The sequence below is a fragment of the Ignatzschineria cameli genome (genome assembly GCF_003121895.1).
GTDB lineage: Bacteria > Pseudomonadota > Gammaproteobacteria > Cardiobacteriales > Wohlfahrtiimonadaceae > Ignatzschineria > Ignatzschineria cameli.
In genome coordinates, this window is sequence record NZ_QEWW01000001.1 from 403,701 (window position 1) to 461,371 (window position 57,671).

At 41.5% G+C, this 57,671-nt stretch carries 36 protein-coding genes and 3 tRNA genes (2 of these 39 cut by a window edge); 19 read left to right on the forward strand and 20 right to left on the reverse strand.

Annotated elements, in window-relative coordinates; genetic code table 11:
* The 5 genes from avs2 to fumC form a co-directional block, all read right to left on the reverse strand.
* Positions 1 to 435 carry the beginning of an AVAST type 2 anti-phage system protein Avs2 gene (gene avs2 / locus DC077_RS01595; protein WP_109201019.1) on the reverse strand. The gene continues 4,224 nt to the left of window position 1, outside the view, so only the first 435 of its 4,659 coding nucleotides appear in the window; the start codon lies at positions 433 to 435; its stop codon lies off the left edge, out of view.
* 21 nt (positions 436 to 456) lie between these two features.
* Entirely contained in the window at positions 457 to 1,653 is a 1,197-nt protein-coding gene (avs1a, locus tag DC077_RS01600; protein ID WP_157953466.1) for an AVAST type 1 anti-phage system MBL fold metallo-hydrolase Avs1a, read from the reverse strand.
* Between the two features lie 368 nt (positions 1,654 to 2,021).
* Complete coding sequence (putP, locus tag DC077_RS01605; protein WP_109201021.1) at positions 2,022 to 3,617, reverse strand: sodium/proline symporter PutP; 1,596 nt, start codon at positions 3,615 to 3,617, stop codon at positions 2,022 to 2,024.
* Between the two features lie 310 nt (positions 3,618 to 3,927).
* On the reverse strand, positions 3,928 to 7,131 hold the full coding sequence (putA, locus tag DC077_RS01610; RefSeq protein ID WP_109201022.1) for a bifunctional proline dehydrogenase/L-glutamate gamma-semialdehyde dehydrogenase PutA: 3,204 nt from the start codon (positions 7,129 to 7,131) through the stop codon (positions 3,928 to 3,930).
* Between the two features lie 746 nt (positions 7,132 to 7,877).
* Positions 7,878 to 9,272, reverse strand: coding sequence for a class II fumarate hydratase (gene fumC, locus DC077_RS01615; protein WP_109201023.1), 1,395 nt, complete (start codon positions 9,270 to 9,272; stop codon positions 7,878 to 7,880).
* A gap of 552 nt (positions 9,273 to 9,824) precedes the next feature.
* On the opposite strand from fumC, the gene DC077_RS01620 reads away from it, so the two are divergent.
* The gene (locus DC077_RS01620) at positions 9,825 to 10,379 is read left to right on the forward strand and encodes a class I SAM-dependent methyltransferase (RefSeq protein ID WP_109201024.1); all 555 of its coding nucleotides are present in this window, start codon (positions 9,825 to 9,827) and stop codon (positions 10,377 to 10,379) included.
* On the opposite strand, the gene lplT is transcribed toward DC077_RS01620, so the two are convergent.
* Together lplT and aas are read right to left on the reverse strand one after the other, a co-directional pair.
* A complete protein-coding gene (gene lplT / locus DC077_RS01625) occupies positions 10,355 to 11,593 on the reverse strand; it encodes a lysophospholipid transporter LplT (protein WP_239990331.1) in 1,239 nt (412 codons plus the stop codon). The two genes, DC077_RS01620 and lplT, sit on opposite strands and share 25 nt — an antisense overlap.
* Positions 11,590 to 13,752 carry a bifunctional acyl-ACP--phospholipid O-acyltransferase/long-chain-fatty-acid--ACP ligase gene (gene aas / locus DC077_RS01630; protein ID WP_109217810.1) on the reverse strand — a complete coding sequence of 721 codons (2,163 nt, stop codon included), beginning with the start codon at positions 13,750 to 13,752 and terminating at the stop codon, positions 11,590 to 11,592. The genes lplT and aas overlap by 4 nt, the downstream gene beginning before the upstream one ends.
* A gap of 402 nt (positions 13,753 to 14,154) precedes the next feature.
* Between aas and DC077_RS01635 the strand changes: the two genes are divergently transcribed.
* Together DC077_RS01635 and DC077_RS01640 are read left to right on the forward strand one after the other, a co-directional pair.
* The gene (locus DC077_RS01635) at positions 14,155 to 14,739 is read left to right on the forward strand and encodes a TetR/AcrR family transcriptional regulator (protein WP_109201026.1); all 585 of its coding nucleotides are present in this window, start codon (positions 14,155 to 14,157) and stop codon (positions 14,737 to 14,739) included.
* Between the two features lie 70 nt (positions 14,740 to 14,809).
* Positions 14,810 to 15,430, forward strand: coding sequence for an outer membrane protein (locus DC077_RS01640; protein WP_109201027.1), 621 nt, complete (start codon positions 14,810 to 14,812; stop codon positions 15,428 to 15,430).
* Between the two features lie 142 nt (positions 15,431 to 15,572).
* Here the strand turns inward: DC077_RS01640 and DC077_RS01645 are convergent, their stop codons facing one another.
* The 7 genes from DC077_RS01645 to leuC all read right to left on the reverse strand — a co-directional run bounded on the left by DC077_RS01645 (position 15,573) and on the right by leuC (position 27,892).
* Positions 15,573 to 16,700, reverse strand: a complete 1,128-nt coding sequence (locus tag DC077_RS01645; RefSeq protein WP_109201028.1) for an ABC transporter permease — start codon at positions 16,698 to 16,700, stop codon at positions 15,573 to 15,575.
* A gap of 3 nt (positions 16,701 to 16,703) precedes the next feature.
* Entirely contained in the window at positions 16,704 to 19,454 is a 2,751-nt protein-coding gene (rbbA, locus tag DC077_RS01650; protein ID WP_109201257.1) for a ribosome-associated ATPase/putative transporter RbbA, read from the reverse strand.
* A 107-nt stretch (positions 19,455 to 19,561) separates the two neighbouring features.
* The gene (locus tag DC077_RS01655) at positions 19,562 to 20,665 is read right to left on the reverse strand and encodes an HlyD family secretion protein (RefSeq protein ID WP_109201029.1); all 1,104 of its coding nucleotides are present in this window, start codon (positions 20,663 to 20,665) and stop codon (positions 19,562 to 19,564) included.
* Positions 20,666 to 21,305: 640 nt separating this feature from the next.
* On the reverse strand, positions 21,306 to 22,490 hold the full coding sequence (locus DC077_RS01660; protein WP_109217811.1) for a M20 metallopeptidase family protein: 1,185 nt from the start codon (positions 22,488 to 22,490) through the stop codon (positions 21,306 to 21,308).
* Between the two features lie 345 nt (positions 22,491 to 22,835).
* On the reverse strand, positions 22,836 to 25,442 hold the full coding sequence (gene alaS, locus DC077_RS01665; protein WP_109201031.1) for an alanine--tRNA ligase: 2,607 nt from the start codon (positions 25,440 to 25,442) through the stop codon (positions 22,836 to 22,838).
* 369 nt (positions 25,443 to 25,811) lie between these two features.
* Positions 25,812 to 26,468, reverse strand: a complete 657-nt coding sequence (gene leuD, locus DC077_RS01670) for a 3-isopropylmalate dehydratase small subunit (protein ID WP_109201032.1) — start codon at positions 26,466 to 26,468, stop codon at positions 25,812 to 25,814.
* Positions 26,469 to 26,485: 17 nt separating this feature from the next.
* Positions 26,486 to 27,892, reverse strand: a complete 1,407-nt coding sequence (leuC, locus tag DC077_RS01675) for a 3-isopropylmalate dehydratase large subunit (RefSeq protein ID WP_109201033.1) — start codon at positions 27,890 to 27,892, stop codon at positions 26,486 to 26,488.
* Between the two features lie 735 nt (positions 27,893 to 28,627).
* Between leuC and proB the strand changes: the two genes are divergently transcribed.
* Positions 28,628 to 29,776: a glutamate 5-kinase gene (gene proB / locus DC077_RS01680; RefSeq protein ID WP_109201258.1), complete on the forward strand. Its 1,149-nt coding sequence runs from the start codon at positions 28,628 to 28,630 to the stop codon at positions 29,774 to 29,776.
* Positions 29,777 to 30,012: 236 nt separating this feature from the next.
* On the forward strand, positions 30,013 to 32,781 hold the full coding sequence (gene secA, locus DC077_RS01685) for a preprotein translocase subunit SecA (protein WP_109201034.1): 2,769 nt from the start codon (positions 30,013 to 30,015) through the stop codon (positions 32,779 to 32,781).
* Positions 32,782 to 32,963: 182 nt separating this feature from the next.
* Here the strand turns inward: secA and DC077_RS01690 are convergent, their stop codons facing one another.
* Positions 32,964 to 33,866 carry a hypothetical protein gene (locus DC077_RS01690; protein WP_109201035.1) on the reverse strand — a complete coding sequence of 301 codons (903 nt, stop codon included), beginning with the start codon at positions 33,864 to 33,866 and terminating at the stop codon, positions 32,964 to 32,966.
* Between the two features lie 525 nt (positions 33,867 to 34,391).
* On the opposite strand from DC077_RS01690, the gene DC077_RS01695 reads away from it, so the two are divergent.
* From DC077_RS01695 to DC077_RS01720, 6 genes are all read left to right on the forward strand, one after another.
* Complete coding sequence (locus DC077_RS01695) at positions 34,392 to 35,591, forward strand: efflux RND transporter periplasmic adaptor subunit (protein WP_109201036.1); 1,200 nt, start codon at positions 34,392 to 34,394, stop codon at positions 35,589 to 35,591.
* Positions 35,591 to 37,594 (forward strand): MacB family efflux pump subunit, encoded by a 2,004-nt coding sequence (locus tag DC077_RS01700; RefSeq protein WP_109201037.1) that lies wholly within the window; start codon positions 35,591 to 35,593, stop codon positions 37,592 to 37,594. The genes DC077_RS01695 and DC077_RS01700 overlap by 1 nt, the downstream gene beginning before the upstream one ends.
* A 147-nt stretch (positions 37,595 to 37,741) precedes the next feature.
* Positions 37,742 to 38,131 (forward strand): succinate dehydrogenase, cytochrome b556 subunit, encoded by a 390-nt coding sequence (gene sdhC / locus DC077_RS01705; RefSeq protein WP_094568077.1) that lies wholly within the window; start codon positions 37,742 to 37,744, stop codon positions 38,129 to 38,131.
* Between the two features lie 9 nt (positions 38,132 to 38,140).
* Complete coding sequence (gene sdhD, locus DC077_RS01710; RefSeq protein WP_109201038.1) at positions 38,141 to 38,542, forward strand: succinate dehydrogenase, hydrophobic membrane anchor protein; 402 nt, start codon at positions 38,141 to 38,143, stop codon at positions 38,540 to 38,542.
* A 76-nt stretch (positions 38,543 to 38,618) separates the two neighbouring features.
* Positions 38,619 to 40,421 (forward strand): succinate dehydrogenase flavoprotein subunit, encoded by a 1,803-nt coding sequence (gene sdhA, locus DC077_RS01715; RefSeq protein WP_094568075.1) that lies wholly within the window; start codon positions 38,619 to 38,621, stop codon positions 40,419 to 40,421.
* Positions 40,422 to 40,466: 45 nt separating this feature from the next.
* Positions 40,467 to 41,243, forward strand: coding sequence for a succinate dehydrogenase iron-sulfur subunit (locus DC077_RS01720; protein ID WP_109201039.1), 777 nt, complete (start codon positions 40,467 to 40,469; stop codon positions 41,241 to 41,243).
* 204 nt (positions 41,244 to 41,447) lie between these two features.
* Here the strand turns inward: DC077_RS01720 and DC077_RS01725 are convergent, their stop codons facing one another.
* Positions 41,448 to 43,211, reverse strand: coding sequence for a hypothetical protein (locus tag DC077_RS01725; RefSeq protein ID WP_109201040.1), 1,764 nt, complete (start codon positions 43,209 to 43,211; stop codon positions 41,448 to 41,450).
* A gap of 478 nt (positions 43,212 to 43,689) precedes the next feature.
* Here DC077_RS01725 and DC077_RS01730 point away from each other — a divergent pair, with 478 nt between their 5' ends.
* Positions 43,690 to 43,929 (forward strand): BolA family protein, encoded by a 240-nt coding sequence (locus DC077_RS01730; RefSeq protein WP_094568072.1) that lies wholly within the window; start codon positions 43,690 to 43,692, stop codon positions 43,927 to 43,929.
* Positions 43,929 to 45,203, forward strand: coding sequence for a UDP-N-acetylglucosamine 1-carboxyvinyltransferase (murA, locus tag DC077_RS01735; RefSeq protein ID WP_109201041.1), 1,275 nt, complete (start codon positions 43,929 to 43,931; stop codon positions 45,201 to 45,203). The genes DC077_RS01730 and murA overlap by 1 nt, the downstream gene beginning before the upstream one ends.
* Positions 45,204 to 45,358: 155 nt before the next feature.
* On the opposite strand, the gene dsbD is transcribed toward murA, so the two are convergent.
* On the reverse strand, positions 45,359 to 47,194 hold the full coding sequence (gene dsbD / locus DC077_RS01740; protein ID WP_109201042.1) for a protein-disulfide reductase DsbD: 1,836 nt from the start codon (positions 47,192 to 47,194) through the stop codon (positions 45,359 to 45,361).
* Positions 47,195 to 47,464: 270 nt separating this feature from the next.
* Between dsbD and DC077_RS01745 the strand changes: the two genes are divergently transcribed.
* Positions 47,465 to 47,540 (forward strand) — tRNA-Gly (locus DC077_RS01745).
* Between the two features lie 186 nt (positions 47,541 to 47,726).
* Positions 47,727 to 47,802 (forward strand) — tRNA-Gly (locus DC077_RS01750).
* A gap of 44 nt (positions 47,803 to 47,846) precedes the next feature.
* On the opposite strand, the gene DC077_RS01755 is transcribed toward DC077_RS01750, so the two are convergent.
* Complete coding sequence (locus DC077_RS01755) at positions 47,847 to 48,731, reverse strand: class II glutamine amidotransferase (RefSeq protein ID WP_109201043.1); 885 nt, start codon at positions 48,729 to 48,731, stop codon at positions 47,847 to 47,849.
* Between the two features lie 268 nt (positions 48,732 to 48,999).
* Between DC077_RS01755 and DC077_RS01760 the strand changes: the two genes are divergently transcribed.
* The 4 genes from DC077_RS01760 (at position 49,000) to DC077_RS01775 (ending at position 55,797) form a co-directional block, all read left to right on the forward strand.
* Positions 49,000 to 49,075: transfer RNA gene (locus tag DC077_RS01760), tRNA-Gly, on the forward strand.
* A 152-nt stretch (positions 49,076 to 49,227) separates the two neighbouring features.
* The gene (locus DC077_RS01765) at positions 49,228 to 49,479 is read left to right on the forward strand and encodes a SlyX family protein (RefSeq protein WP_192874920.1); all 252 of its coding nucleotides are present in this window, start codon (positions 49,228 to 49,230) and stop codon (positions 49,477 to 49,479) included.
* Positions 49,480 to 49,668: 189 nt separating this feature from the next.
* Positions 49,669 to 53,730 (forward strand): ATP-dependent RNA helicase HrpA, encoded by a 4,062-nt coding sequence (hrpA, locus tag DC077_RS01770; RefSeq protein WP_109201044.1) that lies wholly within the window; start codon positions 49,669 to 49,671, stop codon positions 53,728 to 53,730.
* A 606-nt stretch (positions 53,731 to 54,336) separates the two neighbouring features.
* Positions 54,337 to 55,797, forward strand: a complete 1,461-nt coding sequence (locus tag DC077_RS01775; RefSeq protein ID WP_109201045.1) for a DEAD/DEAH box helicase — start codon at positions 54,337 to 54,339, stop codon at positions 55,795 to 55,797.
* A gap of 463 nt (positions 55,798 to 56,260) precedes the next feature.
* On the opposite strand, the gene sstT is transcribed toward DC077_RS01775, so the two are convergent.
* Positions 56,261 to 57,499 carry a serine/threonine transporter SstT gene (gene sstT, locus DC077_RS01780; RefSeq protein WP_109201046.1) on the reverse strand — a complete coding sequence of 413 codons (1,239 nt, stop codon included), beginning with the start codon at positions 57,497 to 57,499 and terminating at the stop codon, positions 56,261 to 56,263.
* 74 nt (positions 57,500 to 57,573) lie between these two features.
* On the reverse strand, positions 57,574 to 57,671 hold the final stretch of the coding sequence (gene ruvX / locus DC077_RS01785) for a Holliday junction resolvase RuvX (RefSeq protein ID WP_109201047.1). Its footprint extends 406 nt past the window's final position; the window shows 98 of its 504 coding nt (coding positions 407-504); its start codon lies off the right edge, out of view; the stop codon is at positions 57,574 to 57,576.

Below are 57,671 nucleotides of genomic sequence, written 5' to 3' on the forward strand. Positions count from 1 at the left end.
ATCCCTTAATTGTTCATTATGTTTCAATTTAATTTCATAAGTATCAATTTCTGGATTTAAGTTAGTTTGAATAATTGCGCCATTGATTGGTTGGCCTGTTTCGCGATGAACTTTTGGAAAACCAAAACTATTCCAAATATCTCCTTCATGCAAATCTTTTCTATACAATTGAAGAGGAATGATATTTAGATTATATTCACCAGTATCTATAATCTTTAATAGAGCAATATCTAAAAATTCATCATAAGCAACTAATTCAAATTTGTAAGGCTGATATGTTCCGTTTACTAGGATTTCTATTGTTGCAATATCAACTCTACCCTTGATGACATGACAAGCTGTTAAGATATGATCTTGATTAATAAAGAAGCCTGTTCCACCAATATCATCGTTATGTTTTGAATTAGTATTGATTTTAATAATAGAGTTTTTCATTAATATTAATAACCTATTTCATTAAATGGAAATTTCTAAGTTTTCATCAACAACAGTAACGCTATACTGGAATGTTCTCATTAGGTCTGGATTGTTGAATAATCTATAAGCTTCATGTTCATAGTTAAAATAAAGGTATCTAGTTTTCTCAGTTGGCCGATTTATAATTCTTGCTAATGTCTCAAGGTCAGGGTGATTAAATGATTTACTGTTTGTTGAAATAATGTATTTTCCAGAATCAATTAGGTTCAAGAGTGATGGAGATGTATTTCCTTTTGACCCATGATGAGAAACCTTAATGGCATCAAACCAAATACTTTTCAAGTCAGGATAAAGCTCACGTAGACTTTCTTCAATTACTGTTGGGTGTGAGTCTCCTAAAAAAAGAACCTTTTTCCCTTTATAAGAAAGAATAAAAGCAATTGAACTACCATTAGGATAACGATTATCTTCGATAAAATCTTTATTAGATAGTTGTTCAATGTCGAGATCTTCAATTGAGATTGGCTTAGATTCCTTTTCTTCTAAACCTTCATCTATAGCCATTGAAAATTCAAAGGCATCATCGTAAAAAAGGTCTTTATCTTCTTTACCTAAATAACCTTTTCTCCGTAACTCACGAAACCAAAAACTTTTGAGATCATCTAGTTTTTGCTGATTAGGTGATAATAGAATTAATTCAATTTCTGATGTAAGTTGAACTGTTCTTTTGTTTTCTATCATCACAGCATTACCATCAAAGTATTTGTTCCAGTTATACTTTCCATGTTGGATCATTGAAGCTAAAGAAGAACCTTGCTCAGCACTAATTGATTTAGAACAGCCATCAATAGTAGTACTCTCTTCTGATTGAAGCCCTAGCATTTCTATCTTTTTAAGAATATTTTGATTTCGTTGCTTATAGCGTAAATCAGGGGCTTTTAACATTGAGCTTTGAATATGTCGGTAACTGTTATGCCAAATATCATTAATTTCAATAATTTTACTTTCAGTGGAGCTTTTGTTGTCTTTTAACAAAGAGAGAGAGCCACCAATGTGATCAGAATCAATATGTGTAATTATTAGGACGTTTAACAATTCACCTCGATCTTTAAGAGATTTGAGTTGTTGTTTTATAAAGTTATCATAGGTAGACTTTATTCCTGTATCAACTAATATATTAAAAGCTTGATTAGGAATAGAAATAAAAAAAGCATCTCCATGAGATGCAGGAATCATTTTAATATTTATATCCATTTTTAAATTTTGTCTTAAATTTATAACCGAAAGAGGTTTAGTATAATCATACTAATTAATTATATTTTCAGGTAGTTAATCTAACATTTTTGTTTTATCCAATCTGAGATTTCCACTTAATGGTTGTACGATAAATAAGATAAACTATTTTCTCTGAAAATATTACAGCCGGTGATATGTCACTGAAACCAGAGCTTGTAGTTTCACGTTGTGTGAGATCCGACAAATAAAAAGGTAAGAGGAATAAAAAAGGGCACTCTTTAAAGAAGAGGCCCTATATAGCTTATTAACTCATTAACTCATTTGACTATTAAAATAGTGAGTTATCAATAGTTGTTGTGCAATAGCATTTACGAACGCATCGCCTCTTTATAGGCAACTGCCGTCTCATCGAAGCGATCCATAATTTTTTGTGAAGGACGGCTAAAGAGACTGACGATGACAATCGTGATTGAAGCGAGAACAAATCCAGGCACAATCTCATAAAGATTGAGGATTGGGAATTGTGCGAGGATATCAGCAACTTCAACATTGCCACTTGCCGCTAACCACTCTTTTACTTTCGGGAAGATAATCACAGTGAGTGCGCCAACAATCATGCCGAAGAGAACCCCATTACGTGAAGTACGTTTCCAGAAGATAGAGAAGATCACAACAGGTCCAAATGCGGCACCAAATCCTGCCCATGCATAGGAGACGAGCGAAAGAACTTTACTATCAGGATTGTAAGCAATGTAGATCGAGATCGCGGCAACAAGGAAGACCATCATACGACCAATCCAGACTAACTCACCATCAGTTGCTTTTGGACGGAGGAATCCTTTGTAGAGATCTTCTGTTAAAGCACTTGAAGAGACCAGTAATTGGCAACTTAAGGTACTCATAACTGCAGCTAAAACACCAGAGAGAACAATACCGGCAATCCATGGGTTTAAGAGTACTTTTGCTAACTCCATAAAGATCGATTCAGCATTACCTTTCACCACTTCGCCTGCAGCATTAACACCCCCTAAGACATTGATCCCCTCTTCCGGATGCTCTAAGAAATAGGCATAACCGAAGAAACCGACAGAAACAGCACCAATTAAGCAGAGCGCCATCCAAGTAATAGAGATACGGCGTGCCGCTGGGATTGTTTTTACAGAATCTGCTGCCATAAAGCGAACAAGAATATGAGGCTGACCACAGTAACCTAAACCCCACGCAAGGAGAGAAACAATGGCAATCCATGTTAATCCATGGGTGAAGTTGAGGTGTTTTTCGCTCTCATTACGTACCACTTCGATGGTATTCATAATGTCAAATTCCCCAAAGTTATTCATCTTTAAGATGACAACAACAGGAACTAAGAGAAGAGCGAAGATCATCAATGTTGCTTGAACGGTATCAGTCCAACTAACGGCGAGGAATCCCCCAATAAAGACATATGCAATTGTAGCAATCGCACCGACCCAAATTGCAACATCATATTGCATGTTGAAGGTAGATTCAAAGAGTCTCGCACTTGCGACAACACCAGAAGCACAATAGATAATGAAGAAGAAGAGGATGATAATGGCAGAGATAATTTTAAGAATTTTACTCTTATCATCAAAACGGCTGTGGAAGTAATCAGGGAGTGTTAAAGCATCATTCGCCTTTTCTGTAAACATCCGTAGACGACCTGCGACAAAGAGCCAGTTAAGATATGCCCCTAATGTAAGGCCGATGGCAATCCAAGATTCAGAGATACCGGCAATAAAGACAGCGCCCGGAAGGCCCATCAATAACCAGCCACTCATATCAGATGCTCCTGCCGAGAGCGCGGTGACGACACTTCCTAGGCTTCGACCGCCGAGGATATAGTCAGAAAGATCTTTTGTTGATTTATATGCATAAAACCCAATTCCAATCATCGCAATAATATAGATGAAGAAGGTGATATGCAGCGGTTGTAATCCACTCATGTAATGCTCCTTTGATTCATTTTGGTGGTATGTAACGATCGATCACTTTTAGATTTTTAGTTAGATCTTTACCGTTTTAAAACGATCATCTTTAATCTCAAATCAAAGGGGAGAGTAACTCTCGGCCTAAGGATTGAAATATTGATGCTAAAAGTGAGTCGTTATCTTCTCTTTTACTTTTCTTTTAAATAGATTAATTGAATATGATTAACAGAACTCATCTTGCAGAGCGATCCACCACAATGGAACAAAAAAGGATAATTATGCCATTTCTGCTCCAAAAGTGGGGATAAACTCTTTATGATGAATACTATTTAGACGAGGAGGATTCCTCTTTAGCCGGGTGGTCGCTCTGATTTCCCTCATCGACAGCATAAGCTTGAGTGAAGAGTGCTGCATCACCGCCAATGGCTGCTGTATTGATGGAGAGTGAGTGCTCACTCATAAAGCGGAGTAGGTAGTTAGGCCCACCTGCTTTTGGCCCTGTTCCTGAAAGACCCATACCTCCAAAGGGTTGTACTCCAACAACCGCCCCGACCTGATTACGATTGACATAGAAGTTACCGATACGCGCGCGCTCAACAATATCGTTGACAAAGGTATCATTGCGACTATGAATTCCCATCGTAAGGCCATAACCAGTACGATTCACCTCATCTAAAAGACGTGGAAGATCATCACGTTGGTATCGAACAATGTGGAGAATAGGTCCAAATTGCTCCTTCTCTAATTCTAAGATCGAATCGATCTCAAAGATCACAGGAGAGATATAAAAACCATTTTGACAAGAGCTTTCTGGTGCTTGTGCAAGTAATTTCCCTGCAGCTGTTAATTTTTCAATATGTGCCATTAAACCGGCTTTAGCGCGCTCATCAATAACGGTACTCACATCTGTCTTACGCTCAAAGGGAAGTCCGACCACATAATCTTGTAGTGCTCCTTTAAGAAGTTCAATAATACGATCAGCGATCTCATCTTGTAGGTAGAGAACACGAAGTGCAGAACAGCGTTGACCGGCACTCACAAAGGCAGATTGAAGGACATCATGAACGACCTGCTCAGGAAGTGCGGTTGAGTCTACAAACATCGCATTTTGTCCACCTGTCTCTGCGATCAACATCGGGATTGCGCCATCTCTTTCAGCAAGATTGCGATTGATCGCTTTCGCCGTACCTGTTGAGCCGGTAAAGCAGACACCAACAACTCTTGGATCTTGAGTAAAACGATCTCCAAGAAGCTTTCCATCTCCGGGGAGAAGGGCGATAACAGATTGTGGTAGACCTGCTTCAAAGAGTAGTTCAACCGCTCTGTGAGCAATCATGGGGGTTGCTTCAGCGGGTTTTGCTAAAACGGTATTTCCGGTGACAAGTGCGGCAACAACTTGACCTAGGAAGATTGCTAATGGGAAGTTCCATGGGCTAATACAAGCAATGACCCCTTTTCCACTATAAGAGAGTGTGTTGCGCTCCCCTGTAGCACTACGGAAGAGGATCTCATCTTGATATTTCCGTGCTTCCATAGCGTAGTAACGACAGAAATCTACCGCTTCACGCACCTCATCGACGCCATCTTGAATCGTTTTTCCTGCCTCTAAACTACAAAGAGCGATCAGCTCCTCTCGACTCTCTTCTAAGAGATCGGCAAATTTTTCGATAATTTCCGCACGCGCCTTAAATCCGAGGGCATTCCAATCGAACCAAGCATTTTGGAGCGTTGTAATGGCTGTTTCAACATTCTCGATAGTGGCTGTACTGACTTTACCCACAAAGCGTTTCTGATCAGCAGGGGAGTAACTCTCTACAAAGGGATTGCCAACAACATTTTTCCCACCAATAATGGGCGATGCTTCCCAATTTTTTTGTAGGAATTTCTCATAAGCTTCAGAGAAGGGATTCCAAGTTGAGCTAATATTGCTATTGAGGCCACGTGAGTTACGGCGCTTTCCGTAGAGGTTGTCAGAATAGATTACCGCCGGGTTTTTGATCGAATCATATTGAGAGAGAAGTGTAATCGGATCTTCAACTAAAGATTCAATTGTTACCTCAGGATCGACTAGTTGATGAACAAATGAGGAGTTTGCCCCATTTTCGAGGAGACGGCGAACCAGATAGGGAAGAAGGTCATGGTGCTTTCCGACCGGCGCATAGATACGGACGCTGCAGCCACGTTTCTCCATCACCTCATTGTAGAGAGCTTCTCCCATACCGTGGAGACGTTGGAACTCAAAATGAGGATTATTGGCCATATCACTAATATTGAGAATAGCGGTCACTGTCTGTGCATTATGGGTCGCAAATTGTGGTTTGATATGATTTTGCGCCATCGGTGAGAGAAGATATTTTGCACAAGCGAGATAAGAGATATCGGTACTCTCTTTGCGTGAAAAGAGTGGGAAGTTATTTAAACCACGAACTTGTGAATCTTTAATCTCGGTATCCCAATAAGCACCTTTCACAAGACGAACAGGGATTGTTGTCTTTTTCGATTTTGCAAGTAGAGTAGCCCAGATTAAGGTGGGAAGTGCATGCTTAGCATATCCTTGGACCACTAATCCTAATCCGCCCCATTGAGCGATCTCATTAACTTCAAGAAGCTTCTCAAAGAGTTCTAAGGAGAGCTCTAAACGATCGGCTTCTTCCGCATCGATACTGATCTCAACTTCTCGTTCTTTACCTAAAAGTGCTAACTCTTTAACACGTTCGAAGAGCTCACTCATTACCAAATCTTTATTAGCAACATTGTAGCGAGAATGTAGCGCAGATAACTTAATCGAGAGTGACGGCTTAGGACTCTTAGGGAGCGGGCTCTCTTTTCCAACTGCGAGGAGCGCTTGTTTATAATCTTGAAAATAGCGTTCGGCATCCGCTTCAGTCATTGCCGCTTCTCCGAGCATATCGAAGGTATAGGTATACCCTTTATCTCGGAGTTTTCTACCATTAGAGAGTGCTTCTTCAATTGTCTCACCTAAGACAAACTGTTTTCCCATCACCTTCATCGCCTGGTAAGTCGCCCGGCGAATAATCGGCTCACTCAATTTGTTACAGACTCGTTTAAAGATCCCGCTTGCTTCATTTACATCGATAATATTCCCGGTGAGGATCAATCCCCAGGTTGCAAAGTTAACAAGGCTTTTATCACTATTTCCGCGATGGCTCTCCCAATCGATGCCTGTCAATTTATCTTTAATAAAGGCATCGGCAGAAGCTTTGTCGGGAATTCTTAGATACGCTTCTGCAAGACACATTAAGACTAATCCCTCTTTTGTGGAGAGATTATATTCACGCAAGAGTGCATCTAACGAGCTCTCAATATCGGGCTTGCTACGAATATCCTGAATAAGAGAGAAGGTCTCTTGGCGAATCTTATTTGATGTGGTGGCATCAAACGTTAAACTCTCTTTCAATCTGTTAACACAGATATCCTCATCTTCAAGATAAGTCTTACCGATCAATGGAAAGAATTCCGTGGGGGATAATGCCGGTAATTGCTGATCTTGTAAAATTTTTGTGAGCATCACTCATTCTCCTCTGATGTGAAGATCAATCGATTTAATCTCGTGATTAAAATCCATGGTTTACATTTTTTGACACTTTTGCGTTATTAGTGCTATCTGAATATTTGTAATGAACATTACAGCTCATTACGAAATCTGTTGAACCTAACTCTTTTGAACATATTTAGATTAGGTTATTTTAGATTATTGAATCTATTCTCTTTTACTTCTCATATTTCTCATATTGTTGCGACGGCAATCCCATTTTGAGAGATGGAAAATCATTGGTCAGGTCATTGATCAGGTTTTTACTAGATCGACACTGATTTTGGTTACTGATCTCTATTACCGCTCGATATGGTTGCTTCTATATGATTTTTGATTTGCCTTATGAGATCGCCTTGTGATTATGGTTGGAGGTGATCATTTTTGGTGATTAACTTAATCATTAAAATAAATACTTTATTATCAATCACTAAGCGGCATTTATTTAAATATTTAAAAGATCTGTAAAGATATATCATTACTCCTCAACAATAACAACCTATGGGGGTGCTTATAAATTATACTTCATGCTTTTTATCGGCGTTTGATGGGCTGTTTTAGATAAAAAAACGCCACCTCTTTTTTTAGGGGCGGCGTCTATATCTTGAAGTTCATTTCAATATTTATTTCAATACTCAATACTTATTTTAATATTAATTATTAAGAAATTAAGAATTAAGAATGGTTGAAATGGTTTTGAATCTCTACTTTGATTATTTCGATTATTTTAATGATCCTACCATCTCTGAAGGAACAACCCATTGATCAAACTCTTCTTCTGTTAAGTAACCTAACTCTAATGCAGATTCTTTGAGCGTCGTTCCTTTAGCATGTGCATTTTTCGCAATCGCTGCTGCTTTATCGTAACCGATATGGGTATTGAGAGCAGTTACTAACATTAAGGAGTTATTCACTAATTCTGTAATGCGATCACGGTTAGGTTCAATACCAACAGCACAGTGATCATTAAAGCTCTCCATTCCACCGCCTAAAATACGGACAGATTGAAGGAAGTCATTGATGATCATTGGACGGAAAACATTAAGCTCAAAGTTACCAGAAGCGCCGCCGATATTGATCGCAACATCATTTCCAAATACTTGAGCGCAGCCCATTGTTAAAGCTTCAGACTGTGTTGGGTTAACTTTACCCGGCATAATAGAGCTACCTGGCTCATTTTCTGGAATAGAGATCTCACCAATACCAGAACGTGGACCAGATGCTAACCAGCGAACATCATTAGCGATTTTATTGAGCGATGCTGCAAGACCTTTGAGTGCGCCATGAGCTTGTACTATTGCATCGGTTGTTGCTAATGCTTCAAACTTATTGGGAGCGGTGATAAAAGGCTCTTTTGTGAAATCAGCGATCTCTTTTGCAACACGAACGGCATATTCTGGGTGAGTATTGAGTCCAGTTCCCACAGCAGTACCGCCAAGTGCAAGTTCATAGAGATGGGGAAGAGCAGCTTCAATATGCTTCTTACTATGCGCTAACATCGCTTCCCAGCCAGAGATCTCTTGCCCTAATGTTAAAGGCGTTGCATCTTGAAGATGGGTACGACCAATTTTTACGATATCTTTAAATGCTTCAGACTTCTCTTTAAATGTTGCATGAAGACGATCTAACATCGGTAAAAGTAGACGTTTGATCTCTAGTACTGCAGCAATATGCATCGCAGTTGGGAAGGTATCATTGGAGCTTTGTGCTTTGTTCACATCATCATTAGGATGCACTAAGCGCTCTTCACCACGAACGCCACCTAATAGTTCGCTTGCACGGTTTGCCAATACTTCATTCATATTCATATTGGTCTGGGTGCCAGAACCGGTCTGCCAGAGAGAGAGAGGGAATTCTGAGTTATGTTTACCCGCTAAAACCTCATCTGCCGCAGCAATGATCGCTTCTGCTTTTTTAGCATCTAAAGCGCCTAGATCCATATTCACTTTAGCTGCAGCACGCTTAACAATTGCTAAAGCTTCGATCAGCTCTTTAGGCATTTTTTCAGTTGAGATCTTAAAGTTCATCAATGAACGTTGAGTTTGTGCTCCCCAGAGTTGATTACTAGGAACCTGCATCTCACCCATGGTATCTTTTTCAATACGAAAATCGGTCATCGGTTAATTACTCCTTACTATGTTTTAGTGATAAATAGATTGACTGCTAACTTTATTGTTTATTTGTATCTTCAAATTTGTATCTTTAAATTGCGCATTAAATTGTGCATCTAATTACATATCTCATCATGATGCCATAGAAAAAACTTTCAGACTACGTTTTAACTACATAAGGGCGCTTCCTAAAAACTCAAGGTAGCGCCTCTTTTTCTTGTCACCTTTCTCTGAGTATTCGCTAAAATAGCGATTATTTTGGCGATTATCTTCAGGTTCCTATCAACATCTTATTTACATTATTATACATTATCAGCGATCCATTGCCGCTCCTATCGTAACCTCCTGGAGAACAAATGTGCAATTTTGATCTTAAGATTTGATCTTAAGATTTGATCTTAAGAAATGGTTAGAAGATGAAGATGGAGATGAAAAATGAGGGAAGTTAAAAACTTGAGATAAAAAACTGAGACAATTGATCAAGCATTAAACAACTACTTACCACGATTTGTTATAATGAAACTCTGCACTACCTAATAAAGGATAATCAAACAAGATATGGCATCTTCTTATAAGAAGCATCTCACCTATATTCAAGGCTTTATTCAATCGCCTCGAAGTATTGGAACCTTAATGCCCTCATCACCGACTCTCTGCAGGGCGATGATTTCAGAGTTAGACTGGAAACAACCTAACTTAAGAGTTGCAGAATTAGGCGCCGGCGATGGTGTCTTAACTAAACATATTCTCCGGGCAATGCCGGCAGATTCAACACTTTCAGCCTTTGAGATCAATCCCCTCTTTTTTGCTGATTTAGAAGGCATTCAAGATCAGCGTCTTATTCTCTATAAGCATTCTGCCGAGAAGCTAACACAACCTTACAATATTATTTTTTCCTGTCTTCCTTTTTTATCTCTGCCATTGCGCGTCTCTTTAAAGATATTGCGCTCTGTCTTGGCGATTTTAGAGAGTACCGGCGGTGATTTTATTCTCTTTCAATATACTCAACGTATGGAGCGAGTGCTTTCTCGTTATTTTCAATGGGAGAGAAAACGGGTGATGAAAAATTTCCCACCCGCTTATGTCTATCATTGTCGGGCGAAGATTCGGTAACGTCTTGCTTCAAAGAAGAGAAGAATAACTGCAAGCAGGAAGAGTAGTGCAAAGAGACCCATGAGCCACTGAATAGAGAAGAGAGAGAAGCTACTGAGTATGCCAAAGAGGGCGATCATTAAGAGCATGAGGCTATTTTCACAGAGATTTTGGATCGCAATAGCACTTCCTACGCTCTGAAAGAGTGAGCCGCGCGTCTGAAGTAGCGCATTGAGGGGGATAAGAAAAGTACCACCACAAGCGCCGATCAAGAGCAGAAGAATAATTGTAAAGAGATAACTCTCCTGCAGAAGAAAGAGAAAGATTAAGAGCGCCATAAAGATCCCCGATAAGAGGCTAATAAAGAGCGTTCCACTACGAATAAAGAGTGCGGCAAAGAGTGTGCCGATAATAACACCAATGCCAACAATAACGCTCAGCTGCGATACCATCTCCGTACCGCCCCCTAGTTGCTCTCTTACCCAATCATTCAGGAGTAGCTTTAAAGTTGCAACGCCGGCCCAAAAGAGTGCAGTACCCATAATTGCAAAACGGGCACGATGATCCTTAAAGAGTATTTTGAGTGTGGTGATGAAGAGGTGCCAAATTAGTGGGGGTGAGAGGGATTTACGATTTTTGACATGAATGGTGGGAATAAGAAGGTTAAAGAGTGTCGCTAGTAGATAGGCCGTTAATGTTAAGAAGATGGCGTAGTGGGGTGCTTTTTCAGCAAGAAAGCCACCAAGCGCTGCCCCCGATAGAATTGCAATAATAGTAGATCCCTCGATTAAGCCATTTGCCTTAATAAGTAATTTTTCTGTTACAAACTCACTTAAGATACCAAACTTTGCCGGAGAGTAGATCGCCGCCCCTAATCCAACAAAAGCATAACTTAGAAAAGGGCTAGCACCAATAAAGAGTAGCAGTACGCCAACAATTTTTAGCCCATTTCCCCACATCAAGATCTTTGATTTAGCGATATTATCTGCCAAAAAGCCAACGATAGGCGCAAGCGCAATATAGAAGAGAAGAAAAGAGCCTTGAAGAATATAGCTACTCTCTCGACCATAGTGACTATGTTGCAAAAGTTCTAAGAGCGCAAAAAAGAGAGCATTATCGGCAAAGGCAGAGAAGAATTGAGCATTTGCCGTTGTGATAATGCCACGATTAAAGAGGCGCTCCTGCTTGAGGGGAGGAGCGGCATTGCTATTGTTAATACTGTTAGTCATCATCATACGGTAGACTCTTCTATAAGTGCATTGAGAGCGGGATAATTAATTTTGCCACTACATAGGCGAGGAAGATCAGGGAGAAAACGGCAATCTTTACTAATGGCTAATTCTGATAGCCCCAATTGGCAGGCTGTGGTTGCTAAGGCCTTGCGGTCAGGATCTGCAGGAATCGTTGAAAAGATCACAATCGCTTCCCCTTTAGCGCTATCTTTCCGAATAACGGCAGCATGTTGATAATCGGGATAGGTCTCTCGAAAGAGGCGCTCTGCAGTCTCTAGTGAGACCATTTCCCCAGCAATTTTGGCAAAGCGTTTAATACGCCCCTCAATCTTTAAGAATCCTTCAGAATCGATAGTGACGATATCGCCGGTATCATACCAACCATCATGTTGATCGAGATAGTCAGTAGAGAGTTCACCAGGAGTATCTGCAAAGAGATAACCCTTCATAATATTGTCCCCTTTCACTAAGAGCTTTCCACCACGCTCAATTCCCTCAACGGGTAGGAGCTTAGCCTCCATTCCGGGAAGAATCTTTCCTAAGCGATCAGCTTTATAGTTACTCGGGAGATTGATTGAGATGACAGGGGCGCACTCTGAGGCACCATACCCTTCTAAAATACGAATACCAAATTTTTCAAGCCAACTCTCTTTAACATGATCATTGAGCTTCTCGGCGCCTGCGACCACATAACGGAGTGATGAGAAGTCTAAAGGATTTGCATAGCGAGCATAGTTTTGGAGAAAGGTAGAAGTTCCAAAGAGAACCGTTGCTTGTATCTCATAGATCATCTCCGGAATGATGCGATAATGTAAGGGTGAAGGGTAGAGAAAAGCTTTTGAACCAGCTAAGAGTGAGGTGATAAGCCCTACGGTTAGACCAAAGGCGTGAAAGAGCGGGAGCGTGACCATAAAGGTATCTTTAGGTGAGAAATCGGCAACAGTATGGAGCTGTTCAACATTGGTTAATAATGAACGGTTACTATGAACAACTCCTTTAGGAATTCCTTCTGAGCCGGAGGTAAAAATAATAGCGGCTTCCGCATCGGGATCTATCGTTGGAAGATGACGAAGGGGATGACGCCTTGCCCAAAAAGCCCAAACTTTATCACTAAAACGAATCTGTTTTTTAAGATCTTCCAGATAGAGCCACTGAATTTGAGGAAGTGCCGTGACGACCGATTCTAATTTAGCCTCTTTAAGGAAACGTCTTGAGGTGATGATCTGTTTAATATCTGCAGCAATAAGCGCTACCTTAATGCTCTCTAATCCTGAAGTGTAATTGATAAGGGCAGCACTTCTTTGAATCGCATTGAGACCAAAAAGGGTAATGGCCGCAGCAGAGGTGTTCGGTAACATAAGACCTACTCGTTCATTCTTAACAGTTAAGCGAGAGAAGAGACGAGAGAAGAGAAGAGAATAGGTGATCAACTGCTGATAGCTGATACTCTTGCGGGTAATATCTTCTAGAATGGGGCGTTTTTTACCAAATTTATCACGGGCAGCGATTAGGCTCGCAAAGAGAGTTGTTGGTTGAAAGGTCTGTAAGCGTGTATTCATTAAAATTTCCTGCGTCTTATTGGCAAGTTCATGGTGAGAGATTCTTCTCTTACGCTGAGAGGTTCGATCAGTTGCATGAGAAGCGGATTCAGGGAATGAGAGATATTGCGGCGCGTCAACATCAATTGTAATTTTGGGAAAGGCGCGTTGTTTAATCATGCCTTTTAAGCGGTTAAAGTAGCTCATCTCGGCACCATTGAGGTAGACAGGAATAAGTGGTTTGCCACTCTTTTGCGCAATAAAAGCAGCGCCTTCATAAAACTTCATAAAGCTCCCGGTCAAGGTGATACGACCTTCCGGAAAGATCACAACACTCTTTCCCTTCTCAACATGTTGTAAAAGGTGTTTAATTGCCATAGGATGGCGGGGGTCAACTGTTAAGTGGGGAACAAAACGGAGCAAGGGGCGAAAGTACCAGCGGGCAGCGATACGGCGATCGATCACAAATAGAGGCCGTTGAGGTAGATAGAGCCCTAGAAGGATTCCATCAAGAAACGATTGGTGATTACAGATAATCACTCCCTCTACCTTTTTGCTCTGCGGATCAATATTGAGCTCAACACGGTAGAGTAACTTAAATAGAAGATGTAAAAATCGACGCATATAGCCCTCTGTTTTTTTAAGTTTATAATTTTTATGTTTATAACTTTTAAGGTTCTAAATTTTAATCTCAAATCTTAAATCTCAAATCTTAAATCTCAAATCTCGCAGATTATGGAAGATGATCAATAAGGTAAACGATAGTTAACTTTTGCTAGGTTATTCTCTTCTTTGAATGAAGTCAAGAAAAAGTAATCGATCGTTAACTTTTAGATTCACTTTTAGATTTATCTTCATTATCGATCTCAATTGTATGATAGATAACGCCTAAATTATCTAGAATACCGATACTTAAAGAGAAGATTGTATAGCGAAGATTGTAACAGCGTTTAAGATGTTGCAGGCATAGAGGCCGATCTCTGCTATACTAAACGTTAACAATTGTTAGCTTTTAAGGAGAGAGATATGAAATTTGATTTTTCAAGTGAAGGGAGTAAAAGTCGTTATCTGATTGCGGCCTTAAGGCTCTTTGCTGAGAGAGGTTATGATCTTGTCTCTGTGCGAGATATCTCTAAGGAAGCAGGGACATCGGAAGCGGCGCTCTATAAGCACTTTAAGAGTAAAGAGGAGATGGCACTCTATCTCTTTCGCCTAATTTTAAAGCGCTATACTGCAAAGATCGGTGAGATTGCTCGAGATCAGGCGCTTACGACTATTGAGCGCTTACAAAAGATGCAACATTATACTTATGATCTCTATCACGCAGATCCTGCAAGTGTGCAATTTGCGCTACTCTCCCAATATAAATTTTGGACCTCGGTAGAAGATGAGTTAAAACCCCATTACTGGATGCAAAAATTATTACAAGAGGGGCAAGCATGTGGGGAAATTGATGATCGTATTTCACTTGCGACGCTTGTGTCACTCTATACCGGGCTAATTTTAGAACCATTGATTCAATATCCCTATTTTGAGGAGGATCATGCCTCTTGGGAGCACTTTTCTGTAGAAATAAGATACACAATCAATAAGTTATTGCAGAAATCTTGACCCAGCACAAGAGGCTTTACCGAGCTATGCTATAGTGATATTTCGTACAATCAGATTAGGATAATTGATTATGAAAAAGTTATTTATCGCATCAGTACTATCAGCAATGGCACTCACCTCTTTCACTATGGCGCAAGAGTATAATCAATACCTTTCGGCAAAAGGCGTTTGGAGTTATGCTACCGATAAATTTGAACTCAATGATTCAGGGAGCTTCAAAAAGAGCAAAGGGGTTGCCGGTATTCGAATCGCTTATGGGATGACTATTCCGCTTGAAAAGAATCAACTTCGTACGGAGTTAGAGTATGGCTACAATGGTAAAGTAAAGTTTATAATTGATGGTGATAATAGTGAGATGAAGGCGCAAACGGTAATGCTCAATGCATATTATGATTTCGATACAGGAACACAGTGGCGCCCCTATTTAGGCGTTGGTTTGGGATATGCGCGTCTAAAACATCAATTTTCTAATCATGAAGAGCAGCAATATGCTTCAAAGAGCAAAGGAAACTTTGCATGGAATATGAGTATTGGTACCACATATGCGATCGATAGAAATATTGCCCTCGATCTAAGTTATCGTTTTACCGATTATGGAAAAGTATCGCAAGATAATCATACCTACTTTGATGTGAAAAAGACCAAGCAGCGCGCCAATGAGTTAAATTTTGGGGTTCGTTATAGTTTCTAAAAGATTTTAACAATCTTCTAGTGAGGCTTTAATTGAAAGGTTTAATTAGAGGATCTAATTAGAAGACTTAATTAGAAGATTTAATTGTAAAAACGCCGCTTTCATTTGAAAGCGGCATTTTTTGTTATATCGCATCCATCTATTATGCCATCTGTCCAATCGTATTCTTAAAGCGACGATTGGCGAAGAAGAAAAAGGCAACACCAATTAAGATTAGATAGAGCATTGAGGGCCAGACAATGGATAATCCTGCACCTCTAAAGAGAATCGCTTTACCTAGCTCAATAAAGTGAGTTGTAGGGGCTAATAGCATAATATTTTGGATCAGTTCCGGCATACTCTCTCTTGGCGTCATTCCTCCTGAGAGCATCTGTAGCGGAACTAATACTAGGAGTAAGAGCATACCAAACTGTGGCATATTGCGTGCAATTGTCGCAAGGTAGATCCCAATGGAGGTGGTTGCAAAGAGATTGAGTGCCGCGCCTAGAATAAAGAGTAGAATAGAGCCCTCTATCGGCACCTCTAATGCCCCTTGAACGACAAAGAGAAGTGAGAGGCTTGAAGCGACTAGTACCACTAATCCCATCGCCCAAACTTTCGATAACATAATCTCAAATGGGGTTAAAGGCATCACAAGCAGATGCTCAATGGTTCCTCTCTCCCGCTCACGAATCACCGCAGCGCCCGTTAGGATGATAGAGAGCATCGTCACTAAGTTGATCACCTCATTAATAGCGCCAAACCAAGAGGCGGTTAAGTTAGGATTAAAGCGCATTCTTTCAACGATATTAACGGGGAGATCCGCATCAATTCGCTCTCGCTTAAGATACTCTCTTACCTCTGCATTAATAATCTGATTGATAATCATATTTCCCGTAAAGCCTTGGGTCATACGTGTCGCATCGATATTGAGCTGGATTGTGGGTTCTCTTCCACCTAAAAGATGCTGTTGAAAGGAGGGGGGAATATTGAGAACAAAAGTATATCTTCCCCGATCCATCCCAGAGTCCATCTCATTGAGTGTGATCTCTTCAGGTAGTGTAAATTGCGGCGGATAGAAGGCGCTCTGAATTCTCTCTGAAAGGGTAGATCGATCTTCATCGACAATCGCAATTGCCGCATTTTGTAAGCCATCAGGGACAGCTGTTGCTGCTGTGTAGACCGAAACGGTAAAGGTAAATGCAATAAGAATAAGCAACATAGGATCACGAAAGAGTGACCAAAGCTCTTTTACCCCTAAATTGTAGATATTTGCAAACTTTGTTTTCATCGTTTAGGAATCCTGTTTTTTAAGAAGAAGGACACTACAGAGCACTATCAATGGTCCTCCAATCGCTAAAATCATCATCTCGCCGGTTAAATCATGGAAGTAGAGCGCTTTACTAAAGATTCCGCGAGAGACGGTTAGCATATGGGATGCTGGGTAGATCTCACCAAATAAGCGGGAGAAACCCTCCATCGAGCTGACAGGGTTGATCATTCCTCCAAATTGAATTGCCGGAATCATCGTCCCAACTAAGGTAAAGAACATCGCCCCAATTTGACTGCTAGTAAAACTTGAAGCAAAGAGTCCAAAGCCTGTTGAGAAGATGGAGAAGAGCAGGGCGGCGAAGGTTAAGGAGAGTAATCCCCCTTTAATGGGTACACCAAAAACAACGATCGCCAATATCACCATAATAAAGAAATTGAGCATAGCGATGGCAATATAGGGAATCTGCTTTCCTAAGAGAAATTCAAATTTTGTGACCGGCGTGACATAGAGGTTAAGAATGGAGCCAAGCTCTTTTTCCCGAACAACTGAGAGGGCTGCCAACATTGCCGGAATAATAAGAAGAAGAATCGGAATGACTGCCGGAACGATCGAGACCAAACTCTTCACATCAGGATTATAGCGATAGCGCATCTCAATATTAAAATCGTTAGGGAGGCTAACACCATGATTATACTTTGCTTCCTTCTTTAACCAATCAAGATGCATTCCTTGAACATAGCCACGTATTGTCTCTGCTCTTTGAGGCATTGCACCATCGATCCAGACACCGATAGAGACGGGATGCCCTTTAGAGACATCACGTGCAAAATTGGGTGGAATCTCAATGGCTAAAGCGATATCGGCATTTCGCATGCGCCGATCGAGCTCCTCATAATCGTAAAGAGGATCTTGTTCCACAAAGTAGCGGGAGCCGGAGATATTATTCGCATAACTATTGCTGAGCGTGGTTTGATCGCGATCTAAGATGGCATAAGGAAGATCCTCAACATCGAGAGTAATACCATAGCCGATTGTTGCCATTAAAATTAGAGAGCCTAAAAGTGCTAATGTTGCTCGCACCGGATCGCGCCTTAGCTCTAGCGCCTCACGCCAGGTGTAACTTAAAAGTCGCTGGAGACTGAAGCGTTTAGGAGGAGTCTCATAATCAGGTTGATCAACTGCTTCTTTCAACTCAGCCTCTGCGATATGATTATCGGGGTTATCTGCCGGAATATCATCACCAGCGCCGGCATCGATGAGATACTTAATAAAGGCTTCTTCTAAGGTCTCAGTTCCCTGTTTGATAATAAGATTTTTAGGCGTATCACTATCTAATACTTTCCCCGCGTGCATCATCGACATGCGATCACATCGTAATGCTTCATTCATAAAGTGAGTAGAGATAAAGATTGTCACACCATCTTTACGGGAGAGTTCTATCAATAATCGCCAAAAATTATCGCGTGCAATCGGGTCAACCCCGGAGGTAGGTTCGTCGAGAATCAGTAGTTCAGGCTTATGAACCATCGCAACCGCAAGAGAGAGGCGCTGGCGCATACCGAGAGGGATATCATCTGGTAGCTTATTGAGAACGGAGCGAAGATCAAATCGATTGACCATTTCAGCCACTCGTTCATCGATCCGCTCTTTAGGGACATGAAAGAGCTTTGCATGCAGTTCAAGATTTTGTAAAACCGTCAACTCACTATAAAGCGAGAAAGCTTGTGACATATATCCAACCCGTTTTCGGACATTGATATCTTCTGAGTCGATGGGATTGCCGAAGAGCCAAGCTTCCCCTTCAGTTGCCGGCAATAGACCGGTTAACATCTTCATTGTGGTGGATTTGCCACAACCATTAGAGCCGAGGAAGCCAAAAATCTCCCCTTTTTGAATCTCAAAGCTAACATTATCGACCGCTGTAAAGCTGCCAAATCGTTTTGTTAAACCTTCTGCTTTGATCGCAACAGCTGTATTCTCATCAATCGTTAAAGGGGGAACAACAACAGGTTCATAGCCGGCACGCTTCTCTTCTGGCAGAAGCTTGATAAATGACGCCTCTAATGATTGACTCTCTGTCCGCTCGAGAAGTTCTTTGGGCGTTCCTGTGGCTAAAATCTTTCCATCATCCATCGCTAAAATCCACTCGAAACGTTCAGCTTCATCCATATAAGCTGTTGCGACAATTACGCTCATCTCTGGGCGATCTTTGCGAATTCGGTTGATGAGATCCCAAAATTGAGCTCGCGCTAGTGGGTCAACCCCTGTTGTGGGCTCATCGAGAATAAGGAGATCAGGATCATGTATCAAGGCACAACAGAGTCCTAGCTTCTGCTTCATTCCGCCCGATAATTTACCGGCAGGGCGATCGAGGAAGTGGTAGAGACCGGTACTTTTTGTTAGATCATCAATGCGTTCCCGGCGCTCTTTTGCATCGTGACCGAAGAGTCGTCCAAAAAATTGGAGATTCTCCTCAACTGAGAGCGTGTGATAGAGATTTTTACCTAATCCCTGTGGCATATAGGCAATTCGTGGGCAGATTCGATCACGAACCTCTTTTTGCCGCATATCGCCCCCTAATACAATTACTTCACCTGTTTGTATCGAGCGAGAGCCTGAAATTAATGAAAGGAGTGTCGATTTTCCCACTCCATCAGGCCCAATTAATCCCATCATTACGCCTTGCGGTATCTCTATGGAGAAGTGATCTAATGCTCGATTTTCGCCATAATTAAACGAGAGATCTTTAATGGTGACGACGGTTTCTTTCATACTCATTGAAGCATCCTTAACTACAAAAGTTAATTACAGAAGATGGAGAGAAGATGATTAAGGGGATCGATCAGTTGCTTTGATCATGCACTCTATTATGGCGCTTACTATGGCGCTTCTGATGATTCAGAATAATCCTCAAAGAGTGGTCCTTGAAGGAATTTTGGCCATTTTTTATCTGGATCGATCTTAATATATGCTTCGCCCGTTACCCCTGTTTTAATATATTTTTGATAACGCTCTAACAACTCATCATCAATTTTTGCTTTAACACGATACATCAATTTTTGACGCTCATTTTGTGTCTCAACGGTTTTGGGGGTAAATTGCGCTTCTGGTGAGACAAATGTTACACGTGCAGGAATAGGGGAGTCAGGTGCAACATCGAGAAGAATCCGAACTTCTGTCCCATCCTTTTCACCCTCTACCAATTTGCCGGTATATTCAGTAGGTACAAAGAAGGTCATATAGACTTTAGAGAGATCGAGAAGGTTTAATACTTTTCCTCCAGCACCTAGAACTTCAGATGGCTCAGCGATACGATATTGAATACGGCCACCTACAGGGGCAATAAGGTTACTCTCCTCAATATCAGATTCAACCCGTTTAACTGTTGCTTCAGCTGCAGATACTTGTGATTCTGCTGCTATAAATTGTGCCTTTGCGGCATCGATTGCTGCTTGTGCCGCTAAGACTTGCGATTCCGCAGTAGCGATCTCCGATTTTAAGACACGGGTATAAGCTTCTTGATCATCAAGATCCTGTTCAGTAGCGGCACCCCGTTTTACTAATGTCTGAATACGCGCTAATTTGCGCTCTGCGGCATAGAGTTTACTCTCAGCAGCAGAGACAGCCGCTTTAGCTGCAACTTTATCACTCTCGCGAGATTTAATGATTGCTTCAGCAGAGTTTGCCTGATGTTTTGCTTGCTCTAAATAGGCTTTTGCTTCTGAGAGCTGCGCTTCAAGTGAGCCAAGTTGCATCACTGCTAGAAGTTCACCTGCTTCAACATAATCTCCCTCATCGACTAAGATATGATCCACACGACCGGGGAATTTAGTTGCGATATCGAGTGGAGTTACCTCAATTCGGCCATTACTTTTGATAAATCCCGCCATCTCATCGCGATTTAAGAACATATTGGCAATGACAATGAGGGCGAGAACCACAACGCCACCGATAATATATTTTTTCCGATTATTTTTTTGCATTAGAACAACCTCAGATCTATCTAAGTTATAAGAACATTAAGAATGTGAAGCAATGAGGAGCTCTAATATGAGCTCCCTTTTTGATCTCTTTGTGATCGATTTTTCTTATTTTAATGGTTATGATCATACTCATTTTTACGCCTATTTCTATCACTTTTCTCACTTTTTAAAGAGAGATTTTTTAGCCTCAATCAACTGATTGAACCTGTAATCTTATGCGGTGTAAGCTTATACATCTTATAAGTTTATTATAAGTTTAAGCGTCTATGCGTATAAGCTAATGAATTGATAGATATAATTTATGTGCATATAAATTAATAGCAAATTAATAGCGCTATTAAGAAATTAATTTAAAGATTATATCTGCGTAAAAGCACTATTAAACATCCTATTAAATACCACTATAATTAGAAAAATAGTATTGTTAAATATAAATTTTAACACTCATTCTACCTTAACGGGAAAATAAAAGAGAGCAGAGGCAGGAGAAGAGAGTGAATTTAAAATCTCAACAGGCAATCAGATAATGAAATCAGATGGATAACCCAATAGGTAGCCCAATAAGGTAGTAAGATAGGGTAATCGGATAATAGTGTGAATAGCGTGCCTGTTGAGGCTTTAAGTGAGGATCGATCAGACCCTACTTCGATTTAGGGAAGTTATAGACCACATTGATAAACATCTGCAATCCATAGATAAATGCTGCTTCATCAAGCCCAAATTGGGGATGATGATGAGGGTAGATATAGCCTTTTTCATGATTACCGGCACCGATAAAGGCAAAGGTTGTGGGCAGAATTTCGGAATAAGCACTAAAATCCTCACCACAGAGATAGGGCGGATCCTCAATCACATTGGCCTCGCCAATCATCTCTGCGATCGTTTTTACGATCTGAGTCATCTCTTTATCATTTTTTGTAATGCCGTAGCCGATGGTGTAATCGATCTCACAAGTAGCATCAAAATCTTCGCAGCTTGAGGTCATGATTCGTTCAATCTGCTGCTTAAAGAGAGCTCGTGCTTCTGGCGTTGTAGAGCGGACACTTCCACCAATTTCTGCATATTCTGGAATCACGTTGAGTCCAAGGGGATTACCGGCGCGGATATAGGTATTACTAATAACTCCCGCTTCTAATGGTGCTAGCTGCCTTGAGACAATACTCTGTAATCGGCAGACAATCTGAGAGGCGATTAAGACAGGATCGATACAGTTTTGAGGCTCTGAGGAGTGACCCCCTTTGCCAATAATCTTAGCTTTATAGATATCAGTATTCGCTGTCACAGCCCCCACCTTAAGATCGATTACACCGGTAGGAAGCATCGACCAAAGATGATGACCATACATAAAGTCGAGCTCATCTAATACTCCTAAGGCCACAATCTCTCTTGCGCCACCCGGAAGAAGCTCTTCGGCGTGTTGGAAAAGCGCCCAAACCTCGCCGGTTAATTGCTCAAAATGATCATTAAAGTAGTGGCAAGCTATCATTAAGATTGCGGTATGGGCATCATGACCACAAGCATGCATTTTGCCGGGATTTTTAGAGACAAAATCACAATCCGCTCGCTCTTCATGGATCGGAAGTGCATCGATATCGGCTCTTAATCCAATTTTAGGTCCCGGTTTGCCACTTTTAAATTTAACCAAAAGTGCTGTCTTTGTCAGCGGAAGAACTTCAGCATGTTTAAGCTGCCTCATTTCGTTAGCGATATATTGGCTTGTTTCAAACTCCTCAAATGAGAGCTCGGGATATTGATGCAGATGACGGCGATAGGCAATCAGTTGTGCCTCATACGGTTTTAATTCTTCTTGAGTGATCAGCTTCATAATTGTGAGTATTCTCCTTGGTATTATTAGTTTTTATTTCTAGCCATGCATTGAAAGCCATCTATTTCTAGTGACCTATTTTTAGCGACCTATTTCTAGTTATCTTAACGTGCAGTTATCGCCATTACCAAATAATTTTCACAATAGGCTGTTTGATTGATGATCAGGAAGAATAAAGTAGAAATTCAGCAGATATTCAGCAGATATTAGGAAAAAGAAATAAAAAACGGTGCGATATCTATTGTCGATATGCACCGTTATTCTCAAGTAAGAGACTCTGATTAGTCTCCTCTTATCATCTTTTCATCATCTTTTCGTCAGTATGATCAATAAAACCAATACTTTTTATTGCAATTTCTCTTTGATAAAGGCTACTGCTGTCTCAAGCGCCTTGCCGATCTGTGCAGGTTCACTGCCGCCACCGGTAGCAGAGTCTGGGCGACCGCCCCCTTTTCCGCCAACTTCTTGTGCTGCAATATTGAGAAGCTCTCCCGCCTTAATACGATCAGTAAGTGCTTTGGCAACGCTACTGACTAAGGCAACACGACCTTCCACTTCTGAAAGGAGTAGGGTAATTCCAGCTGTCTCTGCCTGTAAATTGTCACAAAGCTCTCTCAGTGAACGATTATCTGCCCCTTTAATATCGGCAACAATCACTTTGACACCATTTATCTCAATTGTGCTATTGAGAATCTCATTACGGCTAGCAAATACCAATTTTGATTGAAGGGCCGCGATCTCTTTTCGTAATGATTTAGCTTCATCGAGTGCCTGATCAACACGATTCTCAATATGGGCATGATCTGTCTTCAAGGTTGAGGCTAAATGATGCAATGTTGCACTCTGTTGTAGCATTACTTCAACGGCAGCGCCACCAGTAATCGCTTCAATACGACGAACACCTGCGGCGATACCTGTTTCTTGAGTAATCTTGAAGAGACCAATATCTCCGGTTGCAGAGACATGCGTTCCACCACAGAGCTCAATTGAGTGACCCATCTCTACCACTCGAACCACATCACCATATTTTTCACCAAAGAGCGCCATTGCCCCTTTTGCTTTAGCATCATCGATCGGCATTTCATTGATATCGATCGGTGAGTTTGCACGAATCGCTTCATTAACGAGGCGTTCAATATTTTGCAGTTCATCAAAGGTGACCGGCTTATTGTGAGAAAAGTCAAAGCGAAGGCGATCATCAGTAACAAGCGATCCTTTCTGCTCGATATGATCTCCTAAAACACTCTGTAACGCATGGTGAAGAAGGTGAGTTGCTGAGTGATTCTTTCTAATCAGATCTCGGCGAGTTTGATCCACTTTTGCCGCTACAACTGATTGCTCACTAATTTCGCCTGATTTAACAACACCGATATGGAGGAAGATATCTTGCTGCTTTTTCGTATCTTTAACTAAGAATTCAAAGCCATCACCGGAGATGATCCCTGTGTCTCCTACCTGTCCACCTGCTTCTGCGTAGAAAGGGGTCTCTGTTAAAACTAAAATTGCTTCCATACCTTCTGAAACGGCAGGAACGGCTTCACCATCGACTAAAATTGTAGCGATATTACTCTCTAATTGATGACTGTGATAGCCATGGAAGATTGTCTCTTGATCTACTTGTAGATCAAGCAGGCGCTCTGCACCAAAGTTGCTTGCTGCACGCGCTCGCTCTCTTTGCTCCTCCATACAGCGCTCAAATCCTGCCATATCGAGGGTTAGATTCTGTTCTCGTGCAATATCATTGGTAAGATCTACAGGGAAACCATAGGTATCGTAGAGTTTAAAGATGGTCTCGCCTTGAATAATATCACCCTTGAGTTCGGCAATATCAGCTTCAAGAAGTTTAAGCCCATGCTCTAAAGTAGTTGAGAAGCGTCTCTCCTCATCTTTAATCGTATCGATAATAAATTGCTGCTTCTCTTTGAGTTGAGGATAAGCATCACCCATCTCTGCAACTAAAGTTGGCACAATTTTGTAGAAGAAGAGTCCTTTTTGGCCTAACTTATAGCCATGACGAATCGCACGGCGGATAATGCGGCGCAATACATAGCCTCGACCCTCATTTGAAGGGAGAATTCCATCGGCAATTAAGAAGGAGACTGAACGGATATGGTCACTCAATACTTTTAATGAACTGCTCTCTAAATCTTGTGTGCCGACCGCTTGAGCAGAGGCTTCAATCAATTTTACAAAAAGATCAATCTCATAGTTGCTATGAACATTTTGCAATATCGCAGCAATTCGCTCTAAACCCATTCCGGTATCGATCGATGGATTGGGCAATGGATGAAGCTCACCACTCTCATCACGATTAAATTGCATAAAGACGAGGTTCCAGATCTCAATAAAGCGATCCCCATCCTCTTCAGCCGATCCTGGAGGACCTCCCCAAATATGATCACCATGATCATAGAAAATCTCAGAGCAGGGACCACATGGACCGGTATCTCCCATCTGCCAGAAGTTATCAGAAGAGCCATCTTCTTTATCGCCGATACGGATAATCTTTTCTGCCGGTACACCGATCTCTTCATTCCAGATCTTAAAAGCTTCATCATCGGTATGGTAGACAGTGACAAGTAACTTCTCTGCCGGTAATTGGTAAACATTAGTGAGGAGCTCCCAAGCATAGCGAATCGCTTCATGCTTAAAGTAATCCCCAAAACTGAAGTTTCCGAGCATTTCAAAGAAGGTATGGTGGCGTGCTGTGAAGCCGACATTTTCTAAGTCATTATGCTTACCTCCGGCACGGACACATTTTTGTGAGGTAGTTGCTCGCTGATAAGGGCGCTTTTCTAGCCCTAAAAAGCAATCTTTAAATTGGTTCATTCCCGCATTGGTGAAGAGAAGGGTGGGATCATTTGCGGGAAGTAGCGAACTCGATGCAACCTCTTTATGACCTTTGGTGACAAAGAAGTCGATAAATTTACGGCGAATTTCATTAGTCTTCATGGATTGATTTACTTTATCTTATTCAATTAATTTAATTATCTAAATATATCTAAAAACATCTTAAAAAGAGATCCTACCAATTTTATACGGCTATCGCATGAATTGGAAATCGAATTGATTCTATTCTCAATATTTATACTTATCAGACGTTTCTGATATTTCTTATTTATTGTTTGATCGGATGTGATCGGGGGTTATCTGTGGCGATTAAAAATGCCGGCACTTGAGATACCGGCATCGATAATTAGGTTGGTTTTGTCAGAGACAACTAACTCGGAGATAACCCACTTATGCTCGACAATTGATCTAAAAATCTATACATCTAAGGCTTCTAAGCAGAAAGATTTTGAGCATAAGCGCTTATTTTACTTACTCTCTAAAGAGCCATGGCGCCTCTTCAGCTCTCTTTTTCTCATAGGCACGAATCTCATCTTGATGCTCTAAGGTGAGGCTAATATCGTCAAGTCCATTGACTAAGCAGTGCTTACGGAAAGGATCGATCTCAAAATTGAAAGGTCCGGCAACAATTTCGCCATTTGCTTTCGCCGTAACGCTCTGGGCGGGAAGATCAATAGCGATTTCGAGCGCTTCAAATTGGTCACTCAAATTAAAGAGCTGATCAACCTCTTCAGCTGTTAAGCGGATTGGAAGGAATCCATTTTTAAAACAGTTATTGAAGAAGATATCGGAATAGCTTGTGCTAATAACCGCACGGAAACCATAATCAGTTAATGCCCAAACCGCATGCTCACGAGAGGAACCACAACCAAAGTTATCACGTGCTAATAGAATCGTTGCCGTTTTATATTGAGGTTTATTGAGTGGAAACTCACTGTTCAATGGTCGTTGGCTATTATCCATTCCCGGCGCACCTCTATCGAGATAACGCCACTCATCGAAGAGGTTAGGGCCAAATCCTGTCTTATAGATACTTGTTAAGAATTGTTTAGGAATAATGGCATCCGTATCCACATTTGCACGATCGAGAGGAACAACAATTCCAGTATGGGTTACAAAAGGTTGCATAACTTTACTCCTAAATCTTAATTAAATTCACGAACATCAACAAAATGACCGGCAATTGCCGCGGCTGCTGCCATCGCTGGACTGACTAAGTGGGTACGGCCGTGATTTCCTTGGCGCCCCTCAAAGTTGCGGTTAGAGGTTGAAGCACAATGCTCGTAAGGCTCTAATCGATCTGGGTTCATCGCAAGACACATTGAGCATCCCGGCTCCCGCCATTCAAAACCGGCTTCAATAAAGATTTTATCTAATCCTTCTGCTTCCGCCTCCGCCTTTACTAATCCAGAACCGGGGACAACCATCGCTAATTTAACATTGTCCGCTTTCTTTTTACCCTTGACAATTCGTGCCGCATCGCGAATATCCTCAATTCTTGAGTTCGTACATGAACCGATAAAGACCTTATCGATCTGAATCTCTTTTGGGGATTGATTGGGTTTTAAACCCATATAGTTGAGCGCTTTCTCAATGCTCTCTTTCTGAACGGGTGAGTCTGCTTTTTCAGGATCTGGAATAAGTTCATTAATTCCGATCACCATTTCAGGGCTAGTTCCCCAGCTCACTTGCGGTTCAATTTTTGTGGCATCAATTGTAATAACTTTATCAAAATGGGCATTTTCATCACTATGGAGGGTCTGCCAATATTGGACAGCTTTCTCCCAATCAGCACCTTTAGGCGCAAAGGGACGATCTTTCACATAGGCAATTGTTGTCTCATCAACGCCGACTAAGCCCACACGCGCACCAGCTTCGATCGCCATATTACAGATTGTCATTCGTCCTTCCATAGAGAGGTTACGAATAGCATCGCCGGCAAATTCAATTGCATAACCGGTTCCGCCGGCGGTTCCAATCTCTCCAATAATAGCGAGGATAAGATCTTTCGCCGTCACATTCGGTTGAAGCTCGCCAACAACTTCAATTTTCATTGTTTTCGATTTTTTCTGAACTAAGCAACTTGTTGCCATTACATGTTCAACTTCACTAGTACCAATTCCAAAGGCGATTGCGCCAAAAGCACCATGAGTTGCCGTGTGGGAGTCACCACAAACAATGGTCATTCCCGGCAAAGTTGCTCCCTGTTCAGGTCCGGCAACATGGACAATCCCACGGCGAATGTCGCCAATCGGGAAGTAGGCAAGCTCATGTTCAGTTGCATTTTTGTGGAGGGTATCGACTTGAAGACGCGCGATAGGGTCGGTGATATTATCGATATCACTTGTTGTGGGGGTATTATGATCCGCCATTGCAACAATTGAATTTTTGCGCCACAGCTTTCGACCTGCTTTTTCAAGTCCCTCAAATGCTTGGGCACTCGTTACCTCATGAATAATATGACGATCAATATAGAGAAGGGCGGTTCCATCTTCTTCTGTCCGCACTACATGATCATCCCAAATTTTTTCGTAAAGTGTCTTTGCTGTCATCTATTTCTATCCACTATCTGCTTTAGTAAGTCATTCGCCAATCTGATTCAAATCTTATTTAAATCTTATTTTTATGGAAATTGGCCCTTTATTTATCTATTCACTGACTATTAATCATCAGTATCTAGTCATCAGTATTTAACCATCAATAATGTAACCATCAATATTTAATCACTACTATTTAATGATCGGTCCGATTTTAAGGTCGGAATGATGATTAGCTCTACATTGTTAACTCTGCACTGTTAACGCTAACATTGTCTCCACTACTTTTGCGCAATGGTCTTGCTCATTGACCCCCATATAATATCGATCCAATAGTATCGCAATACTATTGATTATGCGTTATAAACGGGCAATGAAATAATCGATCTATTTCAACGCTCTTTTGTGAAGAGTAGAAAAAGAGTCACTAGGGTATAGCATACTCTTTTAAATCGATATCGATTCCTTGTGGGAGGGGATTATAAAAAATGATCATTTTCGATCTACCGCTACAATAGCAGTAATACATTTAGATGATATTATCAAATAAATTGTGAGAGGGTGGTAGAATAGTTGCCACTTTTAATGGCTGTTTTTAATCGTCATTAGATTAGAGTTATTAGATTAAGAGCTATTAGATTAGAGAAGCATTTTAAGAGCAGAAATATAAGCGGATAGATATCGAAGCGTCCGAGTGGTGACTTGTCGTTACTATTAGGAGATATTGATTGAGAAGAGGATTTGATGGGTATGGCATCAGAAAATAATAGAAGAGAAGAGAAGCAGACTGAACAGGAGAAACAGGTTTGGGTCGTTAAGATCGGCAGCGCGATGATTACTAATGATGGGCAGGGAGTCGATCCTGAAAGGATTCACCATTGGTGTTCGCAGATTAGTAAGCTTCAAGCGGAAGGGATCGATGTTGTGGTGGTCTCTTCGGGTGCCGTTGCCGAAGGTATGAAACTTCTTCAGTGGGAGGAGCGTCCCCAGTTTCTGAATGAATTACAAGCTGCAGCCTCGGTCGGTCAATCTTCCTTAGTTAATGCTTGGATGAAGGGATTTAATGCCTTTGATCTTAATGTCGGGCAGATTCTTTTAACCCATGAAGATGCATCTGATCGTAAACGTTATCTTAATATTAAAAATACAATTCATACCCTTATTGATTATAAGGCGATTCCGATTATTAATGAGAATGATACTGTCTCTTTCTCAGAGATTAAGTTTGGGGATAATGATACCCTCGGAGCGCTTGTTGCAAGCCTTATTGAGGCTGATGTCTATATTATCTTGACCGATCAAGAAGGGGTTTTTGAGAGTGATCCTAGAAAGAATCCTGATGCTAAGATGATTGAAGAGGCAGATGCGCATGATGAGCGTCTTTTGAGCATGGTCAGCAGTGAGGGAGGTCGTTTTGGGACCGGTGGAATGTATACCAAAATTATGGCCTCCCATATTGCGGCGACCTCTGGCACGACAACCTATATAGTGAAAGGAGATCGTGAAAATGCACTTCTTGATATCGCTCAAGGGGCAAAAATAGGTACCAAACTCAATGCTGATGGAACTCGTTTGACTGCTAAAAAACGGTGGATGCTTGGGCAGAAGCAGATTAAAGGACATATTGTAATCGATGATGGTGCAGTAAAAGCACTATTAGAAGATGGAAAGAGTCTATTGCCGATAGGGGTTCTCTCGGTTGAAGGTGCTTTTGATCGAGGTGATATTATTCTCTGCCTCGATCAAGAAGGAAGAGAGATTGGACGCGGGTTGACCAACTATCATGCAATGGAAGTAGAGTCGATTCTCCGCACACCATCTCATGAAATTGTTAACAAATTGGGCTATATCATCGCCGATGAATTAATTCATCGAAATAACTGGGTTGAAACACAATAATTTACAACCATATTGATAGATAACAATTAAATTTTACGAGAATTTCAGGTACTATAGAGGGCTTGTAAATTAAACAATACCTTATCGTTAAGCCGATATTGTTATAGCACTAGAGGGCTACAGAGCTATGGAGCTATGGAGCTATGGAGCTATAAAGCTATAAAGCTATAGAAATATTGGTACAACAATATTTGTACAACATTACATACAACTTTTGATTTGGTTAAAGGTCTCAGATGATTAATAAATTGATCCGAAAAATATTTGGTACACGTAATGATCGCCTTATTAAAGAAGCGCGGGGTTATGTGGCGAAGGTTAACGCTCTAGAAGATAAGATGCGTGCAATGTCGGAAGAGGAATTAAAGGGACAAACCACTCTCTTTAAGGAGCGCTTAGCAAAGGGAGAGACGCTTGATGATCTTTTACCAGAGGCTTTTGCTACAATGCGAGAGGCATCTAGCCGTGTGATGGGGATGCGCCACTACGATGTTCAGCTGATCGGTGGTTATATGTTGCATCAAGGTCGTATCGCCGAGATGCGTACCGGTGAAGGTAAGACTTTAGTGGCAACGTTAGCGGTCTACCTTAATGCATTAGCCGGCAAAGGGGTGCATGTTGTAACAGTCAATGACTATCTTGCTCGCCGTGATGCGGAGTGGATGGGAAAAGTCTATAACTACCTTGGTCTTTCGGTAGGGGTTGTTGTCTCCAACCAGAGTCTTGAAGAGAAAAAGGCGGCCTATCAAGCAGATATTACCTATGCTACCAATAATGAATTAGGTTTTGATTATCTACGCGATAATATGGTCTATGATATGAGCCAAAAGGTGCAAAGACCGCTCTCTTTTGCCGTTATCGACGAAGTGGATTCAATCTTAATTGATGAGGCTAGAACGCCACTTATTATCTCCGGTCCGGTAGAAGGAGGTGCAGATCTCTATCATGCCGTCAATAAATTGATCCCATATCTTAAAAAGCCGACAGAAGAGGGGCCAGTTGACTTTGAAATCAATGAGAAAGATAAGCAGGTCAACTTAACAGAAGAGGGGCATCAACATCTTGAATCGCTTCTTGTTGAGGCAGGGCTCTTAAAAGAGGGTGATAGTCTCTACGATAGCAATAATCTCAAACTCTACCATCATGTTGATAACTGTCTTCGTGCTCACTATATTTTCCAACGAGATGTGGATTATATTGTACAGAAAGGGGAGATTGTTATTGTTGATGAACATACCGGTCGAACTTTAGCGGGTCGTCGCTGGTCTGATGGATTGCATCAGGCGATCGAAGTAAAAGAGGGTGTTGAGGTGAAGCCAGAGAATCAGACGCTCGCTTCCATCACTTTCCAGAACTATTTCCGAATTTATGAAAAACTTGCCGGTATGACCGGAACGGCCGATACTGAAGCGCCAGAGTTTTTAGAGATCTATGGTCTTGAAGTTGTTGTTATCCCAACACATAAGCCTGTTCAGCGAAAAGATTATGGGGATCTTATCTATCTCACACAAAAAGAGAAGTATGAGGCTATTATCAAAGATATTCTCGACTGCTATGAGCGCAAACAACCTGTATTGGTTGGAACGGCTTCAGTTGAGGTTTCAGAATTGATCTCTGATCTTCTCAAAAAGCAGAATATTCCTCATGAAGTGTTAAATGCTAAGCAGCATGAGCGTGAAGCATATGTTGTCGGTAGAGCGGGTGTTCCTGGCGCAATTACTATTGCTACCAATATGGCCGGTCGTGGTACCGATATTGTATTAGGGGGGAATGTTAAATTAGAAGAGCAACTCTTCTTAGAATCTAACCCAAATGCAACAGAGAAAGATCTTGAAGAGATCAGAGCTCGCGCTAAAGAGCGTCAAGAGCAAGTTTTAGCTTTAGGTGGATTGCATATTATCGGAACAGAGCGTCATGAATCACGCCGAATCGATAATCAGTTGCGAGGTCGAGCTGGGCGTCAAGGGGATGTGGGATCATCTCGTTTCTATCTCTCGCTTGATGACCATCTGATGCGTATCTTTATGAATCCTAAGATGCGTAACTTGATGGCAAGCTTAGGAATGGGAAATGGTGAAGCATTAGAGCATCGCATGATTACCCGTTCTATTGAGAATGCGCAACGTAAAGTTGAAGGGCATAACTTCGATATTCGTAAAAATCTTCTCCAATATGATGATATCGCGAATGATCAACGTAAAATTATCTATCAACAACGTGATGATATTCTTCGTGCGGATGATATTACCAATGCGATCAATATGATGCGTGAACAGGTCTTTGGTGATTTAGTTGAGAAGTTTATTCCTCCGCAAAGTTATGCTGAGCAGTGGGATCTTGCGGGATTGATGGATGTTCTCAAAAATGAGTTTAGAATTGAGATCGATTTTGAGAAAGCGCTCAAAGAGAATCCAAACTTAACAGAAGAAGAGATCTATAACGCAATTATCGCTGAGAGCGAGCGTCAATATGCAGAGAAGAAGAAACAGGCAAATGCTGATGTTGATCCATCTCAATTTAGACGTTTTGAGAAATCAGTATTACTTGAAGTGCTTGATAGCCAATGGAAAGAGCATCTTGCAGCGATGGATTATCTTCGTCAAGGTATTCAGCTTCGCGCTTATGGCCAACGCCGTCCTGAACAGGAGTATAAGCGTGAATCCTTTATTCTCTTCGAAGCGATGTTAGAGCAAATTCACTACAAAACGATCCGTTTCTTAAGCAATATTGTGATCCGTGTAGAGACTCCAGAAGAGCTCTCAGAAGCACTATCAGCTCCAGAGAAATCAGAGAAGAAGGTGATTGAAGGTTCTGTGACAAATGCCGCCGATGTAGAACGCCTTATCGATGAGATCGGAAATATTAGCGAAGAGAATATTGCAGAGACTGAAGCTGAGATTAAGGCTGATATGGATTCAGGAGCTTTTGCTCAAGTCGGTCGCAATGAGCCTTGCCCATGTGGTTCAGGTAAACGCTATAAAGATTGTCATGGAAAGATCTCTTAGGATTTATCGGAGCAATCAGCTTGGGATAAGATAAGTGACAAAATAAGTACTTAAATAGTCAAAGACCTTGCATTTGCAAGGTCTTTTTGTTCCTAGCTCCAGCTATATCTTCCCACCTATACATTACTTTATATCTATTGATGATGGGGATGAATACATTTGAGTAGGTAAAGTTGAGCAGGTTAGAGCGCTTTGATATGGGTTGTCAATTGCGCTCTTGCACTATCAACCGTTAAAGGCTCTTTAAAGAATTCAGGATTCATTACCTCAATCTTACTATAGGGGATTTTATGCATCTTAAAGAGATGCTCAAGGCGTTCGGTCGTAAGCGCATAACTCTCGTAATCTTGTAGGTAATCCTTCATCGCTTCATCATAGATTGAGGGGTGTGCAACATAGAGGGCAACCTCATCGAGCTTCCAATAGAGGATATGCCCACTTCCTAATTGATTGAGCTTCTCTGTCTGATCAAAGATAACCGCTTGCATAATCTCCCAGAGTTCTTCTAATCCAATTTGAATCAGTTGGGACGCAAAAAGGCCATTGAGATCCGCTAAGGTCACGATAGACATATTGAGAATATCTTGCGCAAATGCATTTTGGAAATCGTTTACAATCGCCCCATTCAGATGGGCTTTTGTAATTAATTCAGTCTCCATTTTCTCAATAAAATCTGCCGCCTCTGGGGTATCCGGCATTACGACAGTAAAGGGAAGAACCTCAAGGACATCGGCAAATTCACTCAGCTCTTTATTGAAGTGAAATACCTCAAACTGCTCTTCTGCCGTGCCGATACCGATAATAGAGGGCTTGAAATTTTTCTCTCTAAAATGAATTTTGGAAAGCTCAAAGAGTTGTGTGTAGATCGGGAAGCCGGGTCTAATAATTTGATGGAGATGATAGATCGAGCCCACGCCGATCAAGCCAAAGTTTTGAATCTCCGGAAAGTGGCTCGCAATATTTTGCCCAACGCTCTGAAGAAGTTCAGTCGCGGCCTCTTTATCGAGGTAGAGAGCCTGATCTTCTGCTTTGGAAGTATGTTGAATGACCACTGCAAGATCAATTGTACGAAGTTTGTTATCCATAATATCCTTGCTAATATAAAAAATTAATTTCTCATTGTACGACCGACTAAGGGAGAAAAGCAAAAGAAGCTGAGAATAGTGTAAAGTTCACGCTATAAGAATCTCAATAGATTCTATCAGCATCGTCTTTAACATCTTCATAATCCCTTCCTCTCCTTTTCTCTTTCTACCTCTTTCTACCTCTTTCTACCTCTTTCTATCTCTCTTAAACGTTTCTTTGAATGAATCTTTAAATGAATCTTTAAATGAATCTTTAAGGAGATCGTTGAGCCATCTGCCATCAATCATCAAGCATCAATATTGCCTTATATCTATACGCTCTATGTATAAATATATTGTGTATGGTGTATATGATAGTCTTACTAGTAGTCTTACTATTTAGTAGCAATATCTCCACTTTCCTCTAGATTGAGAAGGGCGTAGAGTAGTATGATTAAGAGCGCTTATTTTACACTTAGACTTGATTGATGGCACCTCTGGCACTATCGCTACTTTAAAATTGGAATGAATAACAAAGTAACCATTATGAAAAAATATCGAAAATATCTTATCGGTGGCATTATTGTAATTTTAGCCCTCGTAGCCTACCTCTATTTTAATACAGAAAAGAAGATTGCCTACCTTACAACTCCTGTTGAGCGGGACGATTTAGAGGTGAGTATTTTAGCCTATGGCAAGATGGAAGCCTCTGATCAGATCGATGTTGGTGCGCAAGTCTCCGGTCAGATAAAAAAGATGTATGTGAAATTAGGGGATAGTGTTAAAAAGGGGGATCTACTTGTTGAGATCGATGATCTACCACAACAAAATGCGGTCAAAGATAGTGAAGCTCGTCTTAAAAATATGATTGCCTCTAAAGCAGCAAAAGAGGCACAGCTACTCAATGCGCGGATCAATTTAGAGCGTCAACAGAAGTTGATACAAAATGGAGCGACAACTCAAAATGAGCTCGATCAAGCAGAGGCAACATTAAAGGTTTTAGATGCTGAAGTTGAAGCTTTAATTGCACAAATCGCACAAGCGCAAATCGCGCTCGACACCGCTGAGCTTAATCTCGATTATACAAAAATCACCTCTCCGATTGATGGTATGGTAGTTGCAACAGTGGTAAAGGAGGGACAGACAGTAAACTCAACCCAAACAGCTCCTACTATTGTGAAGGTCGCCGATCTCTCTACAATGACGATTAAAGCACAAATCTCAGAAGCAGATGTTACGAAACTTCATCCTGGCATGAAAGCTTACTTCACAATCTTAGGAGAGCCTCATCAACGCTATGAAGCTGTATTACGTCAGATCGAGCCGGCAACAGAATCCTTTCAAACAACCATTGGTAATGTTGTTACCAATTTTAATGAGGCGGTCTACTATAATGGATTGTTTGATGTAGAGAACCTTAATAATCTCTTCTATATCGGTATGTCCACTCAGGTGCATATTATTTTAGAGGAGAAGCAAGATATCTTAATGATCCCTATGGCAGCACTCCGTTTTAAACCTTCCTCTATGCCAGCGGTAACCCCGGCAAAAGGGGAGCGAGTAGTCTGGGTCTTAGAAGACCAAGAGAGTGGAAAAATAGCTCCTCGGATGATCAAGGTTGGCCTTTCAAATAGCATTGCTGTTGAGGTGATTTCTGGATTAGAAGAGGGAGAGGCAATTATTACAGCAGAATCGACAGGTTACAATAATGCCGGCAGTATGGGAATGATGGGAAGAAGACGATAATGGGAAAAGAATCTTTGAGCCGACCGATCGGATCGCCACTCATTGAGTTGAAGGATCTTCGACGCTCCTTTCAATCGGGCGATCTCTCTGTTGAGGTCTTAAAAGGCATTACGCTCTCTATCGAAGAGGGGGAATTTATCGCCATTATGGGCGCATCAGGTTCTGGTAAATCCACCTTAATGAATATTATCGGTGGCTTAGATTATCTCTCTGCCGGTCATTACCACTTCAAAGGGCGAGATATTGCACACTACAGTGATGATGAGCTTGCAGAGTTGCGCAGAGAGCACTTTGGTTTTATCTTCCAGCGCTACCACCTCCTCAATAGTTTAACGGCTAAAGGTAATGTGGAGATGCCGGCGATCTATTCAGGGATGCCAGGATCACTTCGACATCGGCGCGCAACCGATCTTTTAACACAATTGGGGCTTTCTGAGCGGGTAGATTACTATCCCACACAACTCTCCGGAGGACAGCAACAGCGAGTTAGTATCGCTCGGGCGCTAATGAATGGGGGTGAAATTATCCTAGCCGATGAACCTACCGGGGCTTTAGATAGTGAAAGTGGTGCGGCAGTATTGGCGATATTAAAAGAGCTAAATCGTGCAGGGCATACCATTATTATGGTTACCCATGATCCTGATGTTGCCAGTCATGCAGATCGTATTATTGAGATTAAAGATGGCTTGATCATTGGTGATGAGCGAAAAAATAATCAAGCGATCGATGCGGGAGAAGAGAAGGGTAAAGAGCGGCAAAAAAAAGAGAAGGGGTGGAAGCGCGCTTCAGGACTCTCCCATTTAGGACTACGTATCAGTAATGCCTTCAAAATGGCTATTCTCTCAATGCTGATGCAACGATTGAGGACCTTTTTAACGATGCTTGGCATCATCATTGGGATTGCGGCAGTGGTTTTAGTAATCGCTTTAGGGCGAGGCTCTACAGATCAGATTATTGCAGATATTCGTCAGATGGGGACAAACACCCTAACGGTCTATCCCGGCACAGGCTTTGGAGATCGACGCTCTCAAAGCGTACAATCACTGCGTCCTGCGGATGTGGAAGCGTTAAAGAAACTCCCCTTTGTGCATAGTGTTACTCCTGTAGTCTCCACTGTTGTCGAAGCTCGCTATGGTAATCAATCAGCGATTAATACCCAGATTCAGGGAGTGGGAGCACAATTTTTTGATGTGCAAGGCTATGAGGTTACAGAAGGAATTGCTTTTGATGAGGAGAGTGAAGCAGCGCTTGCGTTAGAAGCAGTCATTGATGAAAATAGTGTTAAAACCTTCTTTAATGAAGGGAAAAGCCCCATTGGCGAGGTGATCATTATAGGGCAATTACCTGTCCGTGTGATCGGCGTTGCAACATCGAAGTCTCAAGGAATGTTTAGTAGTGATACTATGACGATCTGGATTCCTTACTCTAGTGCTATGCATCGCCTAACAGGGGGAACATCTTTTAGAAATATCACTGTAAGAGTCGATGATAATGTCAATATGGCATTGGCAGAGAATAGTATTACTGATCTATTGATGGATCTACATGGGAAAAAGGATTTCTTTATCTATAACGCAGACGCAATCAAGGAGATGGTAGAATCAACAACGTTAATTATGCGGATTTTAGTCACAGCAATTGCGTTGATCTCATTACTTGTTGGAGGAATAGGTGTCATGAATATTCTTTTGGTCTCGGTAGCAGAGAGAACAAAAGAGATCGGGATGCGAATGGCAGTAGGCGCCCGTAAAAGTGATATATCTCAACAGTTCTTGATTGAATCGGTGTTAGTCTGCCTTATCGGAGGAGTAGTCGGTGTTGCTTTAGCACTCTCGACGGGGTTTATATTAAAACAACTAGGAGGAATGATCCCATTAAGCTTTTCGCTACCCTCAATTATCTTCTCCTTTATCGCTGCATTTTTAATCGGGATTCTCTTTGGATTCTTCCCGGCGAAAAAGGCAGCTGAGCTCGCGCCTATAGAAGCATTAGAGCGTTCCTAAGCTGAATCTATCAGCAATATGCGCAATATCTCAACAATATCTCACCTATTTATGAATGGGAGATTGAAATATTTGTCATAACTTGGCAAACTGATGCAACTTAGGTTTAATCTGTATGTCTTATTTTTTATTAATTGGAGTCTATCTATGAGTCAAAATAAACGGCCTTTATCGCCATTTATGCTCGGTAGCGGATACAAATGGCAAGTTACCTCGGTAATGAGTATTTTGCATCGCGCCTCGGGTGTTGCGTTGGTGTTAGTTCTACTAGTCATTGGTGCTTGGTTGGCGAGCTTAGCTGCTGGTCCAAGTGCATTTGCGACAATGACCGCTTTCTTAAAAAACCCTTTTGTTGTGCTCCTTGTGATCCTTGGAACATTTGCAGCTTGCTACCATTTCTGTAATGGTATTCGTCATCTCTTTTGGGATGCCGGAAAAGGTGTCGATATCGAATCAGCTAAGAAGAGTGCAAAAATCGTACAGATCGCTGCGCCTGTTTTGGCGGTTCTTATTCTTATTGTTGGTTTTGCAGCGTAGGGAAGAGTTATGAAAAAATATCAAACCCCACTAGGTCGAGTTAAAGGTTTAGGATCAGCTCATTCTGGTTCTGTCTCTTGGTTAGCACAGAAAGTCTCTGCTGTTGTATTAGCATTGCTCTTTCTCTGGTTCTCATTCTCATTTGCTAGCCTATATGGTAAAAGCTTTGAAGAGGTACTATTCTGGGTGGGAACTCCGATGAATACCATTCTTTTGGTTGTTTTAGTTGTTGCAGGAATTTATCACGCTATTTTAGGCCTTCAAGTTCTTATCGAGGACTATGTCAGTAAGACCTGTCAGCGCATTGTTATCTTAAGTGCGATGCGTGTCATCTTATCTGTAATTGGTATTGCAATTGTCTGGGCGATTATCCGTGTTGGATTTATCGTTAGCACCATGATGATGCACTAATATGTAGAATATATAGAAAAATATGTAGAAATTTGTAGAAATTTTACAGAATTAATAATTCTCGGAGTTTTAATCGATGAGTAACTTAAAAGAGTATAAAGATTATAAGATTCATGAGCATGTCTATGACGTTGTTGTTGTAGGTGCAGGTGGCGCAGGTCTTCGTGCAACGCTCGGAATGGCAGAAAAAGGTTTAAAAACCGCTTGTGTTACAAAAGTATTCCCAACTCGTTCACATACAGTAGCAGCGCAAGGTGGTGTTTCTGCTGCACTTGGTAACATGGGTGAAGATGATTGGCGCTGGCATATGTATGACACCGTAAAAGGTTCTGACTGGTTAGGTGACCAAGATGCAATCGAGTATATGTGTCGTGAAGCGATCCCTGCGATTTTAGAATTGGAGCATTATGGCCTTCCATTCTCTCGTACAGAAGAGGGGAAAATCTATCAGCGTCCATTTGGTGGAATGACCACAAACTTTGGTGAAGGTCAAGCGCAGAGAACTTGTGCTGCCGCAGATAGAACAGGGCATGCGATGCTCCATACACTCTATCAGCAATCACTCAAACACAATGCTGAGTTCTATATCGAATATTTCGCTATCGATCTTTTAATGGATGAGGGCGAATGTCGTGGTGTTGTTGCTTGGGACTTAGCAGATGGCTCAATGCATGTATTCCGCGCACAGATGGTAGTATTAGCAACGGGTGGTTATGGTCGTGCATACTTCTCGGCAACATCAGCACACACCTGTACAGGTGATGGTAACGGAATGGTTGCTCGTGCAGGATTACCATTACAAGATATGGAATTTGTTCAATTCCACCCAACCGGTATCTATGGTGCAGGTTGCTTAATTACAGAAGGTGTTCGTGGTGAGGGTGGTTATTTAACCAACTCTAATGGCGAACGTTTCATGGAGCGCTATGCCCCTAACGCTAAAGACTTAGCATCTCGTGACGTTGTTTCTCGTTCTATGTTGATTGAGATTCGTGAAGGTCGCGGTGTTGGTCCTAAGAAAGATCATATCTTCCTTCACCTTGAGCATTTAGGCCCTGAAGTTATCGAAGAGCGTCTCCCAAGTATTGCTGAGAGTGCAAGAATCTTCGCAGACGTTGATGTTCGTAAAGAGCCTATCCCTGTTATTCCAACAGTTCACTACAACATGGGTGGTGTTCCAACAAACTACCATGGTGAAGTTGTTACTTTAAGAGATGGAGATCCTGATGCAGTGGTTCCTGGCCTTATGGCAATTGGTGAAGCTGCGTGTGTATCAGTACATGGTGCTAACCGTTTAGGTTCAAACTCACTTTTAGACTTAGTTGTCTTTGGTCGTGCTGCGGCTAACCGTGCTGCGGAAATTTTGAAAGCAGGTGCTGCGCATAAGCCATTAGATGATCAAAAAGTGATCGATATCTTAGATCGTTTTGATAAAATTCGTCACGCTGATGGTAGTATCTCAACTGCTGAATTACGCGATAAGATGCAGCGCGCAATGCAGGAAGATGTTGCTGTATTCCGTATGCAAGAGACGCTTGAAGATGGTGTAAGACGTGTTGATGAAGCTTTCAAACAGTTTGCTGATATTAAAGTTCACGACAGAAGTCTTATCTGGAACTCAGATTTAGTCGAGACTCTTGAATTATCTAACCTTTTAATCTGTGCAGTTGCAACAGTAAAATCTGCAATTAATCGTACAGAGTCACGTGGAGCGCATGCTCGTGAAGATTATCCTCATCGTGATGATGTTAATTGGATGAAACACACTTATGCATGGGTTGATGAAAATGGGGATGTGAAGATCGATTATCGTCCTGTTCACACCTATACGCTCACTGATGAAGTAGCTTACATTGAACCTAAAGAACGTACTTACTAATAGCAACAGATTAGTAAAGAAAGGTTAAATAGAAAGGAAAAGATTATGGCTGAATTTAAATTACCCGCAAATTCGGTTGTTAAAGAAGGTAAGTTCTTTAAAAACGAAAATGCGACCAATAAAAGAGTCTTCAAAGTATATCGTTGGAATCCTGATACAGGTGAGAACCCACGTTATGATCGTTATGAAGTGGATTTAGATGCTTGTGGTCCAATGATTTTGGATGCATTACTCTTAATCAAAAACACAATGGATCCTACATTAACGCTTCGTCGTTCATGCCGTGAAGGTGTGTGTGGTTCTTGTGCGATGAATATTGATGGAACTAATACGCTTGCTTGTACTAAGGCAATTAGCTCTGTTAAAGAGGGTGAAGTTACTATTAATCCATTGCCACATATGCATGTTGTTAAGGACTTAGTTCCTGATTTAACACATTTCTATGCGCAATATGCATCGATTAAACCATGGTTACAGACTGATACTGCAACACCACCACGTGAGAGATTACAATCGATCGATGAGCGCCGTAAGCTTGATGGTTACTATGAGTGTATCCTCTGTGCATCATGTTCAACATCATGCCCAAGTTACTGGTGGAACTCGGATAAATATCTTGGTCCTGCAGTATTACTTCAAGCGTATCGCTTCATCTCTGATTCACGTGATGAGTATAAAGGTGAGCGTCTTGATATGTTAGAGGATCCATTTAAGCTCTATCGTTGTCATACAATCATGAACTGTACTAATACCTGTCCGAAAGGATTGAATCCTGCAAAAGCAATTGCAGAGATTAAGAAGTTAATGGTTGCAAGACATTAATTTATAGCGCTACAAAGTAGATACAAAGTAGATCTATAAAAAGAGAGTGCCGATCAAATGATCGGCACTTTTTTATTAGTGGCTTTATGGAAAAGCCTCTCTTGAGTATATTAAGTATTTTAAATATTTATAGCACCGTTAAACATCATAAGGCGACTCATCTTAGTAGTAGCTGCCTCCAAGATGAGACTCTAAGATGAGACTCTAAGATGAGATATTGCTGGGTTGAGGCGACATATCGATAACACGATGATTACTATCTCGCATCTCAATATTGGTAAAGGGCATACTCCATCCCTCTTTTTGTGCACAACGAAGACAAGCTTCCTGCAAGAGTCGTCCCGATTGGAAATAGTAGCCGGCACCAGATCCTTTCATCGCTACAATCACTGTATAAACTAAAGAAACCCCCTCATTTATACGTCTAAATTCTACACTAATTGAGTTATATTGATCATGCATCCCCGTATGAGAGAGAAACTCCTCAATATAAGCTTTTAATTTTGTAAAGATCTCATCAACAGGTGTTGAGAAGTGCTGATAAGAGAGTCCAAAATCGGCGACAGCATAGTAGCCATAGGAGAGATTCGTAGGTGCTCCGGCAATAAAGTCAGCAGCAGGGTAGATAATAGTACTATTAAATGAGTTGAGATAGACCGACTCAGGCGTAATTCGCTTCACCTCTCCAAAGACACCTGTTGGCAAGATAAAGCTATCTCCCACTTTAGCGGGGAACCAGATCTCATCATTGAGCAGTGGCCGAGATGTTAAGGTCGCAAGCTCCGGTAACATTAGACGAATACGCCCATTATCGATCGCCGGATTGACGAGTGTTGCGCTATATAGTGTGATTCTTTCAATGCGCCATGGGAGCCCGCGATAGATCACTCTCTCTCCCTGTCGTGCCGATCCTAAATTTAAGAAGAGACGAATCTCTGAAAAGTATTTTGGCACATAATTACGAAATGCAAAGATAAGCGCTAAGAGTATTAAGATCGCAATTCCAAAGAGGACCATATCGCCCATAGCATGAAGCACAATAAGATAGGCGATCACAGAGACGATAACAGAAAAGATGCGGTAAGCGAGCAGTAATAATCGCCCCTTTAAGTTGACTCTCTGAATCATCCCTTGCTCCCTCTTAGCTCTTCTGGCAATCAGAAGATCCATCCCTTTAGTTAAGAGATAGAGAACTAAAATAAAGGTAGAGAAGGAGACCACTAAAATTAGCCCACGACCTTTAATAAAGTCGAGCAAACCATCTTTGAGTGATTGCATAAAGCTCTTATCGGTGACCATCGCATCTAACAAAGCTTGAGTTCGCTCTTTCTCCCGAATTAGGTCGGTTAAGAAGGTCTCCCAATTGCTCTGAATAACCTCAAGTCGCTTTTGTGATTCAGGTGTTAATTGATCAAACGGAGCTTTTTGTAGGAAGGCTAATCCCTCCTGAAGCTGAGCGATCTTCTCATTATAGAGTGCTAGATCTCGATTTAAGGTATCTCGTTCTCGTGAGTTTTGCGTTAATCGCTGAATCTCGGCAAAGACTGGCTGTACAATCTGAAGGAGTTCCGCCTGCCAATCATAATTGAGGTCGGTAATATTCTCCTTCTCTTTGATATAGTGCAGATCAATTCCCCCTAGAGCATACTTTTCAAACTCAGCTCGTGCTTGGTTAAGGCGACTTTGTAACTGCTCAATTCGCTCTTTAATCGCAGTAGCGGACTCTTCAGAATCAGCAGAGGCGAGCTCTTTTTTTGCTTGATTAAGCTTCTCTTGGGTATCAATGATCGATTTTTCTGTTGCCTCTAAAACGGCATATGCGTCATTTTCAGCAACAGTTTCTTGTGCAAAAACCACTGTCGCAAAGCTTAAACTAATCAGTAATAGTAGGCTGAGGAGAGACTTAGAGAGTAGGGAGGGAGAGAAGATTTTGAAAGAAGAGTGTTGAGATAACGCTCTATATTGCATTGGATAATCCTTCATATGATTGATCTCTAAATTTCTGTTAGAGAGTTTGATCTAAGAGTTCAATGATTTCCCATGGTAACAAAAAATAGAGCGCTCTCCCTAATGATCACATCACTATTGCCTAAAATTTAGGCGTTTTTTGAAGAGGTTTCCTCTTAGTAGAAGATTATCTCTAAGAGTCATTAAAGATAATCGTTAAAGGTGATCGCTCTTTTTGTGGTGTAACTATTTGAGTTTAGGATAAGGTTGATAAAGTAATAGGCAAAATAATTCTTTTGAGAGTGATCTCTCTTTTACAATCGCTTCTCTGAGTCGTGGTTGAGAGTAGATAAAGAGTGCATTAATTTGATCGATATATGCCAATCATTGCCGGGAACATGGCATAATAGAGCACAACAATTTTCTAAAATTTGTGAGTAGAGAAGGTGGATAGAAATCACACTCCATCACATTTAATTCGGTATAAGGAATATTAAAGATGATGACTAAAGATAAAGTGAAAGCGCTTATTGAAGCAGGTCTAAAATGTGATTACATTGAGGTGAAAGGGGATGATGGCGTTCACTTTGAAGCGATAATTGTTAGTCCTGAGTTTGAAGGTCTCTCAATGTTAAAGCAGCACAAATTAGTTTACGCGACATTAGGCGATCGCCTTGAAACAGAAGAGATCCATGCGCTTGCACTAAAAACTTACAAGCCATCTGAGTGGAGTAAATAATGAGCGAAAAAGAGCGACTTCTAGTTGAAGGAAATGGTCCGCTAAGAGGCTCTGTAAGTGCAAGTGGTGCTAAAAATGCAGTACTTCCCATTCTTGCTGCCACTATTTTAGCAACTGAACCTGTCACTTTAAAAAATGTTCCTAATCTACAAGATGTTATTGTCCTCTCTAAAATTTTGGAGGATCTTGGTGCTAAGGTGCATTTTGAAGGATCAACATTAACGGTTGATCCTCGTTCTATTACAAAGACTCGAGCGAATCATGATTTGGTGATTCAGATGCGAGCATCGATCCTCGTCTTAGGGCCGATGCTAGCTAAATTTGGTCATGCAGAGGTCTCTTTGCCCGGCGGTTGCCCGATCGGTAGTCGTCCTGTTGATCAGCATCTTTTAGGGATGGAAGCACTTGGGGCTGATATCAAGATCGAGCATGGTTATGTATTAGCAACGGCAACGGATAAACGACTTAAGGGAACACATCATACCTTTGATGTTGTAACGGTTACAGGTGTTGAAAATGTTTTAATGGCAGCAGTATTAGCTGATGGTGTCACTATTTTAGATAACTGTGCAAAAGAGCCTGAGGTGAGTGATCTTGCCCATATGCTCAACAGTATTGGTGCGAAAATTGAAGGCATTGGAACAGATCGTTTAACGATCACCGGTGTTGAGAAGTTAGGGGGCGGTGAATATAGCGTTATGCCTGATCGAATAGAGATAGGCACCTATATGGTAGCTGCGGCGATGACCTTTGGTGATGTCACTATTATTGATTGTATTCCAGAGCATCTCGATGCTGTAACAATGGCATTACGACAAGCTGGCGTTAATGTAGAAGTTGGTGATACCACAATTAGAGTCTTTGCAGGTGAACCTCAGTTAAAAGCGCTGCGCCTCAAAACAGCGCCTTATCCTCTTTTAGCAACCGATATGCAAGCACAATTTATGGCGATGGCGGCAATCTCAGAGGGAACCTCAACCATTACAGAGACCATCTTTGAAAATCGCTTTATGCATGCCAATGAATTAGCGCGGATGGGGGCAGATATCAAAATCAATAATCGCCTTGCTCTTGTTGAAGGTGTTCCTCGCTTATCGGGAGCTAGTGTAACGGCAACTGATCTACGAGCCTCTGCGGCATTGATTCTTGCGGGACTGGTGGCAGAAGGAACAACAACAATAGGGGCGCTCCATCATCTCGATCGTGGATATGACTCTATTGAAGAGAAGCTGACCAATTTAGGCGCTAAAATTAAGAGAGTGATTATCGACTAAATTGATGCGCTCAAATGATGAGATCGACTAGATTGAGTCGTTTAAGTAGCACATCAATAAAAGTAAAATAGTAAAAGAAACAAAAAAACGATAAAAAGCCTCAAAGATTCTACATTCTTTGAGGCTTTTTTGTGGCTGTTTATGAGGAATCGCTCCTATTGAGGTGAACCATCATAGTGATTGATAATTGTGCGAAGATGATTTAAGAACTCCTCTTTTGGGACACTTCCCATTACTCTTAATTGTGGAATCTCCTCACCATTTGGGGCAAAGAAGAGCATCGCCGGCGGACCATAGATCTCAAAATGCTCCTGCAATCGCTGATCTTGGTGATCATTGGCTGTAATATCCGCAACAAGGAGATTAATTTTTGCCATCTCATTTTTTACTTCAGGGTCGCTAAAGACATATTTCTCCATCTCTTTACAGGCAACGCACCAATCGGCATTAAATTCTAACATCGTCACACGATGGTTATTCTCTGTAAGAGCATCATTTAGGCCAGCAATTCCTTTAATAGGTGTAAATAGAGCGCTCTCTATCTCTCTTCCAGATTCGTGAATCGAATGAATGCCGAAAAAGAGTGTTGCCAATGCTAAAGCTCCAAAGAATAGACGTGCTTTAGGTCCGCTCTCAACAACCGTTACAATTAACCAGATAGATGTTGCCAATGCGATTGCTGCATAGAGCGTCTGCTCCCAGTAGAAGGGAAGGGTACGACCAATAAAGTAGGCCGCAAGTCCTAGAAGCATAAAACCAAATAGGGTTTTGATCTTATCCATCCAGGGTCCTGCTTTAGGTAAGAGATGTCCTGAAGAGGCTCCTAAAATTAGAAGCGGAACACCCATACCAAGACTCATCGTAAAGAGTGCGGCACCCCCTAATAGATAATCTTGAGATTGTGCCACGAGACTAATAATACCGATAAGTGGCGCAGTAACACAAGGACCAACAATCAGTGCCGATAGCATCCCCATAATTGCCGTTCCGATGTAACTATTCTTATTCGATTGTTGATTGCTTAAGGCGCTCAATTTTGATTGAATTGCTGCCGGCATCTGCAATTGATAGAGGCCAAACATCGAAAGCGAGAGAAGCACAAAGAGAGAGCCAAAACCGATAAGAACATAAGCATTTTGTAGATAAGCCGCCAATCCCTTACCAAAATAGGCCGCAAGTAGTCCCAAAAGAGTATAGACCAGGGCCATCGCTAAGACGTAGACGAGCGAGATTGTAAAACCCTTTTTAGGTGAAAGATTACCACTTCGTGTCAAGATGCCGGAAAGAATCGGTAACATCGGTAAAACACAAGGGGTAAAGGTTAAAAGTAGACCTAAAAGGAAGAAGAGCGGAATCGCTAAATACTCATTATCATGCAGGTATTGAGTTAATCGATCATGCTCAGAGGTAATTTCAGGAAGAGCGGAATTGTTTGAAGAGAGCTCCTTGATCTGATCAAGGCGAGCGTCAACTGTTGGATCAATTTCTAAGGCGAGATCATAATGTTGGGGCGCAAAACAGTAGCCACTCTTAGCGCATCCTTGTGCTTCAATAGTGAAATGGCCGGTATTGATACCATCACTTTTGAGTGTGAAAGGGATGATAGTGGCATCATCATAGATCTCTTGTCTCCCAAAAAACTCATCTTCATGATCAACCCCTTGAGGTAGAGCCCAATCAATAATCTCCCCGTTGGCATTTTTAAGCTTTAAATCGATCTTCTCTTTATAGAGATAGTAATTGGGATTAATCTCCCATAAGAGCAGCAGTTGATGCTCTCCATTCTCAGGGTCACTCTTTTGAAGATGAATTTTCGGAACGAAAGCCTCGGTAGGCTTTAATAGCTTTGTTGGATCGATCCCAATTTTAGTAGCAGTAATTCCTTGAGATTGATTGAAGAGCGTCTGTGCTGCTATTGGCTGAAAGAGAATTCCAGTTACCAGCAACAGCGAGACAAACAACCAATTTTGAATTGTTTTGAGTTTTAGCATCCCTTAGACCCTTTCGATAATCGCATGTTTGTTTTTATCATAGTTCTATATGTTCTATATCTATATGACTCATATAAACATCTATACAAATTTCGTAATAATGCAAGATATCATAAGAGAGAAGAGGCGTATATCTCATTCTATCTTATAGTAGAGTAACTATTGCTCACTTTCGGCGATTATCTATGATTATTGCCATGCTTTGTGTAAAAAGTAGACCAATTATTGACTCTAAGAAAAAAAAGATTATACTTATGCAATCATTGATTTGCGGGAATAGCTCAGTTGGTAGAGCACAACCTTGCCAAGGTTGGGGTCGCGAGTTCGAGTCTCGTTTCCCGCTCCAAAATCAATCTCTTTAATCTCTCTTCATCCTTCTCTATTTTATTAACAAAATAGAGAAAAAGCAGATGAGATTTTGTACAAAATAAACCCAAACAGATCCAGACAGATCTAAGTGTATGTGCAAAATATCTACAGAAGAGTCGATTGACAAAAAGAGAAGAGAGACTATAATAGTCAACATTCCTAAGCGGGAATAGCTCAGTTGGTAGAGCACAACCTTGCCAAGGTTGGGGTCGCGAGTTCGAGTCTCGTTTCCCGCTCCAAATTTAAAAGCCTGATAACATAAAGTTGTCAGGCTTTTTTGATGCTACCATTTTTTCTCTTGTAGTGCAGCCGCGCCAACTTTCGCAGCTAATGTTAGCGCCTCCTCTACCGTGAAAAATTGATCAGGGTCGGGCGCATGACCTGCAATAATCGCTCCCTCTTGAAACATCACAATCTCATCTTTTGCCAATTGATGCCAAACTTCATTGGTTGTCAGGGGAAGTGTGGCAATAATCGCAACCTTATCATAAGGAGTTGTCACTGCAGCAAAATTCACATTAACATCATCATCGAGGAGCGTTGCTTCTCCAAATGGGGCTTGCCGGATTAAGTAATGAAGTAGGGTGCTTGCATGGGCAACCATCCATTTACCATTGGTCAGAAGATAGTTGAAGATCCCTTTAGGTCGAATGATAGCGGTTAATTGTTTAATCTCTTGAAAGAGTGCTTCAGGAGGAGGTTTGTGTGGGAATTTTCTCCGTAAAGCATTCAATATTGCGCAAAAGGCAGCCTCTGAGTCGGTTGTTCCTACCGGTTGATAAAAATCATCCTCCCTTCTTTGGAAGAGTGGATGAGAGAAGAGACGCTGGCAATCGAGATGCCCATTATGAGCAAAGAGCCAATACTCTCCCCAAATTTCACGCATAAATGGATGGGTATTCGCAAGAGAGACCTGCCCATGAGTTGCTTTACGAATATGGGCGATCACATTTTTAGATTTGATCTGATAACTTTTAACAAGATCTGCAACAGGACTAGAGGCACAAGGCTTATCATCTTGGTAGATTCGAACGCCTTTCCCCTCAAAAAAAGCGATCCCGAACCCATCGGTGTGAATATCTGTCTCACCTCCACGTCGACGAAACCCCTCAAAAGAGAAGAGAATATCGGTGGGTGTGTTACAGTTCATTCCTAATAGTTGGCACATCTGATTTCTCCTGCTGCATCACTTAATATGTTGTATTTTTAATGTGTTGTATTCTTATAAGATTTATAGGCTTTATATAAATCATTTTAGCGTTAGTAGTAGAATAAGTCTATTGCATAACTTGCTATCTCAATGTTGCCGCTTATTTTCAGGTTGTTGTTATCTATAATTACAGGTCTATAATCGGCACTCGGCAACATTGCCTCTTTTTTCATCAAAAACTAAGTTGACAGAATTCTATTTTTCTCTATAATTGTATTCCTCTTTTGCGGGAATAGCTCAGTTGGTAGAGCACAACCTTGCCAAGGTTGGGGTCGCGAGTTCGAGTCTCGTTTCCCGCTCCAAGTTGTTAAAAGCCGAACTTTTATAGAAGTTCGGCTTTTTTTATTCCATAATTTCTCTATGGTTCTTGCTATCATATCCCCTATTAATTTAAATAGATGATCTTCAAGCGTCAGTTGAAGAGGGAATCGTAGAGATATCAGGAGTATTAAAGATGGTAGCGCAAAATAGTAAGAGTTTAGAAGAGAGAATCGAAGATTTAGTCGCTCGTGTAGATGAGTTAGAGAGCCGAGAAGCTTTTCATGAATATACCGTTGAGCTCTTAAATGAGACGATTATTTCACAACAAGAGACCTTAGATCGTCTTACTCGTATCTCACAGCAATTGATTGAGAAATTAAAAGAGATGCCTAAAAATGAGGAGCAGGGCTGGTCGCCGGAAGAAGAGATTCCGCCTCACTACTAACCCCTTGTTTACCGATATCCTTGTTTACCAATATTTATTGCTCATTGTTATATAACTGAAACCTTATACCAAACTTTACGATCCACTCTCTTCTTATCACTGATAGTTTTCTTGAAGAGATCATATTTACTAACTAATTCTATTAATTTATTAATTTCTATTAATTATTTCGATACATAAAAGAGCATAATGGATATTCCCAAAGAGATTGCACAGCTAGAAGCCCTTTTACCCTATCTTCGTACTGAGCGAGCGCATCAGTTGCGGCGTCAATTTTTTGCCTTAAAACGGGAAAAATCACCTTCACAAGAGATGATTTTAAAGCTTAAAGAGCAGATTGTGCAATCAGCCTCAGAGACAGAAGCATGCTTAAATCGCTTTCCCGATCTCAATTATCAAACTGACCTGCCAATCTACCAAGCGCGAGAAGAGATTATTGAAGCGCTCAAATCACATCAGGTATTGATTGTCTGCGGGGAGACCGGCTCAGGGAAGACAACGCAACTTGCCAAATTTTGCCTTGAGACAGGATTAGGGGCAAGAGGGCGAATAGGGCACACGCAGCCTCGACGTTTAGCGGCGCTCTCAGTTGCCGAGAGAATTGCAGAAGAGTTTAACTCACCGCTAGGGGAATTTGTGGGTTATAAGATGCGTTTTAATGAGGAGATGAGCGATCAGACAGTTCTCAAATTGATGACCGATGGAATTCTCTTAACAGAGCTGATGCATGATCGTTATCTCAATCAATATGAGGTGATCATTATTGATGAGGCTCATGAGCGAAGTCTCAATATCGATTTTCTTTTAGGAATTTTGAAGAAAATTCTCCCAAGAAGACCTGATCTAAAGTTAATAATTACCTCAGCTACGATAGATCCTGAGACCTTTTCAAATTACTTTGGTGGCCCAGAAAAAGCGCCGATCATAGAGGTATCTGGCCGCACCTATCCTGTTGAGATTCGCTATCGCGACCTTCATCTTGATGAAGAGAATGATCCGATCGAGATGGAGCAAGGTATTATCGCTGCAATCGATGAGTTACAGCGGGAAAAAGAGGGGGATATCCTAATCTTTCTCCCCGGCGAGCGAGAGATTTTAGAGACCGCTGATCTACTTCGTAAAGAGTTTCATCATTACGATATTTTGCCTCTCTTCTCACGATTGAGTCAGGCAGAGCAGAAGAAGATCTTCTCGCCAAAAGGGCGAAGCCGAATTGTCCTCTCTACCAACGTTGCTGAAACCTCTATTACAGTGCCCCGTATTCGCTATGTTATCGATACCGGCGTTGCAAGGGTGAGCCGTTATAATGCTCGATCCCGTATTCAGAGTCTCTTAATTGAGCCGATTGCACAAGCGGCAGCTAATCAGCGATCGGGGCGTTGTGGCCGTGTTGCAGAAGGGATTGCCATACGTCTCTACAGTGAAGAGGATTTTAAGAGTCGTCCTCTCTTCTTAGATCCTGAGATTTTAAGAACGCATCTCGCCTCTGTTATCTTGCAGATGGGGCATCTTCGTTTAGGAAATCCTGAGGAATTTCCATTTGTAGAGATGCCGGAGATGCGACAGATTCGCGAGGGTTTTCAGACCTTAAAAGAGCTAAAAGCGGTTAATGATGAGGGGCGTTTAACGCCGTTAGGGCGAACATTAGCTAAAATACCGATCGATCCTAAGTTAGGGGCGATGATTCTACAAGGAGAAAAAGAGAGCGTTGGTCATGAAGTGTTAGCACTTGTTGCCGGGCTCTCAATTCAAGATCCTCGGGAGCGGCCTTTAGAGTATCAGCAACAAGCAGATGAGAAGCATCGTCTCTTTCGGCAAGAGCGTTCCGACTTTATCACGCTCCTTAATCTATGGGCATGGTATCAGGATCGCGCACGAAGAGAGAGTCAAAGTCAGATGCGTAAGCTCTGTCGGGCCCACTTCTTGAACTTTATGCGCATGCGAGAGTGGTTCGATCTCTATCAACAATTGAAGGGAATTTATCAATCGCTCTCCTTAAAGTGGAATCCTTTTCCTAAAAATGAGGAGAAAAATCAACCTAAAGGGGTTAAAGAGGGAGAATATACCTTCCCTTCTTTTAGTGAAGATCAGATTCATCGAGCCATCTTAGTGGGATCGCTCGACCAGATTGGTGAGTTAGGGGAAGAGAAGTTTTATAGTGGCGCAAATGGCCGTAAATTTAAGATCTTCCCGGGATCGGCGCTCTATCGTAAGCCGCCAAAGTGGATTATGGCTCTGGAGATTGTTGAAACGAGCCAAGTCTTTGCCCGTATGAATGCGGCAATCAATCCTGAATGGCTCGAAAGCTTAGCGCAACATCTCTTAAAGCGTGAATATACCGAGCCTCACTGGAGTAAACAGCAAGGGCAAGCCGCCGCCTATGAGACTGTTCGTCTCTTTAATCTTGCGATTATTAAGAATCGAATTGTCAGCTTTGGCCGTATTAAACCTGAAGTTTCCCGGGAGCTCTTAATTCGTGAAGGACTGGTAGAAGGGGAGATTCAGACTCGAGCGCCTTTCTATCGTATTAACCGAAAGACGATCTTAAAAGTGGCAGAGATGGAAGAGAAGACTCGTCGGCGCGATATCTTAATTGAGGAATGGAAGCTTTTTGAGTGGTATAACGAGCGCTTACCACAAGATATCTACTCCGTTGCTTCGCTCGAAAAATGGTGCAAAAATCCTAAAAACAATCAATCATTAATCTTTAGTGAAGCAGATATTTTAGATAATGATGATCAACTCAATCTTGAAGATTTTCCCACGACAATCGCTTTTGGACAATTGCGACTCAATGCCGTTTACCGCTTCGATCCAGCTGCAGAAGATGATGGCATGACACTTATGGTGCCTTTAGCTGCGCTCAATCTATTGGATAAAACACGTCTTGATTGGCTTGTTCCAGGGTTATTGCAGGAGAAGATTACCGAGATTTTAAGATCTTTACCGCGGGCTCTGCGGAAAAACTTTGTGCCTCTGCCTAATGTTGTTGAGGAGATGTTAACAAAGCTGACTTTTGGAGAGGGAAATCTCTACTTTCAGATTGCAGAGTTCCTAACGCGTCGATCCGGAATTAAGATTGAGCCCCATCTTTTCGATGAAAATCTGCTCGATAAGCATCTGCGTATCAATATTCGAGTAATCGATACCGGCGGGAAAACAATTGCCGAAGGGCGAGATCTCAATCAATTGACACAAAAATTGAGAGGCCGAGCAGAGAATGCATTTCAGCAGCTCGCCTCAAGCTTTGGTGCCGGAAAGCGGCGAAAAGAGGTGGGTCGAAAGGGAGATCCTAAAGCGCCCAATACTCCTCAAAATGCAAAAAATGGGCAAGAAACTTCTCAAAACCGTGAGGAGAGGATCGATTTTACAGTTAATGATTGGCAGATTGAGGCGGAAGAGCGTTTTGTCCGTAACGGCATTGAGCTAAAAGGGTATCCCGCCTTAGTGATCTCTCAAGAGCAACCTTTGACGCTTCGTAAACAACTCTACGATCGACCTTATACGGCACAAGAGCAGCATCTTAATACATTAGTGACGTTGATCTTAAAAGCATTGCATGAGCAGGTGAAATATCTTCGTAAACAGTGGCCACAATTTGGCAAACTTGCCCTGATGTTCCGGCAGGTTGGTAATGAAGAGCTCTTGCGAGAAGATCTGATGCGAGCGATTATCAAAGATCGATTAGAGGCACAATCATTACTCCCAAGAGATGCTCAGCAATTTCAGAAGATTATCGAAAAAATGCGCCGGGAGATGGTCTCTGATGCGACCGATCTTAGCCGCTTAATTGTAGAGATTTTTGAGCGAGTCAATGGGGTAAGAGAGGCGCTTAATACGCTTCACCCTATGAATCGTGCGTTAATTGAGAAGCGAATAAAGTTGGCGCTAGATCGTCTGATCTATCCTGATTTTATTAGTCAAACCCCTAAACAGTGGCGAGATGAGCTTCCCCGCTTTTTAGAAGCGATGATAATACGAATTGAACGCTTTCCACAAAATGTCGCACGCGATAATGAACAAAATGGTGTTATTGAACAACATTGGCAAAATTATCTGAAAGCTCAAAAGTTCTTTGCTACTCGGGAAGAGCTGCCGGCGATTTTGGAAGAGTATCGCTGGATGATTGAGGAGATGGCAGTCTCTTTCTTCGCTCAACCTATGCGAACAAAAGTGACTGTCTCTGAAAAAAGGCTCAATAAGCTTTGGGAGGAGATCGACCTCTTGATTAAAAATAGTAGTTATCAATAAAACTATCAATAAGATAATGAGGTGAAAAAGAAGAAGGAGATGGCGTTAAAGGAGTAATAGTGTTAAAGTGGTTTTTGCTACCTCTTTAATAGGGTTCTAAGAGAAATCTAATAGACATCCTCTCTTAGATAATAGAGATGGGGAAAACCTTTTCTTCTCTAATATCTCCCAACCCCTTCCTCTTTTAAAATTGTTGAAAATTATTTTAAAGCTTCATGAAGGATCTTCTAACAGATACTTCTAAAAGTGTTTTTAAAAGCATTTCAGAAATGAGATCTTTTAAATGAGATCTTTTAATTAGTCAATTAGTCGATTAGCCGATAAGAGCTGGGTAATAAAAGTAGTTAAATAAAAAGCCTTAATATGATGGGGTTATCCCCGTTGTTGAGCTATCTGTGTGAAAATAGATTGCAAAAAAATAAAAAGAGGGTATGATATTCCCTCTTCATCGCCCTGTTGGTTCATAGTTAAGAACTATGACATAAGTGTACTTGACGCTTATTTGAGATTCGGTCGATGCATGTTTTTGGCTGAATGTTCAAGCGCATTCCCTATAAATTTTATATTAAAAGGAAATCCCTCTCTTAGTTAGGGATCAGTATCTTTATGTCTCAATTTTCTGATTTAAATTTAAATCCTATTCTCTTAGCTGCCGTTCAAAAAATGGGCTATGACAGCGCAACAGAGGTTCAAACTCGTGTTATTCCTGTCGCGATGGGAGGCCAAGATGTGATGGTCTCAAGTCAAACAGGAAGTGGTAAAACAGCAGCCTTCCTTCTTCCTATTTTGCATCAAATTATGGATGCAAAAGAGCTTGAAGAGAAGAGCACTACAGATGAGCGTCCCGCACCACGTAAAGGTCGCCGTGGACGTCAGCCGGCCTATAAAATGCCCGCACCCCATGCAATTGTAATGTGTCCAACACGTGAACTTGCCTTACAGGTCGCACAAGAGGCGATTCTCCTTAAGGGTTCACATCGTGATTTTCGTGTAGCGACCGTTGTTGGTGGTATGCCTTATGGTCGTCAAATTCGTGAATTGCAAAATGTTACACTTTTAGTAGCAACACCTGGACGTTTAATCGATCTTTACAAGCAGAGAGAGATTAGCTTTGATAATGTTCACTTCTTCATTGCTGATGAAGCGGACCGTATGCTCGATATGGGATTCTCTGAAGATTTAGAGACACTCCATAAAAGCTGTATTAATAATCGTCAAACATTGATGTTCTCTGCAACTTTCCCACCAAAAGTGATGAGATTAGCGGAAGGAATGATGAATCATCCTCTTCGTATTGAGATCTCTCCGAAAGATACGATCAATAAAAATATCACTCAGATTCTTCATTGGGCAGATGGTCGAGAACATCAGAAAAAATTACTTTTCCATTGGTTAGAGAATGCCAAGATCGATCAAACAGTTGTCTTTGTACCAACACAGATCGATGCGGAAGAGATCGCTGATGAATTAAAAGAGAAAGGTCTCTCTGTTGATTATCTCCATGGTGGAATGCAGCAACGTGTTCGTAATCGTTGTCTTGATAATCTTCGTCGTGGCAAGATCAAGATTCTTGTTGCAACGGATGTTGCCGCTCGTGGTATTGATGTTGAAACAATTACCCACGTCTTTAACGTTGGTGTACCAAGACAGCCAGAAGATTACGTTCATCGTATTGGCCGTACAGGTCGTGCAGGGCGTGAAGGAACGGCAGTAACATTTGTTCATTTTAAAGATAAACGCCTTCTTGATGCAGTAGAAGATTTCATTCAATTAGAGATTAAAGCGAATGTTATTGAGGGCTTAGAGCCGAAGAAAGAGCCATTACGTGGCGCGCCACGCGGTGGTGGTCGTCGCCGTCCAGGTGGTGGTGCAGGTCGTCGTAATGACTCTCGCGGTGGAAGAAGAGAAAGTTCAGCACGCCGTACAGAAGGTCGTGGAGATCGCGATCGCAGTCGAGCGCCTCGTGGTGAAGGTCGTCGCAATGAATCTCGTAATGAGCGTCGTAGCACAACCGATCGTAGCGCACGTCCATCACGTCGTTCATCAAGCCGCAGTGCTACGGTATAATAATGGGCTGTAGATCCTCTCTATTTAGAGACAGATCTTTTCTCCGATTATTAAAAAATAAAAATATATTGAATATATTGAATTCTATTAATATTTAATTAGACTCAATCATCAAACTGAAAGATACCCTCAATCCTCCATAAATCTATGGCTTCGGATTGAGGGTATTTTTGTTTAAGTGGAATTGAATAGGGCTGAACGCTGCCGGATCTTACTATCTCGTACTGCCATAAATCATGTGCCGGCAGATGGTATCAATTTCCGATTATTCTCTCGGCATCGAAGATGCCAACTTGCGGGCATGCAGGAGTGAAAAGAGTGAAATAGTGATTTCCCGCAGCTCCACAATCTTTTTATTGGATCAGCCTATTGGTATAATAGTAAAAAATCAGAACAAAAAAAACGCTATCCTTTATTGAGATAGCGCTTCTCTTATGGTTTTTATCACTATTTCTTATTGTGACTATTTACTTGAAACCTCTTTAGGAACCACTCCTGTTGCAGAGAAGTCTGCCGCAGCGGTAAAGAGAACGTCGGTTGATGAGTTTAAACCGGTTTCTGTTGAATCTTGGATAACACCTACAACATAGCCGATCACAACTAACTGCATCGCAATATCATTATCGATCTGGAAGAGTGAGCAGGCGAGGGGAATAAGTAGTAGTGATCCGCCGGCAACACCTGAAGCACCACAAGCGCCGATTGTAGCAAAGATACTTAAGAGCAGAGCGGAGAAGAAATCAACCTGAATCCCAAGAGTATGCACCGCGGCAAGTGTAAAGATAGTGATTGTAATCGCCGCACCTGCCATATTGATTGTCGCACCTAATGGTATAGAGACAGAGTAGGTCTCTTCACGGACACCTAACTTACGACTCAATTCAATATTAACCGGAATATTCGCCGCTGAACTACGGGTGAAGAAGGCAGTCATACCACTCTCTTTAATACAACGAAATACTAAAGGATAAGGATTTTGACGAATCGCCCAGTAGACTAAGAGCGGATTGACAACAAAAGCAACTATTCCCATCGCAACGAGAAGTACAATTACAAGCTCAAGATAAGATTTTATCCCCTCAAAACCTGTTTCAGCAATTGTTACAGAGACAAGCCCAAAGACACCTAATGGTGCAATTAGGATCACTTTTTTAATAACACTTGTCACTAACTGTGCTAAATCTTGAAAGAGATTACGAGTTGATGCATTTGTAGATCTTAAGGCAAAACCAAAAAGAACACCCCATGAGATCAGGCCGATATAGTTTGCGGTGACCAATGCATTGACTGGGTTATCCACCATATTCATAAAGAGTGTTCGAAGAACATCGGTAATATCGGCAGGACCACGTGCCTCGGCAGCAGGAATATCTAAAGGTACAACAACAGGATAGATAAAGCTGATAGAGACCGCGACTAAAGCGGCAAGAAAGGTTCCAAATACATAGAGAAGAATTACCTTCTGCATTGCACCATTGCCACTCTCTTGCTTATGATAGTTAGAGATTGCAGCAATAATAAGGACAAAGATCAATACCGGCGCAATTGCTTTTAACGCACCAATAAAGAATTGACCAATAATTCCGACCGATTGGGCAATATGAAGTGGAAAGAAGAAACCAACGATCACCCCTAAAATGAGGCCAACGATGATCTGCTGTACTAAACTAAAACGATTAATAAATTGAAAAAAGGTTTTCATCTGTAAGTGTCCTAATATGGTATGACATTTTGAGAATAGCGCAGGACTTACGGACTGACAAGCCCTACGATGGGTTAAATCACTCCTTGCAGCCAGCGCTCAACAATAATCGCTGCAGATATTGCATCAAGCTGCCCCTTTTTATGCCGTTGTGATGGCTTAATGTAACGCT

Coding starts and splice junctions, on each gene's coding strand:
- avs1a (WP_157953466.1), bottom strand. CDS start 1,653: ATGATTCCTGCATCTCATGGAGATGCTTTTTTTATTTCTATTCCTAAT.
- putP (WP_109201021.1), bottom strand. CDS start 3,617: ATGAGTGGATTACAACCGCTGCATATCACCTTCTTCATCTATATTATT.
- putA (WP_109201022.1), bottom strand. CDS start 7,131: ATGCTCACAAAAATTTTACAAGATCAGCAATTACCGGCATTATCCCCC.
- fumC (WP_109201023.1), bottom strand. CDS start 9,272: ATGACCGATTTTCGTATTGAAAAAGATACCATGGGTGAGATGCAGGTT.
- DC077_RS01620 (WP_109201024.1), top strand. CDS start 9,825: ATGGCATCTTCTTATAAGAAGCATCTCACCTATATTCAAGGCTTTATT.
- lplT (WP_239990331.1), bottom strand. CDS start 11,593: ATGATGATGACTAACAGTATTAACAATAGCAATGCCGCTCCTCCCCTC.
- aas (WP_109217810.1), bottom strand. CDS start 13,752: ATGCGTCGATTTTTACATCTTCTATTTAAGTTACTCTACCGTGTTGAG.
- DC077_RS01635 (WP_109201026.1), top strand. CDS start 14,155: ATGAAATTTGATTTTTCAAGTGAAGGGAGTAAAAGTCGTTATCTGATT.
- DC077_RS01640 (WP_109201027.1), top strand. CDS start 14,810: ATGAAAAAGTTATTTATCGCATCAGTACTATCAGCAATGGCACTCACC.
- DC077_RS01645 (WP_109201028.1), bottom strand. CDS start 16,700: ATGAAAACAAAGTTTGCAAATATCTACAATTTAGGGGTAAAAGAGCTT.
- rbbA (WP_109201257.1), bottom strand. CDS start 19,454: ATGAAAGAAACCGTCGTCACCATTAAAGATCTCTCGTTTAATTATGGC.
- DC077_RS01655 (WP_109201029.1), bottom strand. CDS start 20,665: ATGCAAAAAAATAATCGGAAAAAATATATTATCGGTGGCGTTGTGGTT.
- DC077_RS01660 (WP_109217811.1), bottom strand. CDS start 22,490: ATGAAGCTGATCACTCAAGAAGAATTAAAACCGTATGAGGCACAACTG.
- alaS (WP_109201031.1), bottom strand. CDS start 25,442: ATGAAGACTAATGAAATTCGCCGTAAATTTATCGACTTCTTTGTCACC.
- leuD (WP_109201032.1), bottom strand. CDS start 26,468: ATGCAACCTTTTGTAACCCATACTGGAATTGTTGTTCCTCTCGATCGT.
- leuC (WP_109201033.1), bottom strand. CDS start 27,892: ATGACAGCAAAGACACTTTACGAAAAAATTTGGGATGATCATGTAGTG.
- proB (WP_109201258.1), top strand. CDS start 28,628: ATGGCATCAGAAAATAATAGAAGAGAAGAGAAGCAGACTGAACAGGAG.
- secA (WP_109201034.1), top strand. CDS start 30,013: ATGATTAATAAATTGATCCGAAAAATATTTGGTACACGTAATGATCGC.
- DC077_RS01690 (WP_109201035.1), bottom strand. CDS start 33,866: ATGGATAACAAACTTCGTACAATTGATCTTGCAGTGGTCATTCAACAT.
- DC077_RS01695 (WP_109201036.1), top strand. CDS start 34,392: ATGAAAAAATATCGAAAATATCTTATCGGTGGCATTATTGTAATTTTA.
- DC077_RS01700 (WP_109201037.1), top strand. CDS start 35,591: ATGGGAAAAGAATCTTTGAGCCGACCGATCGGATCGCCACTCATTGAG.
- sdhC (WP_094568077.1), top strand. CDS start 37,742: ATGAGTCAAAATAAACGGCCTTTATCGCCATTTATGCTCGGTAGCGGA.
- sdhD (WP_109201038.1), top strand. CDS start 38,141: ATGAAAAAATATCAAACCCCACTAGGTCGAGTTAAAGGTTTAGGATCA.
- sdhA (WP_094568075.1), top strand. CDS start 38,619: ATGAGTAACTTAAAAGAGTATAAAGATTATAAGATTCATGAGCATGTC.
- DC077_RS01720 (WP_109201039.1), top strand. CDS start 40,467: ATGGCTGAATTTAAATTACCCGCAAATTCGGTTGTTAAAGAAGGTAAG.
- DC077_RS01725 (WP_109201040.1), bottom strand. CDS start 43,211: ATGCAATATAGAGCGTTATCTCAACACTCTTCTTTCAAAATCTTCTCT.
- DC077_RS01730 (WP_094568072.1), top strand. CDS start 43,690: ATGATGACTAAAGATAAAGTGAAAGCGCTTATTGAAGCAGGTCTAAAA.
- murA (WP_109201041.1), top strand. CDS start 43,929: ATGAGCGAAAAAGAGCGACTTCTAGTTGAAGGAAATGGTCCGCTAAGA.
- dsbD (WP_109201042.1), bottom strand. CDS start 47,194: ATGCTAAAACTCAAAACAATTCAAAATTGGTTGTTTGTCTCGCTGTTG.
- DC077_RS01755 (WP_109201043.1), bottom strand. CDS start 48,731: ATGTGCCAACTATTAGGAATGAACTGTAACACACCCACCGATATTCTC.
- DC077_RS01765 (WP_192874920.1), top strand. CDS start 49,228: ATGGTAGCGCAAAATAGTAAGAGTTTAGAAGAGAGAATCGAAGATTTA.
- hrpA (WP_109201044.1), top strand. CDS start 49,669: ATGGATATTCCCAAAGAGATTGCACAGCTAGAAGCCCTTTTACCCTAT.
- DC077_RS01775 (WP_109201045.1), top strand. CDS start 54,337: ATGTCTCAATTTTCTGATTTAAATTTAAATCCTATTCTCTTAGCTGCC.
- sstT (WP_109201046.1), bottom strand. CDS start 57,499: ATGAAAACCTTTTTTCAATTTATTAATCGTTTTAGTTTAGTACAGCAG.